The sequence below is a fragment of the Anaerococcus jeddahensis genome (assembly GCF_001182725.1).
Taxonomy (GTDB): Bacteria; Bacillota; Clostridia; order Tissierellales; family Peptoniphilaceae; genus Anaerococcus; species Anaerococcus jeddahensis.
Genome location: NZ_CWHU01000005.1, coordinates 1 through 57,671 on the forward strand (window position 1 = coordinate 1; position 57,671 = coordinate 57,671).

Consider the following 57,671-nt stretch of genomic DNA (forward strand, 5'->3'; position numbering starts at 1 on the left):
TACTGAAAGCATCTAAGTACGAAGCAACCCTCAAGATAAGATTTCTCAGAGTAGGTAAAGAAAATACCTTAGATAGGTCCAAGGTGTAAGTGCAGTAATGTATTAAGCTAATGGATACTAAACTTTATATCTTGACTGGAAATATTTATAGCTATTGATTAAGTCTTAAGAGAATTAAAACTAATTATTAGGTAAAAATCAAAGAACTAACCTAAATATTAAGTTGGGTGAGTCGGCTCCGTAAGCCAAATCAAAGATTTGGACTACGCGACATCTGACCTACCAACGAAAACAAGTTTTCGTTGGTAGGTCATGAATATGGTGACAATGGCAGAAGGGATACACCTGTTTCCATACCGAACACAGAAGTTAAGCCTTCTAACGCCGATGGTACTCGGAGGGAGACCTCCCGGGAGACTAGGAAGTTGCCAAACTTACTTTTTTGTGAAGATTTTTTCTTCACAAATTTTGTAAGAATTTTTGACAAAGTAAATTTAATATTTTATAATTATACATATTGTATGTGCTTAGGTAGCTCAATGGTGGAGCACCCGGCTGTTAACCGGTAGGTTGTGGGTTCGAGCCCCACCCTGAGCGCCATATGCCGGGGTGGCGGAACTGGCAGACGCACAGGACTTAAAATCCTGCGGTGGTCAAACACCGTATCGGTTCGATTCCGATTCTCGGCACCATTATCGCGGGATGGAGCAGCTTGGTGGCTCGTCGGGCTCATAACCCGGAGGTCGTAGGTTCAAATCCTACTCCCGCAACCATACTTTTTAAACAATAAAATCACATATGGCCCTATGGTCAAGCGGTTAAGACATCGCCCTTTCACGGCGGTATCCCGGGTTCAAATCCCGGTAGGGTCACCATAATGACCTATCACCATTTGCTAAGCAAATGGTATGAAGGTCAGATGTCGCGGTGTTTCAAAGTTGCTTGCAACTTTGTCAACAAGCCGACTTTTAAAATATTATAAAAAAAAAGATTTATCCTTCGTTTTAGAGGGAAACCACCGTGTCACGACGGCATTGTTCTTCGGATTCGCCTAACGGCTCATTTCGAAGATTTAAAATCTTTCAGATTTTAAACCCCACAGGGGACAGGGTTCAAATTCCGGTAGTGTCCAAAATGGAAGTATAGCTCAGTTGGGAGAGCATCTGCCTTACAAGCAGGGGGTCACAGGTTCGAGCCCTGTTACTTCCACCAATATTTTTCATGATTTTAACCTTTTATGGCTTAGTAGTTCAGCTGGTTAGAATGCCGCCCTGTCACGGCGGAGGTCGTGGGTTCGAGTCCCATCTAAGTCGCCATTTGGATTTCAGTAGAGATCCAATGTGCTGATGTAGCTCAATTGGTAGAGCAATTGATTTGTAATCAATAGGTTGTAGGTTCAATTCCTATCATCAGCTCCAATTTTATTGTGATATAAAATTGAATAAATGTATTATTTATGTTATAATTTATACTTGTGAAATACAAATTTGGGGAAGTTCCAGAGTTGGCCAAATGGGACGGACTGTAAATCCGTTAGCTTAGCTTTCAGTGGTTCGAATCCGCTCTTCCCCACCAATTTGCGGGTGTAGCTCAGTGGTAGAGCCCCAGCCTTCCAAGCTGGTTGCGAGGGTCCGATTCCCTTCACCCGCTCCATTAAGCGCCTGTAGCTCAGCTGGATAGAGCAACGGACTTCTAATCCGTGTGTCAGAGGTTCGACTCCTCTCAGGCGCGCCATATTGGGATATAGCCAAGTCGGTAAGGCACCAGACTTTGACTCTGGTATGCGTAGGTTCGAGTCCTGCTATCCCAGCCAATTTGATCCATTAGCTCAGTCGGTAGAGCACTTGACTTTTAATCAAGGTGTCCGGAGTTCGAATCTCCGATGGGTCACCATTATTTTTTTATAATTTATTTAGTGGTTATACTGGCAAGCTAAATAGGCAAGAAAGGCATTTTTAGCCACTGTATTTCTAGATTGATCCATTAGCTCAGTCGGTAGAGCACTTGACTTTTAATCAAGGTGTCCGGAGTTCGAATCTCCGATGGGTCACCAAAATATGGAGAGGTACCGAAGCGGTCATAACGGGGCGGTCTTGAAAACCGTTAGAGTCTTACGGCTCACAAGGGTTCGAATCCCTTCCTCTCCGCCAAATAAAAAAGAGTCAATATCTATTGACTTTTTGGAGAAGTACTCAAGTGGCTGAAGAGGCTCCCCTGCTAAGGGAGTAGATCCTTTCAAAAGGGATGCGAGGGTTCAAATCCCTCCTTCTCCGCCATATGCCCAGATAGCTCAGTCGGTAGAGCAGGGGACTGAAAATCCCCGTGTCGGTGGTTCGATTCCGCCTCTGGGCACCAATGAATCTCTTTCTTATTTGTTTGAGATTTGAGTAGGGGTTTAGTTCAGTTGGTAGAACGTCGGTCTCCAAAACCGGATGTCACGGGTTCAAGTCCTGTAACCCCTGCCATTTAAATTTTATATATGGACCTGTAGCTCAGCAGGTTAGAGCGCACGCCTGATAAGCGTGAGGTCGGTAGTTCGAGTCTACTCAGGTCCACCAAAAACAAACCTAATTATGAATTTATTTCATAAAATTTTTTTATTAAAAATTATAAGGTTTTGTTTGGGCCTCTAGCTCAGTCGGTTAGAGCGCCCGGCTCATAACCGGTAGGTCCAGGGTTCGAGTCCCTGGAGGCCCACCAGATTTAGCACCAACTTTTGTTGGTGTTTTTCTTTTGCTTAAATTAATTTTTCTTTAAATTTTTTCCTTTTTAATTTTAAAAGTTAATTCAATAATTTTTTTCCTAATTTAATAGATTTTTAATTTCTTAATTTTATTTAAAATAAAATTTCGTAATTTTAAATTAGATTTATAAAAAAATTAAAAAATTTAATTCATAAGTGTGCCAATACTGAACGTCCCCGAATGTGCTTTGTTTTTTTCTTGTGTTTAAAATACAATGTTATTAGATATTTCTGTCTTTAGGAGGGATTATGAATGTTATTATTGTAGGGGCTGGTAAGGTTGGTTCTTATCTTACTAGTAAGCTTTCTGATGAGGGCCACAATATTTTAGTTATAGAGAAAAATAAGGAAGTTTTGGAAAGACTTTTATCTCAAAATGATGTTATGGGCATTTTGGGTGATGGTCGTGATATTGAGGTTTTGGATGAGGTTAATGTTAATGAATGTGACGCTTTTATTGCCATGACTTTTAATGATGATGTCAACTTGATTTCATCTATGATGGCTAAGAAAATGGGCGCAAAATCTACTATTGTAAGGCTTCGTGATCCAAGATACATAAAAGATGATGAGTTTATGAGAAAGACTATGGGAGTTGATAGACTTGTTAATCCTGAATATTCTGCCGCTAAGGAAATTCAAAGAACTTTAAAGTATACTTATGCTGTTAATGTTGAGAATTTTTTGGAATCTAAGGTTATTTTGATTGAACTTGAAATTGATGAAAATTCTAAACTTGCTAATAAGTCTTTGATGGATTTGAATTCTGAAGGACTTTTGGGCAATACTATTATTGTTATTGGTGAAAAGGACGATCAGGTTGTCATACCTAATGGTAATCATATTCTCGAAGCTGTCGAGAAAATTTATGTTGCAGGTCCTAGGGAGGATATTGATAAGTTTTATAAAAGACAAGTTGATGCTAGAAAATCTATCAAAAATGTTTTGATTGTTGGTGGTGGCTCTATTGCTCTTTATCTTTCTGAACTTTTGATTAAAAGAAATTTCAAAGTAAGTGTTTTGGAAATTAATAAGAAAAGGGCTATTGATTTTTCTGAAAGACTTCCTGATTGTGATGTTATTAATGCTGATGGGACTGATCCTGAAATTCTTGATGAGGTTAGGATTGAAAATTATGATGCTGTTGTAGCTCTTACTGGAATTGATGAGGAAAATATTTTGATTTCTCTTCTTGCTAAAAAGAAGGGAATTGACAAGATTATTGCCAAGGTTAATAGAACTCAACTTCTTAAAATTACTGGTATTTTGGATGTTGACACTACTGTTACGCCTAAAAAATCTGCTTCTTTTTTTGTTTCTAGGCTTTTAAGGTCTAAGGAAAATTCTAGGGGAGAATCTATTTCAAACTTGTTCAGGTTATCTGATGATAGGGTTGAGGCGATTGATTTTACTGTGATTGAAAATTTTAAGGTTACTGGCAAAAAACTTAAGGATTTAAATGTTAAAACTAACACTTTGATTGTTGGCATTTCAAGGGATAGCTTGGGTAATAAAATTGAGGTTGCAAATGGTGATAGTACGATTGAACTTGGTGATAGGGTTATGGTTGTTACTAAGCACAAGGATTTTAAAGAAATCGACGATATATTGGAGTAGGCATGAATTTAAAAATTGTAAAATATTCTCTTGGAAAACTTTTAATTGTTCTTGCTGGACTTTTGTCCTTGCCTTTGGCAATTGCCTTTATTTATGGGGAAAGTTTTGCGGATAAGATTAATTTTGTAATTCCCATTGTTTTTTCTTTGGCTTTGGGATTTATTTTGAGTAAAAGAGGGGATGGGTGTCTCATCTTTATACAAAGGAAGCTATGTTTATTACAGCCTTTACCTGGGTTTTGTTTTCTTTGATTGGGGCTATTCCTTTGTTTTTGACTAAATCAAATTATAATGGCTATATTGATGCTTTTTTTGAAATGGTTTCAGGTTTTACAACTTCTGGGGCTTCTGTTGCACTTGATGTTGAGCTTTTGCCTCATTCTATAATTTTTTGGAGGTCCTTGTCTCACTTTGTTGGTGGAATGGGAATTTTGGTTTTTACCCTTGCTATTTTGCCAAGCACGAACAAGGAATCTTCTCTTTTGATGCAAAGCGAGGTTCCAGGACCTACTTTTGGAAAAATCACTCCAAAATTATCTGATACAGCAAGAAATTTGTATGGAATGTATATTGTTTTGACGATTATTACTGTTATTCTTCTTCTTTTTGGAGGAATGAATTTGTTTAAATCTGTAATTCATGCCTTTGGTGCTGCAGGTACTGGTGGGTTTTCCAATAAGGGAATTTCAATTGGTGCTTATGATTCTAGGTATATAGAAATTGTTCTTGCAGTGATGATGGCTGTTTTTGGTGTGAATTTTAATATTTATTTTTATGCAGTTACCAAAAATGTTAGAGAAGCTGTAAAAAGTGAAGAATTGAAATGGTATATAGCTGTAATTTTGATAGCGGCAGGACTTATTTTTTCTAATATTGTTACAATTTATAATGATGTATTTTATTCATTGGTAAATTCTATTTTTACAGTATCTTCAATAATTACAACCACAGGATATGTATCAGCAGATTTTGGAACTTGGCCATTATTTTCTAAATCTGTGATAATAATGCTTATGTTTATTGGTGGATGTGCAGGGTCAACTGCAGGAGGACTCAAAGTTTCAAGATTTGTAATTTTGGTTAAGGGTGGAATTAATCAAATAAAAGAGTCAATGAATCCAAAAAAATCACCATAAATAGGCTTGATGGAAAAAAAGTAGATAATGAAACTGAAAGATCGGTTTTAAAATATTTAGTAATTTACATTATGATATTTATTGCTTTGTTTTTGATTGTTTCAATTGATATGGATGATTTTGAAACGGCTTTTGCGGCAGTTTCAACAACTTTTAATAATGTAGGGCCAGGTCTTGGTGCCTTTGGTCCAATTACAACCTTTGCTGAAATGTCAAAACTTTCAAAATTTGTCCTAACTATTGCCATGCTTTTGGGAAGGCTAGAAATTTTCCCAATGCTTTTACTTTTATATCCTTCTACTTATAGAAAATTGAGAAATAAATAAATTATTTGGACTGTTGCAAAATGATGATTATTTTTATTTTTGTAACAGTCTTTTTTGTAAAGATATTGAAATTTGAGCAATTAAACTAAGGGTTGAACCATTTTAAACTAATAGTTTCTTGACTATAAATTTATCTAGGCTAAAATTTTTCTAAAGGAGGAAGCTATGAAACAAATTAATAAAAAAGATTTTGGTGAATTTGTTAGTAGAAAAAGAAAAGAAAAAAATATGACCCAAAAAGATATTGCTGAAAAATTGTATGTAAGCATCCAAGCTGTGAGTAAGTGGGAAAGGGGTCAGTCTTTGCCAGATATTTCTCTTTTGATGCCCTTGGCAAAAATCTTGGATGTTAAACTTGTAAATTTGCTTGAAGCAAGGGATGAAAAGACGGAAGATAGCGAAAAGTTTGAAAATTTATTGGAAAAAATTGTAGAAATTAATAAAGAAGATGAAATAAATAAGGGAAAAGAAAAATTTAAAAGGGCTGTGTTTTTGGCTCTTGCATTTATCTTTATTGGGATAGAATATTATTTTCTTTATAAGAAATTTAACTATGAAATTGATAATTTCCTTACGGTAGGAATCTTGGGAGTGATTTTTTCTATATATTTGTTTTTGCTTATAGATGAAAGACTGCCAAGTTATTACGATGAAAATAAGATTTCTTTTGTTAGCAAGGGATTTTTCAGGATTAATGTAGTTGGGATAAATTTTTCAAATAAAAATTGGAAGCCTATACTAAAGTTTTTGAGATTTTGGATTATAGGAAGTATGGTTATTTTTCCCATAATTTTTAATTTTAAAAATTCTACAAGGCTTATTTTGTCAACAATTTTATTTTTTGCAAGTTTGTATATTCCCTTGTATGGGATTGGGAAATATTATGAATAAAAAAAAGACCTTGGGCAAAATGATTATTTATCTTTTGCACAAGGTCATTTTTTATTTTATATTAAGCCTGAAATTAAGCCATATATTACTGGAATTGCAAGAGCTGGTAGAATATTTGCTATTTTTGAGTCTACTAATTTTAGTTGAGAAAGGCCAATTACTATTATGGTAAGCCCTCCCGTTCCCGAAATATTATTTATCACTTCTTCTCCCAAAAGTGGGCTTAAAAATCCTGCAAGCAAAACCAAAAGAGCTTGGAAAATTAAGATTGAAAAGGAAGAGAAAGAAACGCCAATTCCCATACTTTGGGCCATAAAAAATGCTACAACTCCATCAATTAGAGCCTTGCCCATCAAAACTTGGTCATCTCCTGTAACTCCTGCATCAATGCAGCCAATTATACCCATAGCTCCAAAGCAAAAAAGAATGCTGGCATTTAAAAAACTTTCTGAAAAATTTGAATTTGTGTCTTTTATATATTTTTTCTCTATATTTTCCGATAATTTGTCTAATTTCTTATCAAGTCCTAAAAATTCACCAATAATTAATCCAAGAACCACAGATATAATTATTACTAAAATATCCCCTTTCATTGAAGATCTAATACCAATAACTATAATGGCAGCTGTCAAAAAATTCATAATAGAATTTCTAAGGCTTTCAGAAAATTTATCACCAATTTTTGATCCGAGAAAACCTAAAACACCAACCAAAATAAAATTAACAAGAACTGCTAACATAGATCCTCCTATAAGAAATTTAAAATAAGGCCATAAATAATAGGAAACAAAATAGAAGGTACTGAATTTACTATTTTTATATCCGTCAAATCAAGCATTGAAAAGCCAATTGCCATTATGCTTAGGCCGCCAACTCCAGAAATATTTTCCAAAACTTCCTTGGTAATAATTGGAGAGATAAGACTTGAAACAATTACAATTAGTCCTTGGTAAATTATTATTGGAATTGATGCAAAAGCTACCCCAATTCCCAAACTTTGGGCCATAAAAAATACTGTTAGGCCATCAATCATTGATTTTAAGAGAAGAATTTCATTGTTTGAATTAATTCCTGCCTCAATTGATCCGATAATTCCCATACTTCCAACGCACAAAATCAAAGTAGCATTTATAAAAGCCTTTGGGAAGGTTGACCTCTTGTTTTTTATAAAAATATCACTCAAAAAATATGCAAACTTATTTAATTTCCCGTCCAAATCAAAATGATATCCAACAATAACTCCAAAAACAATAGAAACAATTACAACCAAACTTTGTCCCTTGCTAGCAGATTTTATTCCAGCAACCAATATTAATAGGGCAAGAAACTTCATAATGTCATTTTTAAGCCTATCAGAAAAACATTTTCCAACCTTTGATCCTAGAAAGCCTAAAATTAAAACTGAAATAGCATTCACAAAAACACCAACCATAAAAACCTTCTTTAACATTATTTTGTTAAATTATATCAAAGCACTTAAAGATTTGCAAAAATGCCATAAAAGGGATAAAGAATATTGACAATATAATCCCTTTATTCTATTATAAAAAATAGAAATATAAGAAATATTATCTAAAAAATATTATAAAAAGATAAGAAATAGGAAAAGTATTAAATTTATTTTATAAATTTCTATATAAAAAAATTTTAAAAAATATTTTAAAGAAAGGAAAAATTATGAGAGTAGGATTAACGATTGCAGGAAGTGACTCATCAGGAGGAGCAGGAATTCAAGCTGATATAAAAACTATGACTTTAAACGGAGTTTATGCCGAAAGTGCTATAACTGCTTTGACAGCCCAAAATACCACGGGAGTTTTATCAGTAATGGAGTCAAGTAAAGAATTTTTAAAAGACCAACTTGATATGATTTTTGATGATATTTATCCAGATGCGATAAAAATTGGTATGGTCTCAAATTCTGATTTAATTTTAGTAATTGCAAATGAATTAAAAGAAAGAAAGGCAAAAAATATAGTTGTAGATCCAGTTATGGTTGCTACAAGTGGAGCAAAACTTTTAAAAGACGATGCAATTGATAGTCTAAAAAATGAACTTTTGCCCATAGCAGACCTTCTTACTCCAAATATTCCAGAAGCAGAAATTTTATCAGAGATGAAAATTAAAACAATCGATGATATGAAAAAGGCGGCGGAAATAATTTCAAATAAATTTAAGTGTGCAACTCTTTTAAAAGGAGGCCATGCACTAAATGATGCAAATGATTATTTATTTGAAAACGGAAAAGGGATTTGGTTTAAGGGAAAAAGAATTGATAATCCAAATACTCACGGTACAGGTTGCACCCTATCATCAGCCATAGCAGCAAATCTTGCAAAAGGCTATGATATGGAAAATTCAATAAAAATGGCAAAAGATTTTCTATCAAAGGCCCTTTTGGATATGCTAGATTTGGGAAATGGATCAGGTCCAATGAACCATGCTTTTGATATAAAAGAAAAATATAAAAAGTTGGGAGATTAAAATGACATTTGCAACAATAATAGTAAATCACGGAACAAGTAGGGTAGAAAATCAGAAGGAAGCTATTGTATTTTTAAGAAAAAAAGTAGAGGAAAGATATAAGGACTCACTTGTAAAATCTTACATGGCAAGCGATAAGATTAGAAAAAAAGTAGAAAATAAAGACCTTTGTCAAGATTTGGAAGAAATTTTAAGTGAGTTTAGGAAAAAAAATATAAAAGATGTTAGATTTTTGATGGCCTATGTCCTAAGGGGGATAGAATATGAAAAAGTTATGAAAAAAGCTGGTCAATTAAACGAAGATGGATTTTTCACTTTTACCTTTACCAAGGCCCTTCTCGAAGAAAAAAATAATGATGAAATTTTAAATTTTCTAGAAGAGCTTGGAGAAAATGAACCAAGCCTTGTAATTTTTCATGGAAGTCCTAAAAAAAACCTAGAAGAATTTGAAAAATTTGAAGAAAAAATGAAAAACTCTGACAAAAACTTATATTTTTCAAGTTTTGAAGATAGGAAATTGGATGATTTAATTGATGAATTTAAAGAAAAAAATATAGGGAAAATAAAAGTGATTCCTTTTTTAATCATAGCAGGAAACCATGTTTCTAAAGATATTGAAGGAGAAAAAGAAAATTCTTATAAGAAAGTTTTTGAAAAAAACAAGATAGAAATTAATATAGTAAAAAAATCATTGATTTTGTATGATAAAATTGCTGAAATTTTCCTAGAAAAGCTTGAAAAATAGTTGACAAAAGCATATTTTCAGTGTATCATTAATTAGTATGAAAAAAGTTCCAAATACTTTTGACATAATCGCAAATCCTGAGGGCGATTAAAAAATGTCAGGACGAGTAAAGCCGCCACCTATCCGAGCGGTGTCAAAATAGATAGGCAAAAATATTTAAGGAGGAACTTGATGAAAAATCAAAAGACATATGTACCAACAAAGTCAACAATTGAACCAAAATGGTATGTAGTTGATGCAACAGACATGGTTTTAGGAAGACTAGCTAGCCAAGTTGCAGCAATTATTAGAGGAAAACACAAACCAACATTTACTCCAAACATGGACACAGGTGACTATGTAATAATAGTAAATGCTGAAAAAGTTGTTCTTACTGGAAACAAAGAATACCAAAAAGAATACAAAAGATATTCTGGATATGCTGGTGGATTAAAAATTACATCTTACAAAGACATGATGGAAAAACATCCTGAAAGAATTGTAGAACACGCTGTAATAGGTATGCTTCCACACAACAAATTAGGTAGACAAATGGCCAAAAAACTTAGGGTTTTTGTAGGTGAAAATCACGATCACCAAGCTCAAAATCCAGAAGTTTTGGACTTAAAGTAAGGAGGACTTAGATGGCAGATATTATATATCAAGCTACAGGTAGAAGAAAAACTTCAGTAGCAAGAGTTACAATGAGACCAGGTAGCGGAGAATTAAAAGTTAATGGAAGAGATCTTGATGATTATTTTTCATATGATACATTAAAAATTATTGCAAAAGCACCATTAAAGTTAACAGAAAATGAATCAACTTATGATATCAAAGTTAATGTACAAGGTGGAGGATTTAACGGACAAGCTGGAGCTATCAGACATGCTATAGCAAGAGCTTTATTAGAAGTAAATCCTGATTATAGACAAGCTCTTAAAAGAGCAGGTTTTCTTACAAGAGACCCAAGAAAAAAAGAAAGATACAAATACGGTCAAAAGAAAGCAAGAAAATCTTCACAATTCTCAAAAAGATAAGAATTATTTTACAAACAAGGAATTTTTATTCCTTGTTTTTTTGTGGGAAAAATTATTTTATTGGACAAGAAATTATATCAAAGCGTAAACAAAGTATGATTTTAGCTAATATTTTATTTTATAATAAAAATTAAGCTACGTACCATCTCGACTAGATGATTGTGCCTTGATTTGGCACAATCATCCCTAAAATCAGTGCGAAAGCACGAAAAAGTTTGCGAAGCAAACGAGTTTTAGTGTGAGTGAAACGAACGCATGGAGAGATCTCACGAGATTTCTCGACTCACTACGTACGATAAATCGGGATAAACTACCGAAATCAACGGTTGTTTATCTGCTCGAAACCTGCTAGGAAAAATCAAGTCTTTTTTTAAAAAAATCAAATAATTTTATTACTAAATTTGACCATAGGAAATAAGCCCTCTTGTTTGGGCTTTTTTTTTCTATTTTTTTATGCAGCTTTTAGTAATTCTTCCTTGTTTTTTTCCTCCATTACTTTCGCATAATATATTCTTAAAAATTTGTTTATTCCTGCTATGTTTGATACTTTTTTTGCCTTGCCTTCTCTTTCTTTTTTTATTATATATTTATATACCGAATTGCTTTCATCTTTTGCTTTTTTCATACATAACATTGCCATGTATAGTACTTTTCTTAGGATTGGATTTCCTCTTTTGGATATTTTTCTTTGTTTTGCACTAAAGTTTCCTGATTGATATGGTGGTGAATCTATTCCTACAAATGATATTAGACTTTTCTTGTTTTTGTATTTTCTTATATCTCCTATCTCTGCTGTTATTTGTATGGCTAATTTTTCTCCTATGCCTGAAAATTCTTTTGCTATTTTGTATTCTTCTAATTCTGTGGCGATTTCTTTCATTTGTGATAGAATATTATTAAGAGTTTTGTTTATTACTCTTAGAAATTCAATCGAGTCTAGGACATTCGCATCTATTTTTGAGTTACTAGATGAGATTGTTGGGATTGATTCTAAGGCATTTTGGTAAATGGTTATTGCTTTTTGTGCGTTTGGATGATATCCCTTTTTCTTTGCCCATTTTTCATAATCATTTACAAATTGCTCTTGACTTCTTTTTAATATCTTTTCACTATTAGTCCATCTTTCTACAAAGTCTATTAGTTTATCTTTTTGATAATTACCATTTGCATGGGGGATTAGTTTTTTTAGTCCTGGATGTCTTTTTTCTATTTCTTTGTCTAAATAGTTTAAGTGATTTATTCTTAGTTTTTGGTAATGTTGATAGGATCTGTTTAATTGTTTTAATCTTACATATTCTTCTTTATCTTCTTTGAATTGTATTAGATCATTCCAGTTCATTAAACCATATTCAGCTATGTGTATAGCATCTTTTTTATCTGTTTTTACATTTCTAAAACTTAAGGCTTGGCAAAATCTTTTCATTTTTAATGGATTTATTACGCTTACAAAAAATCCTTCATTTACTAAACTAATTAAGATAGGAATATGATAAATTTCTGTTGCTTCCATAACTATTTTTACATCTTCATCTAAAGATTTAATTTTAGCAATTAATTTATTTACATCATTTTTTACATGATAAATATTAAATGGTTTAAAGATGACTTCTTTCCCAAATCCTAAGGCTGCAACTGTACTTTTAGATTTTGATACATCAATTCCTATTGAAATCATAAATACCTCCAATAAATTTTTATCTACCTACACAATTATCCACTCAGTTTAGCTCGTTACACGGGTGTATTAACCCAACCTGCTTAATCGAATTCTTGATAATGGAAGGTAGCAGACTGTTTCGAGTACGGGTGTATTATCCCAAATGGGCTGCGTCTGTTACCTTCATTATATTAAAAAAAGTGTAGGTAGAAAGTTTTTTCTACTTACACTTTTATAGTACTAAATGGATATTATTTTTAGTTTGTCAACAGTCTGATATATTCATTTTCAAAAATTTTCACTACAAAGAATCTATAGTAAAATGTAAGGAGAAAGGATTGCCATATGGATTTTAAAAAATTATTTAAATTATTTTTACACACCCTGTATTTGTCAGCCTTTACTTTTGGTGGGGGCTATGTGATTTTATCTTTGATGGAATCTACTTTTGTAAAAAAATTGGGATGGATTAATAAGGAAGAGATGCTTGATATGACGGCGATTGCCCAATCTTCTCCGGGGGCTGTTGCTATTAATGCATCAATTTCTGTTGGCTATAAATTATTTGGCTTTGTAGGGGCGGTGGTTGCAACTTTGGGAACTGTAATTCCTCCTCTTGTAATTATTTCTGTAATTTCTTATTTTTACAATGCATTTATTTCTAATAAATATATTGCCTTAGTTTTAAAGGGGATGCAGGCTGGAGTTGGGGCTTTGATTATAAATGTTGTAATAGATATGACCCATGAAGTTATTCTTGGCAAGGGATTTTTGATTTATGGAATTTTTTTCATATCTTTTATCTTAAATGTATTTTTAGGTGTAAATATTATTTATATAATCCTTGGCCTAATTGCTTTTGGAATTGTTTATTCATTTGTAGGAGGAAATCATGCTTCTTAATTTATTTATAAGTTTTTTTAAGGTGGGATTATTTTCCTTTGGTGGAGGATATGCAGCTCTTCCTCTTATCCAAGAAGAAGTTGTAAATAAAAACGCCTGGCTTGGAATTTCCGAATTTAATAATCTTATTACAATTAGCCAAATGACCCCAGGTCCTATTGCTATAAATTCTGCATCCTTTGTTGGTACTAGGGTTTATGGTTTGACGGGGGCGATTGTAGCAAGCCTTGGCTGCGTTATGCCTTCTTTTATTATTGTTGGAACAATTTCTTATTTTTATAACAAATACAGAAAGCTTGATACAATGCAAAGTGTTTTGGGATTTTTAAGGCCAGCTGTTGTTTCTATGATTTTGGCAGCAGGAATTGATATTTTGAAAACTGCCTTTTTTGATGTAAAAAAAATGTCTTTTGAAAATCTTGATATCAGCATGGTACTTCTTTTTGTTTTTATTCTTGTAGCGATTAGGAAAACAAAAATTGATCCAATATTTTTGATGATAATTTCAGGTTTTATTTATATGTTTGTGCATTTAATTTTGTGAGGTTTTATGGAAAAAATTAATTATAATTTAAAAATGGAAGAGATAATAAAAAATATTCAAAAGGAGGGTAAAAGACCTAGGCTTTTACTTCAAGTTTGTTGTGCTCCTTGTTCCTCAAGTGTTTTAACTCGTTTGAGAGAATATTTTGATATAGATATTTACTATTACAATCCAAATATTTATCCAATAAGCGAGCTTAACAAAAGGGTTGAAACTGTAGAAAGTTTGGTTAATGATATGGAGCTTGATTCAAAAGTTATTTTTCCTGAAAATGATCCAAAAGATTTTTATTCTTATGTGAAAAATCGAAGTGAAGACCATGAGGGGGGAGAATCTTGTTATAAGTGTTATGAATTAAGGCTTAAAAAAGCAGCTTTATATGCAAAAGAAAACTCTTATGATTATTTCACAACAACTCTTTCAATTTCTCCCTACAAAAATTCAACTTGGTTAAATGAAATTGGAAAAAATTTGGAAGAAGAATTTGGGATAAAATATTTGTATTCTGATTTTAAAAAGAAAAATGGCTACAAAGATTCCATAGATTTGTCCAAAAAATATAATTTGTACAGGCAAGATTATTGCGGTTGTATTTTTTCTTATAGGGAGATGGAAGAGAAGAAAAAATTAAAATAAATGTTATTTTTCGAAATGTGTCCAAACCCTCATGCACGAATATCGGACTTCAAAAATTGTTGATTTCTAAATTTTAAAATTCTAAAATCGCAAACTCGCTGACGCGATGTCAGATAAATAGCTTAAAATTGTGCCGGTGGCACGATTTTAATATTTATCCCTCGGAATAAAACGAAGAATTAAAATTTAATTGAATTTAATTTATTTAATAAATAATCCTAGCTTTAAATTATAGAGTGCGATTTTTAACGAATTTTTAAATTTGAAATCAAATCAATTTTTTCCGTATGATATTCTTAGCGTGAGGGTTTGAATATTTTGTCAATAGTCTTTAAAATAAATGTTATTTTTATCTTTCTTTGGGTAATTTTATAGAGGGAGAGATAATCATGGCTGACGTATTACTAATAAAAAATTTAAATGAAAATCAATTAAATAGTAAAAGTCCTATACCTGTAACTTTTGACACAAATATAAGCGATAAAGATGCGCTTATAAATGTTTTTAATTTGTTAAAAGAAAAAAATTTAGTTGTAAACAACAGGTTGGGAATAAAAAAATCTTCAATCACCCTAGAGCTTATCTCTTCAAATATTACAGAAGTGATAAAAGAGTTAATAAAAAATGGTTTTATGATATATGGGGTATATATATTGTATGACAATTATTTAGGAGGAAAATATAATGAGTGAAAAATTACTAGAAATGCTTAATGAACAAATGAACTTTGAATTACAATCAGCTTATGAATATAAGGCTATGCAAATTTATGCTGATGATGAAGAATTTGAAGGATTTGCTCACTGGTTTGGACACCAAGTTAGAGAAGAAATTGAACATGCTGAAAAAATGACTAAATTCTTACAAGAAGTAGGATTTAAACCAGTATATAAAGCAATGGAAGCTCCAAACACAGACTTTGCTGATCTTCTAGATGTAACAAAACAAGCTTTAGATCACGAAAAAGAAGTTACAAGAAGAATTCATGAAATAGCAAAAGCTGCAAGAGAAGAAGGGGATGAAAGAGTAATTTCATTTATCCAAGGGTTTGTTGATGAACAAGTTGAAGAAGAAGATACTTTTGGCAAACTTGTTACAAGACTTGAAAGAATTAACGGAAATTACGGTGGCCTTTACATTCTTGATGGCCAACTTGCACACAGAGGATAAAAAATCAAGGCCAAGTTTTGCTTGGTCTTTTTTCTTACCCAAAAATAATATTATGAAAATAAAATTAAAAGATAAAAATCTAGAAATGACAGTAAATTCCTATGGAGCCTACATAGAAAAATTTACTAAAGATAAAAAACCAATATTTTTCCCAAAACTACTAATAAAAATAAAAGATGAACTTAAAACTAGGGGAGGCATGCACCCATGTCTTCCAAACTTTGGGAAAAGTGAAATAAAAAATCTCGCCCAACACGGCTTTGGCAGAGTTTCCTTTTGGGATATAGAAGAAAAATCCGAAAATTCCATTAAATTTAAACTAGAAGGCAAGGGCGAATACGAAAATACAAGTTATTATATAGAATACAAAATCGAAAATTCATCCTTAAAAATAGCCTTAAAAATAAAAAATTCATCCGACAAAGATTTGCCAATAGGACCAGGCTTTCACCCATACTTTTATGTGGACAAAAATTTCAAAATAAAAGATGTTAAGCTTGAAAAAATAAACTTAGAAGAAACATATTTTCTAAAAGAAAAGAAAGCCTATCTTGAAAGTAAATATTTTAATATTATGATTGAAAATGAAAATTTCAAAGAATTTGCCATCTGGACAGATTTTATGGGAGAATATTTGTGTCTTGAACCGTGTTTTAATGGACCAAGTTTTACAAAAAAAATAAATAATCCATATATCCTAGAAAAAGGACAAGATTTCGAAGAAAAAATCAAAATATCAATAAAAGAAAAATAAAAACGAGAAAATTAAAAATATAAGCCTTAAATATAAAATAAATTAAAACAAAACTTGAATTATCTTAAAATGTGGTATAATAAATTTAAGATAGGAGGAGATTATGAACGAAGAAGCAAAAAAAGTTCTGAGAGTTTTTTTACTAGCACTTGTAGCAACTATAGTTTTAAAACTTTTGGGTCTAGCAATAAAAATAATTTGGGCAGTAGTAATACCATTATTTGTTATATATTTCCTATACAAAGTTTTGATAAAAAAAGAAGATATATTTAGATAAGGTGAAAAAATGAAAGATAGAGATAAAAATAAAATAATAAAAATAATCCTAGCCATCCTTGGCGTAATTGTAGGATTTAAAATTTTAAAATTTGCATTATCGATAATATATACCCTACTTGTTTCAATATTTATAGGAGGAAGCCTAATTCTAATACCAATCCTATTTTTAATTATCCCCCTAGCAATATTGGCATCAATAGGATATTTTATCTACAAATTTTTCCCAAAAGAAAAATCTGTGTGGTAAAAAAACACCCAAAATCTTTTGATTCTGGGTCAGAGCGTAGACGAATTCAGTTTAATAATTCATTAATAGTTCAAAATAAAATTACGCTATAACCCATCTCGACTAGATAAATGTGCATTGATTTTGCACATTTATCCCTAAAACTAGTGTGATAACACAGAAAAGTTTGCAAAGCAAACGTGTTTTAGTGTGAGTGAAACGAACGCATGGAGAGATCTCATGAGATTTCTCCGCTCGTTGCACTCGGTCGAAATGGGCAAATTTTTAGTTTATCAACAGTCTGACCCAAAATCTTATGATTTTGGGCTTTATTTTTTTTTGAAATTTAATTTTGGTTAAAAACAAATTTTTCTATGGCCTCACCGACTGCGCCTTGGTCGTTTGTGGCTTTGGTTGTGTATTTTGATACGTCTTTTAGTAAAAGGTGAGCATTTTGGACGGCGGCTGAAAAGCCTGCCTCTTCTAGCATTTCTTTGTCGTTGTAATTATCGCCAATTGTTAGGACATTTTCCATACTAAATCCATAATGGTCGCACAATTTTTCTAGGGCCTTGGCCTTGTTTACATTTTTTCTATTTATTTCCATAAAGGTATCAGATGAGTAGGAAATTGCAACGTCCCAATTACAAATTCTTGCTACGTCTTCTTCAAGACTCATTAGATAGTTTAGGTCGGAATTTTTTATTATTACTTTCACTATTATTTCTTTATCAAGATTTTTTATATCTTTGGCTTTTTTTACAAACTTGTAGATATTTTTATCATAAGATCCTTTCACTTCATTTCCGTTTGGAAATACATAGCAGTGTTTATCTGTATAGATTTCAAAGTGTACATTTTTTTCATTGCAATAGTCTGAAACTTCAACTGCTTTTTTGTAATCGATTGGGGATGCTTCTACAACTTTTTTTGTGATATTGTCCATTATTATTCCACCGTTACAAAGTATTGAAAATCTGTTTTCTTTTACATTGTCTATTTGGTCAAGAATATCAAAAAGTTGGTAGGGGCCGCGGCCTGTTGCTATCGAAACTATTATTCCCATTTCCTGGGATTTTTTTATGGCTTTAAGATTTCTAGGATGAATTGTTTTATCTGTCGATAAAAGCGTTTCATCACAATCTGTTGCTATTAGTTTTATCATAAATTCTCCTTTTTTTATTTTATACCCAAGTTTTTTCTTATATATAAAAAAACGTGCATTAAAAATACACGCTTAAAAATTTATTTATTTTTTTAAAAATTCGATTATATCATTTGACTCATACATATACTCTCCATCGTGGAAAAGGCATGGTACTTGTCTTTTGCCGCCGTTTTGGATTAGTTTCATCAAGGCATCTCTATTTTCGTTTATATTACAATTTCTAATTCTATATTGTTTTCTTCTAAGAAATTTTCAACTTTTCTACAGTGAGGACAAGCTGTCCCAACAAATAATTTATAATCTGACATGTATACTCCTTAAAATAAATTTCATAAATTTTACAATTTATATTATTATACTAATAGAAAGGAAGTTTTAAAGGTGGAAAGATGAAAGATAAAATTTTAAAGCTTATAAGAGTTATTCTTGTAATTGTTATTGCAGTATGCTTGGGAATTCTTGGCAGAAGAGGTTATGATTATTACAAAAATTATAAAAATAACCAACATATAGCATCTGTCATGGAAGAAGTTAAGGCAAATGATAAAAGTGGTAAAAAAATAAAAATAGAAACTTTTGCTGATAAGGAAAAGAAATTTATGGAGATTTTGAAGAAATTTCAAAAAGAAAACCCAGATGTAATTGGTTTTATTGAAATCCCTGAAACAAATATAGCTTATCCGATTTTACAAGCAAAAGATAATAATTACTATTTGAGAAAATCTTTGGATTTAAAATACGATATAGCTGGATCAATTTTTATGGATTATATGAATGACAGCAATTTTAATGATGCAAATTCTGTAATATACGGTCATTATATTCAAGAAATGGAATCAATGTTTTCAGCCCTAAAAAAATTTAGGGACCAAGATTTTGCCACAAAAAACAGAAAAATTTATATAACAACAAATGAAGGGCTTAGAGAATATGAAATTTTCTCAGTTTTCACAACCCCATCAGAATATGATTATAGGACTTTGGATTTTTCCGATATGGGCCAAAAATTAGCATATTTTGAAAAGCTTAGAGATAAAAGTGAAGTAAGTCTTAAAAATCGCGAGTTTAAAGAAGATGATACAATCATAACCCTATCAACCTGCCAATATGATTATGAAGATGAAAGACTTGCAGTTCACGCCCTAAGAGTTAGATAAGGATAAAAATGAATAGGTATATAGAAAAAAATAAAAATAAATTAAATTTAAAGAAAGAAAAGGGTCAATTGATTTTTTACCATGAATCTTTTGACCCAAAAGATATTTTTACCTGCGGCCAATGTTTTAATTTTTTTGAAGAAGAAGATGGATCATTTACTGCAGTTTTTTTGGGAAAAATTATAAATCTCAAAAAAGAAGGGGACAAGATAATAATAGACAATGTAAGTGAAGAAGAATTTTATGATATTTTTTACGATTATTTTGACCTTGGAGTAGATTATGGAAAAATCAAAGAAAAAATTTCTCTAGATGAAACTTTAAAAGAGGCAACAGAATATGGGAGAGGAATTAGGATATTAAACCAAGAATTTTTTGAAACCCTAATTTCTTTTATAATTTCAGCCAACAACCAAATCCCAAGAATTAAAAAAGCCGTAAGAATAATATCAGAAATGTATGGAGATTATATTGGAGAATATAAAGGAAGAAAATATTATTCTTTTCCGAATCCTGAACAACTATCCAAGGCAAGGCCAGAAGACTTAAGAGAAAAAGCGAGAGTTGGTTTTCGTGATAAAAGAATAGTAGAAACTTCAAAAATAATAAATGATGGATTTTTTGATTTTGAAAAAGATATAAAAATGCCGACAGAAGATTTGAGAAAAAAACTCCAAGAGCTTCCAGGAGTAGGACCAAAAGTTGCCGATTGTATAATGCTTTTTGCTTTTCACAAAAGAGAAACTTTCCCAGTTGATGTTTGGATAAAAAGAGTTATGGAATTTTTGTTTATAAAAAAAGAAGTTCCAAAAAAACAAATTTCAGCTTATGCTGACAAATATTTTGGAGAGAACGCAGGCTACGTCCAACAATATTTATTCTATTATGGCAGAGAAAACGCCATTGGTAAATAAAACTTGCATTATTTTTAATTACTCGTATATTTATATTAGATGTTAGCAGTCGAAGTTAATGAGTGCTAAAAGGAGGAAATAAAATGAACTTAAAACCAATCGGTGAAAGAGTAGTTATAAAAAAATTAGAAGCAGAAAAGAAAACCCAATCTGGCATAGTTTTACCAGAATCTGCTCAAGAAAAACCACAATATGCAGAAGTTGTTGCAATAAGCAATGATATTTTAAATGACCAAGACAAAAAAGATTCCTTAAAAGAAGGAGACAAGGTTATTTATTCCCAATATGCAGGAACTGATGTGAAAATTGACGGTGAAAATTACGTAGTATTAGCATACAAAGACGTATTAGCAGTAGTAGAATAGGAGAAAATTATGGCAAAAGATATAAATTATGGTAAAAATGCAAGAGATGGTCTTGAAAGAGGAATTGATAAATTAGCAAATGTTGTAAAAGTTACTCTTGGACCAAAAGGAAGAAATGTAGTTTTAGATAAATCTTACGGAGCACCAACAATCACAAACGATGGTGTAACAATCGCCCAAGAAATCGAACTTGAAGATAGGTTTGAAAATATGGGAGCTCAACTTGTAAAAGAAGTTGCAACAAAAACAAATGATGTAGCAGGAGATGGAACAACAACAGCAACAGTTCTTGCCCAAGCAATTATAAAAGAAGGACTAAAAAACCTAGCTGCAGGAGCAAATCCAGTAGTTTTAAATAAGGGACTAAAAAAAGCAAGCAGTGAAGTTGTTTCTTACATCAAAGAATCTTCAAAAGAAGTAGAAGATAAAAAAGCAATTGAACAAGTAGGAACAATCTCATCAGCAGATCCAGAAATTGGTAAATTTATTGCAGATGCTATGGAAAAAGTAGGAAATGATGGAGTAATCACAGTAGAAGAATCCAAAACAACAGATACCTACCTTGACGTAGTAGAAGGAATGCAATTTGACAAGGGATATTTGTCCCCATACATGGCAACTGATAATGAAAAAATGATAGCAGATTTAGAGGATCCATATATACTTGTAACAGACAAAAAAATTTCAAGTATCCAAGAAATCCTACCACTACTAGAACAAATTGTTCAATCATCAAAACCACTATTAATAATTGCAGATGATGTAGACGGAGAAGCCCTAACAACACTTGTTCTAAATAAATTAAGAGGAACCTTCAATGTAGTTGCAGTAAAAGCACCAGGCTATGGCGACAGAAGAAAAGAAATGCTTCAAGATATAGCAATTCTTACAGGCTCAAAAGTAATTTCAGAAGACTTATCAATGGAATTAAAAGAAGCTACAATAGAAGATCTTGGATCAGCTAAAAAAGTAAAAGTTGACAAAGACCACACAGTAATTGTAGAAGGAAAAGGCGACAAAGATGCCTTAGCTGAAAGAGTAGAAAAAATCAAAGGTCAAATAGAAGCAAGCGATTCAGAATACGACAAAGAAAAATTCCAAGAAAGAGTAGCAAAACTTGCAGGCGGAGTTGCAGTAATAAACGTAGGAGCTGCAACAGAAACAGAAATGCAAGATAAAAAATACAGAATCGAAGATGCCCTATCAGCAACCAGAGCAGCTGTTGAAGAAGGAATAGTTGCAGGTGGCGGAACAGTTCTAATAGAAGCAATCAAAAAAGTAGAAGCTCTAGAAGAAAAATTAGAAAATGACGAAAAAACAGGAGCAAAAATAATAGCAAAAGCCCTAGAAGCACCACTTAGACAAATTGTAGAAAATGCAGGAATGGACGGATCAGTTGTACTTGAAAATGTAAAAAAATCAGACAAAAATAACGGTTACGATGCCTACGATGATGAATACGTAAATATGTTTGAAAAAGGAATCGTAGAACCAACAAAAGTAACAAGATCAGCCCTAGAAAATGCAGTAAGCATAGCAAGTATGATTCTAACAACAGAAGCAGCAGTGGCAGACATAAAAGAAGAAAAACCAGAAATGCCACCACAAATGCCAATGGGATATTAAAAAAACGAGCCAGGATTTAATCCTGGCTTTTTTGATTGGAAAATTTAAAATTAAATAAAGAAGAAAACTCAAATTTATGGGTAGAATAATAGAAATATTTACATTTAATAATAGGAAAAATTTATGAAAAACAAATCAAAATCTTTAATAGCTTATTCACTTATAATCTTGCTGTTGATTTTTACATCATCAAGTCTTTCTTTAATTGGGATTTTTATGGGGAAAGTTGTAACTTCAATTTCAAATTTGAATTTGGGAGAATTTAAATCAAACCTTATAAAATTGGCATTTTTAGTTTTGATAAATTTTATTTCGTCAAATTTAGCTTTTAGACTTAATTATAGGATTGGGATGGAAAAATTTATTGGTTTAAAAAATGAACTTTTTAAAAAGGATTTGAAAAATAATAAGGAAATAAATATTGCAAACTACACAACTAATACTGAAAATCTTTATGCCAATCGCTTTATGGTAAAAATAAATGCCATAAACCTAGCCTTGACTATGTTTTTTGCTGTAATTTCTATTATTTATATTAATTTTAAACTCCTACCTGTCGCAATAATTGGAGCAAGCTTACCTATTTTGATGCCTTTACTTCTAGGGGAAAATATTCAAGAGAAATCCCGAAAATTTAACGAATTTTATGACTTTTATCAAAAATATATAGGGAGAAAATTAGACCAAAAAAATGAATACTTGAGATACAAGGTTGAAGATAAGCTAATTGATGAAAAAAGTAGGATTGAATTTGACCATGAAAAAAACAGGAAAGATTTAAAAAATATCAACACCTTTTCTAATATATCCTCCCAAAGTCTTGGTTCTTTTTCATATATTTTGATTTTTATATTTGGTGGTCTTCTTGCTTTTAGGGGAGAAATTGAAGTCGGTTCCATAATTTCTGTAGTGCAACTTATGAATTATATAGTTGATCCGGTTATAGCCTTATCTTCATTTATTTCTATGTATAACGAATCAAAGCCTATCTATGAAAATATTAAAAATATCTTAAATCAAAAAGAAAGGAAGAAAAAATCTTTGGACTTATCTTATCCAATAGATCTTTCTGTCAAAAATATTTCTTTTTCATACGAAAATAAAAAAATAATTGATGATTTTAATTTTGATTTTTCTTATGGAAATAAATATTTAATAAGAGGAGAATCTGGCAAGGGAAAATCAACTTTGGCAAAAATTTTATGTGGAGAAATTTCTCCTAATAAGGGAGAAATATTTCTAAATGGTGAGAATATTAAAGATTTTGATTATAGGGATTATATTCTATATGTTGACCAAAAGCCAAATATAATAGACGGGAGTTTGGAAGATAATATAAATTTTTATAGAAAGAAAAGGGACAAAAAGATTGACTTATCTGTTTTTAATATAGATAAAAAATTGAGTGATAAGATAAGTAAAAACGAGGGATTATCTGGTGGAGAGATGATGAGAATAAGCATATTAAGATCTCTTGTTGAAACAAGACCCATTATGATTTACGATGAACCAACAGCAGCCCTTGATGGAAAAAATTCAAAAGAAGTCTTGGAAAAACTTCTATCACTAGACCAAACAGTCATTATAATAACTCATAAAATTGATGAGGAAATATTGAATAAATTTGATGAAATTATAGAAATTTAAAAATGAATAGAAAACCACAAATAAGATTTACTAAGATTTCAGTAAGTCTTATTTTTTTAATGAAGGAAAACAATACCAAAAATATTTAAAAAATATGGGCCAAATATGTAAAAAAATAGACTTATATTATCAATGAAAATCCTTTATTGGAGGGAAATTAATAAAAAAATAACATTATTTAAATAATTTGAAAAGTAAATTCGAAAAAGTTATGAAAATGTTGACATGAAAATTTAAAACTGATATTATTTAGGTGATCTTAAGATCAAAATAATTCATTTCAAGGAGGAAAAATAGAAATGAAGAAACTAGGTTTATTGCCAAGACTAATTATTGCAATCATTCTAGGTATTCTAATAGGACTTGCAGGTCAAAAAGTTGACGTTTTAAGGATTTTAGTTAGAATATTAATTACTTTCAATGGTCTATTTGGCAACTTCTTAGGTTTTGTTATTCCACTAATCATTATGGGATTTGTAATTCCAGGTATAGCAGATCTAGGAGATTCAGCAGGAAAGACTCTAGCAATTACAGCAGGTATTGCATATTTGTCAACCGTTATCTTTGGAACTATTACATATTTTGTAGGTAGCGTTGTTCTTCCTAACTTTATTAAAAAGGGAGCAATTTCATTCGACCCAGAGAAAAACTCAGGAAAAGCTTTAAAGAAAATATTTGAATCACCAATGGATCCAGTATTTTCAGTTACAACAGCACTTATTATTTCATTTATCCTAGGTGTTGGTATAGCAGCTGCAAAAGCAGATGTACTTAAAAAAGCAGTTCATGAATTTTCTGATATTATTACAAAATTAATTTCAAATATCGTAATTCCATTATTGCCATTCCACATTTGTGGTATTTTTGCAAACATGGCTTATGAAGGAACTGTAGCAGTAGTATTATCAGTATTTGCAAGAGTATTTATCATGGTATTGATACTTCATTACCTAACAATCACTACACAATTTACTGTAGCAAGTTCATTTTCAGGTGGAAGTCCATTCTCAAAAATCAAGACTATGATTCCAGCTTACATGACAGCTATAGGAACACAATCATCTGCAGCAACAATCCCAGTTACACTTAACCAAACTTATAAATTAGGTGTAAACAAAGGTATAGCAGACTTTGTAATTCCACTTTGTGCAACAATCCACTTATCAGGTTCAACAATAACCCTTACATCATGTTCATTATCAATTCTTATGCTTAATGGATCAGATGTAGGATTCCAACACATGTTCCCATTCATCCTTATGCTTGGTGTTACAATGGTAGCAGCACCAGGAGTTCCAGGAGGAGCAGTAATGGCAGCATTAGGTATTCTTCAATCTATGCTTGGATTTACAGAACCTATGACAGCATTAATCATAGCATTATATGTTGCTCAAGATTCATTTGGTACAGCATGTAACATCACAGGAGATGCTGCTATAGCTTGTATCGTAAATAAAATCTCAGGATTTAAACTAGATCCAGCAGCAAATGCAGAATATATTGACGAATTAGTTAAGCAATAAAAAAGCAATAAAAAATAGAACTCTTTTGAGTTCTATTTTTGGGCTTATGATCTTAAGAGAAAGAATATGAAAATTTATTAAAAAGGAGTAATTTTTATGACAATAAAGAGAAGAAAAGTTACCATGGACGGTAACACAGCAGCAGCTCATGTTTCTTACGCTTTTAGTGAAGTTTCAGCTATCTATCCTATAACTCCATCTTCACCAATGCCAGAATTTATTGATAAATGGGCAGCAAATGAAAGATTGAATCTATTTGGAAATCCTGTATCAGTTACAGAAATGCAACACGAAGCAGGAGCAGCAGGAGCAGTACATGGATCGCTTGCAGCAGGAGCACTTACATCTACATACACAGCAAGTCAAGGACTTCTACTAATGATTCCTGATATGTACAAAATAGCAGGAGAAAGACTTCCTGCAGTTTTCCATGTAGCAGCTCGTTCTTTGTCAACATCTGCAATCAACATGTATGGCGACCATCAAGACGTAATGGCAGCAAGAGCAACAGGATTTGCTATGCTTGCAGAAGGCTCTGTTCAAGAAATTATGGACCTATCACCAGTAGCTCACCTAGCAGCTATTAAAGGAAGAGTTCCATTTGTAAATTTCTTTGATGGATTTAGAACAAGTCACGAAATTCAAAAAATTGATGTTTGGGACTATGATCAATTTGAAGATATGGTTGATTGGAAAGCTATTGATGATTTTAAGAACGATTCCTTAAATCCACATAGACCAACTATGCGTGGTGTATTTGAAAAAAGTGGATATTTCCAAAGGGCTGAAGCTCAAAATAAAGCTTATAATGCAATTCCAGAAATCGTTATTGATTATATGAATAAGGTAAATGAAAAAATAGGAACAAATTATTCATTATTTAACTATGTTGGTGCAGAAGATGCAACTGATATAATTGTAGCCATGGGTTCAGGTACTGATACAATTCAACAAACAGTAGAAGAATTAAATAAAGAAGGTAGAAAAGTAGGACTTGTAAAAGTTCATCTTTATAGACCATTCTCAACTAAACATTTACTAGAAGCGATTCCAGAAACAGTTGAAAGAATTGCAGTACTAGATAGAACAAAAGAAAAAGGATCAGCTGGAGAGCCTCTATACCTAGATGTATTAGAAGCGTTCGCAGATTCTGATAGAAATCCAAAAATAATTGCAGGAAGATATGGACTTGGACAAAAAGATACAAGACCTGCTCACTTTAAATCTGTATTTGATAATTTAGCAAAAGATGAGCCTAAAAACCACTTTACAGTTGGAATCAATGATGATGTAACTCATACATCTCTTGAAGTTGATGAAAGTTTTGTAATTTCTGACGGAAAAACAACACGTTGTATATTCTGGGGAAATGGTGGAGATGGTACAGTTGGTGCAAATAAAAATGCAATTAAAATTATCGGTGATAACACTGATATGTTTGCTCAAGGATATTTTGACTATGATGCTAAAAAATCTAATGGTCTAACAATGTCTCACTTGAGATTTTCACCAAATCCAATCAATGCTGCATACTTTATAGATGAAGCTGACTTTGTATCATGCTCACCACAAGCATATGTAAGACAATATGACCTTGTTAAAAACTTAAAAGAAGGTGGAATTTTCTTATTAAATACAATTTGGTCAGAAGAAGAGCTCGAAGAACATATTCCAAATTACCTATTAAAAGAAATTGCAGATAAAAATATTAAATTTTACACAGTAAATGCTTCAAAAATAGCTCAAGAAGTAGGCCTTGGACACAGAACAAACATGGTTATCCAAACAGCTTTCTTCATCCTATCAGAAGTTTTACCAATAGAAGATGCTATAAAATATCTAAAAGCTTCTATTGAAAAATCTTATGGTATGAAGGGTCAAGATATTGTTGACATGAACAACAAGGCAGTTGACCGTGCAAGTGAAGAATTACAAAAAATAAATGTCAAGGAAGAATGGAAAAACCTAGAAGATGATAGAGAAAATGAAAATGAAAATGAACCAGACTTTATCAAAAATATGGTTAGACCAATTATAAACTTAAAAGAAGATGACCTACCAGTATCAACTTATTTACCTTATGATGATGGTCAATATATGGCAGGTACATCTAGATATGAAAAACGTGGTATAGCTTTATTTGTTCCAGAATGGAATATAGATAATTGTATCCAATGTAACCAATGCTCATATATTTGTCCACACGCTACAATTAGACCATTTTTAGTAAATGAAGAACAAAAAGCTAAAGCACCAGAAGGATTTGAAACTAAAAAAGCTATAGGCAAGGGACTTGAAGGATACGAATTTAGAATCCAAGTTTCACCATATGATTGTATGGGATGTGGAAACTGTGTTGACGTATGTCCAGCTCCAAAAAAAGCCTTAGCTATGAAAGCAATTGATGAACAAATTGAAAAACAAGCCGATAATTGGGTATTTGCTCACGAAGAAGTTGGATATAAAGACGATGAAATCGCCCCAACAAATGTTAAAAATTCACAATTTAGCCAACCATTACTTGAATTCTCAGGTGCATGTGCAGGCTGTGGAGAAACACCTTATGCAAAATTAATCACTCAACTTTACGGTGATCATCAAATTATTTCAAACGCAACAGGATGTTCATCAATCTGGGGATCATCAGTTCCATCAATGCCATATTGCACAAATAAAAATGGAGAAGGTCCAGCTTGGGCATCATCCTTGTTTGAAGATGCAGCAGAATATGGTTATGGTATGCTTCTTGCAACAAAATCAAACAAATTCTTACTAGAAACTCTAATGAAAAAATTCTTAGAATTAAAAGTTTCTACACCTCTAAACGATGCATTCAACGAATGGTTAGAAAATAATGATGATTTTGAAGAAAGCAAGAAAGCAGCTATAAAAATTGAATCATTAATAGCAAATGAAACTGACAATGAAGAAGCTAATAAGATTATTGAAAGAATTAAAAATCTAAAAGATTATTTAGTTAAAAAATCTGTTTGGATTTATGGTGGAGACGGTTGGGCTTATGATATAGGATTTTCTGGAGTAGACCATGTTCTTGCAAGTGGCGATGATATTAATATAATCGTATTTGATACAGAAGTTTACTCAAATACAGGTGGACAAAGCTCAAAGGCAACTCCTCTTGCAGCTGTAGCAAAATTTGCAGCAAGTGGTAAAAAAGTTAGAAAGAAAGACCTTGGTTTAATGATGACAACTTATGGTTATGTTTATGTTGCACAAGTTGCAATGGGAGCAAACCAAGCTCAAACTCTAAAAGCAATAAAAGAAGCAGAATCCTACCACGGCCCATCACTAATAATTGCTTACGCTCCATGTATAAACCACGGACTAAAAGCAGGAATGGGCAAGACTCAAAGAAGAGAAAAAGAAGCTGTAGCAAGTGGATATTGGCACTTATGGAGATTCAACCCACTTCTTAAAGAAGAAGGCAAGAATCCATTTGTTCTAGATTCAAAAGATCCTACAGAATCTTTCCAAGAATTCCTACAAGGTGAAGTAAGATACGCATCCCTTAAAAAAGCTTTCCCAGAAGATGCAGATAGATTATATGCAGAAGCTGAAGAAGCTGCAAAAGAAAGATTAGAATCTTACAAAAAAATGGAAAATAAATAAAAAAATTAAATCCTAAAAATAGCATATGAATCACTAAGTGTTTTATAAAACCAGGCTTATATAAGTCTGGTTTTTATTTTAAAAATAAATTTTGAAAAAATTTTAAAAATTTATGCAAAAATTTAATATTTTCTATACTTTTTTATTTCATATTTTTAATGTATAATTAAAAAACGAGGTAAAAATATAGTAAGCGCCAGATCCCTTTGGGATGACGAGGAATGGAGTTATCGAAAATTCGGCGGGTGCTCCAAAGCTTTCACAGGCTCAGTATTTAACAAAAATAAGAAGCAATTCTTATGACAAAGAAAATAAAGTGATACCTCTAAAATTTAATATTAGGAGGATACTATGTGCGGAATAGTATGTTATACGGGAAGGCTAAATGCTAGAGAAATTATTATGGATGGTCTTGAAAGGCTTGAGTATAGGGGTTACGATTCGGCGGGAATCTCCCTTATCGATCAGGGTTTAATTAAAACTGTCAAAAAAAGCGGTAAGGTTAAAGTTTTAAAAGATGAGCTTTCAAAAAATCCAATCGAGGGGAATATTGGGATTGGCCATATTAGATGGGCAACTCACGGGGGCCCTTCAGATATAAATTCTCACCCACATCTTTCAAATAATGGAAAAATTTCTGTAGTTCACAATGGAATTATTGAAAATTATAATGAGCTAAAAGAAAATCTCAAAAAGGAAGGATATAGCTTTAAGTCTGATACTGACACAGAAGTTATTGCAGTTTTGATTGAAAAATATTACCAAGGTGATATTTTAGAAGCTGTAAAAAAAGCAAAAAATGATTTGAGAGGATCTTTTGCCCTTGGAATTTTGTGCCAAGATGAAAGTGATAGACTTATAGTTTTAAGAGAGGAAAGTCCTCTTGTTTTGGGAATAACAGATGAGGGAATCCTTGCAGCAAGCGACCTTCCTTCAATAATAAAATATACAAAAGATGTAATTTATCTTGAAAATGGAGATTTGGTTGATATTAAGGGCGAATCTTTCACAATTTATGACAGAAATTTCCAAAAAATCCAAAGAGAAATTTCAAAAGTTGATTTTTCTTTTGAAGATTCAACCAAGGAAGGCTTTGATCATTTTATGATTAAAGAAATTTTTGACCAACCAAAGGCTATTGCGGATACAATCAGATTTAAAATGACTGGTGATAGGGTTGATTTTAAGGAAAATTCATTTTCTCTTGATGAGATTAAAAATTTCAAGAAAATCTATATAGTTGCTTGTGGAACTGCCTATCATGCTGGTCTTGTTGGGGCATACGCCTTGGAAAAATTTGCAAAAATTCCTGTAATTTGCGACATAGCAAGTGAATTTAGGTACAATGATCCCTTTATTGATGAAAATACTTTGATAATTTTGGTAAGCCAATCTGGAGAAACTGCTGATACACTTGCAGCCTTAAGACTTGGTAAGAAAAAAGGTGCAAAGACTTTGGTTTTGACAAATGTTGTAGCTTCATCTCTTGATAGGGAAGCTGATAAAACAATTTATTGTTACGCAGGACCAGAAATTGCAGTTGCATCAACCAAGGCCTACACAACTCAAATTATTTCTTTATATATGCTTGCCCTAGATTTTTCATTAAAACTTAAAACTATAAGCGAAGAAAAATACAAGGAAATAATTTCAGAAATGAAAAAAATTCCTGAAAAAATTAAGGAAATTTTAGATGAGAGCGAAAAAATAAAGACTTACGCAAAAGATATAAAAGATTTTGATTCAATGTTTTATATAGGTCGTGGCCTTGATTATAAGTCTGTAATTGAAGGGTCTTTAAAATTAAAAGAAGTTTCATACATTCATTCAGAAGCCTTGGCAGCTGGAGAATTAAAACACGGAACCATTGCCTTAATTGAAAAAGGAACACCGGTTGTTGTAGTTGCAAGTCAAGAAAATATAATGGAAAAAACCATATCAAATGTAAAAGAAATTATCTCAAGAGGGGCAAATATCTTCTCGATTTCAAAAAAAGATGACCATTTGAAAGAAATTTCCAACTTTAATTTCGAACTTCCACAGACAATTGATCCACTTTATCCAGTTTTATCTGTCATTCCTCAACAAATTTTGGCATATTATGTTTCTTGTGCAAAAGGACTTGATGTTGATAAGCCTAGAAATTTAGCGAAATCAGTAACGGTAGAATAACTTGCACAAATAATTAAATACAGTATATTATAAATGAATTTATTTTACCAAAACCATTAGAAGCCTTAGGGCTTCTCAGAACTGTTGACAAACTCAATTTACACCCATTTCGAGCGAACGTAGTGAGTCGAGAAATCTCATGAGATCTCTCCATGCGTTCGTTCCACTCGCTTAGTCGAGATGGGTTAGAGCTTAATTTAATTTTAATTTTGTTAAGATTTATTAAATTAAAGTTTGTCTGCAATCTTGAGAAGCCTTAGGGCTTCTTTTTTATTTTTATTTTTTAAAAAAATCCCCAATAAATTATTTTTAATATTTATAAGTAAAAGCCTGAAATTTACAGGATTTTATTTATAATATGCTAAATTAATTAATAAAAATTAAAAAAATACTTGACAGGATTTTTAATTGATTGTATTATTGATTTATCAAATAGATTAAAAACAAACCAGATAAAGAGAAGAGTAGTCGTATGGATTATTTTACAGAGAGCCCTGTTAAGCTGAGAGGGGTAAATAAAAAGTATGGTGAAGATGGTCTCAGATGGGATAGGTCGATATTTAGACTTATACGGGAACTCCCGTTATAGAGTTAGGATATGGTAGTATCTGAAGTGGCATTTTTTAGTGCAAAAAAGGTGGTAACGCGGAAAATTTTCGTCCTTATTGTAGTTTATCTACAGTAAGGACTTTTTTATTTGTTTAAATTTAGAAAAGAAAGGTTTTTGAAATGACAAATATAAGTACAGAAGAGATAAAAAATTTGGTAAAGGAAAATTTAGATTTTGCCAAAAAAATTAAAAATTATCTTCATGAACATCCAGAGCTTTCAAGCAAGGAATTTGAAACTCGTAAATTTCTAATAGATGAGTGTAAAAAACTTGGCTTAGAAACCCAAGAAGTTGAAAATTCTACAGGCTTTGTGGCAATTCTTGATACAAAAAAACAAGGTAAAATCTTGGGACTAAGAACTGATATAGATGCTCTTCCAATTTTGGAAAATGAAGAAAATTTAAGGGGCAAAAAAGAAGTTGTATCAAAAAATCAAGGCGTAATGCATGCTTGTGGCCACGATTTTCATATGGCTCTTGCTCTTACAAGTGCAAAAATTCTAAGTGATCTTAAAGAAAAATTAAATGGAAAATTTTATTTTATTTTTGAAGAAGGCGAGGAAACAGGAGCTGGAATCCATGCTATGATAGAATCTTTAAAAAATATAAAATTTGATGCAATTTATGGAAACCACGTTGATACAGAAATTCCAACAGGAAAAATTGCTATTTCCAAAGGAAAAGTTTACGCAGGTTGTGCTGGGGTTGATTTTGATGTAATCGGCAAAGGCGGCCATGGTTCAAGACCTGACTTGTTAATTTCTCCAATAAATGCCCTAGTTGCTATTATAAATAACCTAAACCAAACTTGGGCAAGTGGCCTTGATCCAAAGAAAATTGTAACTTTAGGAATCGGGTCAATAAATGCAGGTTTTGCTTCAAATGTTATTCCTGATAAGGCGAATTTAAAGGCGACTTTGAGATTTTTTGAAGATGAGGTTGGAGAAAAAGCCTTGGAAAAATTGAAAGATGTTGCTAAAAAAACTGCAAGTATTTATGACTGCAAGGTTAAATTTAATGATTACACAAGAGTGGTTGCCTATCCGGTTTCAAATGATGAAAATCTTTCAGAATTTGCGAGATCTTCTTTGGAAGAAATTTTACCAAATGCAAGAGTTGATGAAGAAGTTTCTTTTGGATCTGAATCATTTTATGGATATGGAAAAATTGCTCCAAGTGTTTTTGCAAAAATCGGTGTAAAAAACGAAGAAAAAGGATATGGAGCTGGAGCTCACACTGAAAAATTTGATGTTGACAACGACGGTCTTTATTATGGACTAGCTTGTGCTTTAAATTTTTTAATAAATTTTGATAGAAAAGGAAGATAAGATGATTGAACTAAAAAATATTAGCGTAGACTTTGATGGTTTCAAGGCAGTCGATAGAGTTAATCTTAAAATTGAAAAGGCGGATGCCTTTGGTATAGTTGGATTTTCCGGAGCTGGAAAATCAACTCTTGTAAGATGTATCAATCTTTTGCAAAAACCATCTGAGGGAGAGGTTTTAATAAAAGGAGAAAATCTTTTGGACTTGTCACAAAAAGATTTGAGAAAAAGACGTAAAAAAATCGGGATGATTTTCCAACACTTTAATCTTTTGAATAACCTTTCAGTAATTGATAATGTAATTTTTCCTATAAGAAAGGAAAATCTTTCAAAAGAAGAAAAAATTAAAAAGGCTCAAAAACTTTTGGACTTAGTTGGAATTGGTGATAAGGCTGACTCTTTCCCAAGAGAATTATCAGGTGGTCAAAAGCAAAGATGTGCCATAGCAAGGGCTCTTGCTTCAGATCCAGAAATTTTACTTTGTGATGAGGCAACAAGTGCTCTTGATCCAAAAACAACCAAGCAAATTTTAAAACTTTTGGGAGAGATTAAAGAGAAAATTGGAATAACAATTGTAATAATCACCCACCAAATGGAAGTTGTAAAAGATCTTTGCAATAAGGTTGCTGTAATGCAAGATGGAAAAGTTATTGAAGAAGGATCAACCCTTGAAATATTTTCAAATCCAAAACACAAACTTACAAAAGATTTTGTAGAAACTTCAACAAATGTAAATCAAACTCTTGAGGAAGTTAAAAACAATCTGGGAGTTTTGAAAAAAGATGAATTTTTGGTAAAACTTTCCTATGTTGGAGAGTCAACAACAGAACCTGTAATAAATGAAATTTATGAGAAATTTAAGGTCAAGACAAATGTTTTGGCAGGAAATATTGAATTTATTACAAATGTTCCAGTTGGAAATCTTATAGTAACCTTCAAGGATGAAGGAGAAAATATCGACAAGGCTATTGAATATTTGATAGCGGGTGGAACTAATGTACAAATTTTAGGAGATAGTAATGGAATACTTTAATTATGCACTTTCAATAAAAGATAGAATTTTTGAAGATATAGGCCTTACATTTTATATGCTATTTTTATCAGCCATATTTTCAGGAATTTTTGGACTAATAATAGGAGTAATACTGGTAGTTACAAACGATGGAGGAATTTTGGAAAACAAAAAAGTTTATAGCATTTTGGATAAGATAACAAATCTTTTCCGTGCGGTTCCTTTCATAATCTTACTTGCAGTAATAAGTCCTTTGACAAATTTAATTGTAGGAACAAGAATTGGACCAACAGCTGCAATAGTTCCCTTAGTTTTTTCTTGCGTGCCTTTTTTTGCAAAGCAAGTTGAACAAGCTCTTGCAGAAGTTGATCTGGGAGTAATAGAAGCTGCGGAAGCTATGGGAAATTCACCATTTGAAATTATAACAGCAGTTTATTTAAGAGAAGGCTTACCATCACTTGTAAGAGCCTCAGCCATAACCTTAATTTCACTTTTGGGACTTACTGCAATGGCTGGAACAATCGGAGCAGGAGGAATAGGAAATCTTGCTATAGCAGTCGGATACAACAGATACAAAAACGATGTAGTTATTATATCGGTAATAGTTATTTTGATCATTGTCTATGCCATCCAAGGCATTGCCAATTTAATCATAAAAAAAACATCACATTAAAAATATTAGGAGGAAAATGATGAAAAACTTAAAGAAAATTGCCCTAGGATTGTCACTTGTACTAACTTTAACAGGATGTGGAAATAAGAAGAATGATACAAATTCAAATTCTTCCCCATCAAATCAAGCAAAAACTGAAGACAGATTTGCTGATGCTAAAGTAATTAAAATTGGAGTTTGTGGAGAAAAGAATGAAGTTTTAGAAGATATTGCAAAAAGATTTGAAAAAGATACAGGAAAGAAAATAGAAATTGTACCATTTTCAGATTACAACCAACCAAACGAAGCTTTAAAATCTGGAGATATTGACTTAAATGCCTTCCAACACAAAAAATTCTTGGAAGATTATAACAAATCTCACAAAACAGATATAGTTGCAGTTGGAGATACACTACTTGCTCCAATGGGAATTTATTCTGACAAAATTAAAGATGTAAAAGAGATAAAAGACGGAGACAAAATTGCAATTCCAAACGACCCAACAAACGGAGCAAGAGCCCTTTTCCTACTTCAATCAGCAGGCTTACTTGAGCTTGAAGGAAAAGAAGGAGATGCAATAACTCTTGATAATATCAAGAAAAATCCAAAAAATCTAGAAATAATTGAACTTGATGCAAGCCAAACAGCAAGAAATCTTACAGAAGTTGCAGCATCAGTTATAAATTCTGGAGTAGCAGTAGATGCAGGATTTGTTCCAACAGAAGATGCAATCTATCTTGAAGATAAGGATGATCCAGCAAAAGCAATCTATGTAAACATAATTGCAGCAAGAAAAGAAGATAAAGATTCAAAAACTATAGAAAACTTTATTAAGAATTATTATCAAACAGATGAAACTAAAAAATTAGTAGAAAAAGAAACGAAAGGTTCAGAAATTCCAGCTTGGAAATAAATATAAAAAATTAAGGAGATAAAAAATGAAAAAATTAGGAAAAATAGCTTTAGGACTTGCCCTACTTGTAGGACTTAGCTCATGTGGAAACAAGGAAGCTAATAGAAACACATCAAATTCAAATTCAAATTCAAATGAAAATCCAAAAGGTAAACAAACTATTAAAATTGGAGTTGTTGGAGAATATAACGACGTATTAAACGAAGTTATAAAAAGATATAAAGACAAAACAGGAAATGATGTTAAGCTTGTAGTATTTTCAGACTACAACCAACCAAACGAAGCATTAGAATCTGGAGACATTGATTTAAATGCTTACCAACACAAAAAATATCTAGAAGAATACAACAAAGATCACAAAACAGACCTTGTTTCAATAGGAAATACAATGCTTGCACCTCTTGGAATTTATTCAAAAAAATACAAATCATTGGACGAAGTAAAGGAAAATGATGAAGTAGTAATTCCAAACGATGCATCAAACGGAGCAAGAGCCCTATTCTTATTACAAGATGCAGGACTTATTAAAGTAAAAGGTGACAAGGGATCATCTGTTACAGTTGATGATATAACAGAAAATTCAAAAAATCTAAAAATTACAGAAGTTGACGCAAGTCAAACAGCAAGAAATCTAGATTCAGCTGCCATTGCAGTTGTAAATGATACTTTCGCTCTTGATTCAAAAATTGCAACTGAATATCCAGCTTTAAAATTTGAAGAATCAAAAGTAGACGACTCCAACCCTTATGTGAATATAATTGTAGCTAAAAAAGATAGAAAAGACGACAAAGTTTTAAATGATTTTGTTAAAAATTACTATCAAACAGATCAAACCAAAAAAGACTATGAAAAATTCACAGGAGGAGCATGGGTTCCAGCTTGGTAAAAAATTAAATACGACCCCCTTAAATATATAGGCTATGAGTTTTGCTCATAGCTTTTTTATATTTAAAATTAATAAAATTTCACCAATTTAAATAAAAACTATTTTAATGTATAATAAATGTATGAGAATAGCAGAAATTAAAGATTTAGATGAAATAATGATAATTATAAATGACGGGAAAAAAGCTTTGAAAAAAGATGGAATTGACCAATGGCAAAATGGGCTTCCTGATAGGGAGGGGATTTTAGAAAATATTTTGACAGGTGAAAGTTTTGTATATGAGGAAAATGGAGAAATTTTATCTTTTGCTTATTTGAAAAAGGATTATGAAGAAGATTATAGGGGAATTGAAAAGGATTTTAAAAATCATGGTCCCTATCTTACAATTCACAGGCTAAGTGTAAGAGAAAGTGCAAAGAAAAAAGGAGTTGCCAAGAAGTTTTTTGATGAAATTATAGGATATGGAAAAAATTTAAAAATGGAGGCAATAAGAATTGACACCCATCCAGATAATTTTAAAATGCAAAATTTAATTAAAAAATTTTCTTTTGAAAAAATTGGAATTTGTACGGTTGATGATAAAATTAGAAGATCTGAAAGATTTGTTTATGAGTTGATTTTATGATAAATGAAAAACAAAGAATAATAATTGATGATGCTAGACTTCCGGCTGCGGTTCTTGCAGGTCCTGGGACTGGAAAAACTTATACAATTGTAAAAAAAATAATTTCTTTGATAAAAAATGATGGGATTAGTCCCAATAAAATTCTTGTTACAACCTTTACCAAAAAGGCTGCGAATGAACTGATTGAAAGGGTTGAGTCAAGTCTTAAAAAAGAAAAAATAGAGGCGGACACATCCAATATGCTAATTGGAAATTTTCATTCCCTTGCCCTTTCTTTTTTGAAAGAATACAAGTCTTTTGGGCAAAATATTTTTGATCCTTTGGTTATTGATTCCTATCTTGAGGGATATTTGATTGAAAAGAATATGGGGATTTTTGAAAATATTCCAAACTTTTCAAAATTTATTTCCTACAACGAAGTTGGGCAAATTCAAGGGATTTTTGAAAGTATTACAAATAATTTGGTTGATTTAAATGACCTTAGAAATTCTGAAAATCCTCGTGATAATTTTGCTCTTGAAATTTATTTAAAATGGGCAAATTTTCTTGACCAAAATAAGCTTATAAATTACCAATTGATTTTAAAAAAATTCTACGACCTATTAAATGATTCAGTCTATGGGAAAAAAATCAGAGATAGGATAGATTTTGTAATAATTGATGAGTACCAAGATACAAATACCATCCAAGAAGAAATTACTTTTGGCCTTTGTAAGGGGAAAAATCTCATTGTTTTTGGAGATGATGACCAGGCTCTTTATTCATTTAGGGGAGCAAGTCCCCAAAATTTGAGAGATTTTGACAAGGCTTGTAAGAAAAATTTAAAAAAAGAGGCGAATTTTTATAACTTGGATATAAATTATAGGTCAAACCAAGAAATTATCGATAAGTCCAAGGATTTTCTTGTAAATTCAAAGGCTTTCGAACTTGAAAAAATTAAAAAATTAAGGTCCTACCATGGAGAAAAAAATGAAAATTCTTTGGTAAGGGCTAGGGCAAATGAATATGAAAATATTGAAAATATAGTAAAATTTTTGAATAAAAAAATAAATTTAAACCAAATCGCCTTTCTCTTTCCATCATTAAATGGAGACTATCCAAAGTCCTTGCAAACTTATTTTGAAAATCATGGGATAAATGTCTTAAATAAATCTTCAAAATTGTTTTTCAAAAGAAGGGAAACAAGGCTTTGCCTTTTTGTGATTTTATCAATTTTTTCAAAAAAACCAAAAAAACTTACAGGGTCAAATCCCGACAAGTACAAGTGGACCCAAGAGACAAATTTTAAAAAATATATAGGTGGGATTTTTGACGATGAGGAATTTACAAAAAACCAAGAATTAAATGCCTATATAAAGGAAGAAAAATTAAAGTTAAATGAAAATAAGTCTTATACAGAAATTTTATATAAGGCTTTTGGTCTTGAAATTTTTAGGGAGCTTTTGGATAAAAGTCTAGAAGATCAAAATTCTATAAGAGAGCTTTCAAATATAGGAAAATTCACATCGATCCTTTCAGATTTTACAAATCTTTGCGGTTTTGATATTAATTTTTATAATAAGTCTGTTGACTTAATTTATGGCTATATTTTTTATCTTTTTAAAAATTCTGCCATAAGCGAATTTGAAAATTTTGATAGTCCAAAAAATTCAGTAATTTTTTCAACAATCCATCAAGCAAAAGGCCTTGAATATGATGTTGTCTTTGTTTCAAGTCTGTATGATAATCCAAGAAGAGATAGGTCTGCCTTTAGTCCAAAGCTTGAAGGCAAAAAAGAAAGTGATTTTCTAAAAAATTTCTACAGAAAATATTACACAGCCTTTACCAGGGCAAAAAATCTTTTGGTTGTTTTGGACAATTCAGAAAATTCCTACATGAAATCTTTCACATCAAGTTTAAATTCATCTTCGATTTTAAAAACAATTGATTTTAAATTTAAAGACCAAGATATAAAAAAAGAAATTTTGGCATACACAACGGATATTTCAATTTACAAGTCTTGTCCTTTAAAATATAAATTTATAAGATTATTGGAGTTTAGAAAAGAAAAAACCAAGTCCTTGGATTTTGGTTCAAAAGTCCACAGCCTTGCAGAATATCTTACAAATCTAAAAAAAGAAAATATTTCTTATGATACAATAAATGAATTTATAAAAGAAAACAAGGAATTTCAAAGACCTATAGCAAATTTTATAAATAGAAATTTCCCAATAAAAGAATCTGAAATGAACATAAAACTTGACAGAAATTTTTATATACTGCAAGGAAATATCGATATAATCCTTGAAAATGGGAGTATTATTGACATAAAAACTGGAAAAGTCCATGAAGATAATCTTCTTTCCTACAAAAATCAGCTACTTACTTACTACAATTTGTTAGTCTATAATAATAAAAAAGTGGACAAGATGTTTTTATATTTTATAGAAGAAGATAAGCTTTTAGAAGTTAAAAACTCAAATTTTGATATGAAATATATAGATGAAATAGGAAAGAATATAGTAGAAAAAAATATAGAAGTAAGGACAGAAGACAAAAAAGAATGCAAATTCTGTCCGATGGCATATTTTTGTGGAAGAACTTGATTAAGATCTACTATGTAATACAATGTTCTTGGGTGATAAAATGAAATCTCAAATGCTAAAAGGACTTATCGAAGGGGTAATTCTTAAAATAATTAAAGATAAAGAAACGTACGGCTACGAAATTGTTGAAACTTTAAGGCTAAACGGTTTTTATAATATGACAGAATCTACAGTCTATCCTATTTTGCAAAGACTTTCAAAAAAAGCTCTTATACTTTCGTCAAAAGAAAAATCAAAAGTTGGACCAAAAAGAAAATATTATTATATAACGCCAAAAGGCAAAGAATATTTAGAAGATTTTACCAAAGATTTTTTGGAATTAGATGAAAATGTAAGAAAAATATTAGGAGTTAAAAATGATAATGAGAGTAGATAAAATGATTGGAAATGCCAATCTTGATACTAGAAAAAATATAAAGAAAAATGCAAAAAAAGGCGGACTTGTAATAAACGGAGAAATTGTAAAAGATTCATCAGTAAAAGTTGATCCAAATTTAGATGAAGTTATATATATGGGAGAGCTTGTCGATTATTTTGAAAATATCTATATAATGATGAACAAAAGAGAAGGCCTAATTTGCCAATCAAACGAACTTGATGGAACTGTAATGAGTGACTTGGATGAATTTTATCTAAATTTAGACCTTGCAATAGCAGGAAGGCTTGACAAAGATACTACAGGACTTTTGTTAATGTCAACAGATGGGAAATTTATCCACAGAGTAATTAGTCCAAATTCAAATATTTGGAAAAAATATGAAGTAGAAACATCAAAAAAAATTGATCCAAGCCTTGTAGAAGTTTTTAAAGAAGGCGTATATATAAAAGAAGATGATTATTATACAAGAAGCGCAAGGCTTGAAATAATAGAAGAAAAAAAGGCCTATGTATATGTAACAGAAGGAAAATTTCACTTGGTAAAAAGATTATTTTCAAATAACGACAATGAAGTAATAAAATTAAAAAGACTCGCCATAGGAGATTTAAAGTTAGACCAAAGTTTAAATCCTGGTCAATATAGGGAACTAAGCGAAGAAGAAATAGAATTATTTACAAAAGAATGAAAACTTATATTGCAAAATTAAAATAAAATTTTCAACATTTTTTATTTTTAAATATAAAAATGATTTCAATAAATTATTAGAAAAATAAAAAGAAATAATCGTCATAAAGCTTGATTTAATAAGTAATGAGCAAAAATAAAAAATAGAAAAATATCGAATGAAATTGTTTGCATTAAAAAACGTTATGTGCTACAATAAGAATGTAATAAATATATTTGGAGAAGCGAGCACCTATTTTAATATGGGCTCGCTTTGTGTATTTGGAGGAAAATGATGGATATAATGGATTTACTTTTTGACAATCCTTGTATTATGGCAATAAAAGATAATAATGATTTAAAAGAATGTATAAAAGATGATTACAAAAACAATCAAATAGTTTTTGTTCTTTTCGGAAATATCGAAACTATACCTAATATAGTTGAAAAATTAAAAGATCACGACAAAATCGTTTTTGTTCATGAAGATTTAATTGAAGGACTTTCATCTTCATCCTTATCATCATCATTTATCAAAAAATACACAAATGCCGATGGAATTATTACAACAAGAAGCCAAAATGCTGCTTATGCAAGAAGAATAGGACTTTTATCTATACTAAGATTTTTTGTACTTGATTCCCTATCTTACGCTAATGTAAAGGAAACTTTAAAAAAAGCAAATTGTGATCTTGTTGAAATACTTCCCGGTATTATGCCAAAAATACTAGATGATATTGACAAAAGAACATCAATTCCGATTATTGCTGGAGGTCTTATTAGGGACAAAAAAGATGTTTTTGATGCTTTAAATTCAAAGGCTGTCGCTGTATCATCATCAAATTATAATGTTTGGAAAATGTAAAGGAGTTTGTATGACAAAGTATATTATGGCATTGGATGCTGGAACAACAAGTAACAGAGCAATTATATTTAACAAAAAAGGCGAAATAATGTCTGTTGCTCAAAAAGAATTTACTCAATTTTTCCCACACCCTGGCTGGGTTGAACATGATGCTACAGAAATTTGGTCAACTCAACTTGGAGTTTGTACTGAAGCAATAGCAAAATTAGGAATTGAATCAAAAGATATTGAAGCTATAGGAATTACAAACCAAAGAGAGACAACAATAGTCTGGGAAAAAGAAACTGGAAAACCAGTTTACAATGCAATCGTTTGGCAATGTAGAAGAACTGCTGATATGGCAGATAAATTAGTAAAAGACGGCTATAGAGAAACAATTCAAAATAAAACAGGTCTTGTAGTTGACCCATATTTTTCAGCTACAAAAATAAGATGGATCTTAGACCATATTGAAAATGGACAAGAAAGAGCAGAAAACGGAGAACTTTTATTTGGTACAGTTGATACTTGGTTAGTTTATAATTTAACTCGTGGAAAAGTTCACGTGACAGATTATACAAATGCATCAAGAACTATGCTTTATAATATCCATACACTAGAATGGGATGATGAACTTCTTGAAATTTTAAATATTCCAAAATGTATGCTTCCAGAAGTTAAACCTTCAAGTTGTGTTTATGGAAATACTTTTGCTGGATATTTTGATGGAGAAATTCCAATAGCAGGAATGGCAGGTGACCAACAAGCAGCTTTATTTGGACAAACATGCTTTAATAAAGGTGATGCAAAAAATACTTATGGAACAGGTGCATTCTTACTTATGAATACAGGTGAAGATGCAGTTAAATCTGATAATGGCCTTGTAACAACAATAGCTTGGGGCCTTGAAGAAGGAAAAGTAAATTATGCTCTTGAAGGTTCAATCTTTGTAGCAGGTTCTGCTATCCAATGGTTAAGAGACCAATTAAGAATTGTAGATGCTGCCGATGATACAGAATATATGGCTACAAAAGTTAAAGACACAAATGGATGTTATGTTGTTCCAGCCTTTACAGGACTTGGTGCTCCATATTGGGATGCTTATGCAAGAGGAGCAATTGTAGGAATTACAAGAGGAACTAGCAAATATCATATTGTAAGAGCAACTCTTGAGTCCCTTGCATATCTAACAAATGATGTATTAACAGCTATGGCAAAAGATTCTGGTGCACCACTTAAAGAATTAAAAGTTGACGGTGGAGCAAGTGCAAATAATTTCTTAATGCAATTCCAATCAGATATGATTCAAACAAAAGTTGAAAGACCACAAACTCTTGAAACAACAGCTCTTGGTGCTTGCTATTTGGCAGGACTTGCTGTAGGATTCTACAAAAATCTTGATGAAATAAAAGAAAACAGACTTGTAGATAGAGAATTTAATCCAGAAATTTCTCTTGAAGAAAGAGATAAAAAAGATAGAAACTGGCAAAGAGCTATGCAAAGAGCCTTTGGTTGGGCAAACCATTACGAAGAATAATTTTACAAAGAGAAAAAGTTATAATATAATAAAATTAACAGTTAAATAAGGCTATGAGAAAGCGAGTTAAAGTAGGACCTACTTTAACTTGCTTTTTTTTAATTTTAAATTGAAAGGAAAAAATATGTTTGATGCAATAATTATTGGTGCAGGAGTAACTGGTACTTCTATAGCTTACCAACTATCAAAGAAAAAAGGAAATTTCCTTGTTTTAGAAAAAAATGAAGATGTTTGTACAGAAACATCAAAAGCAAATTCTGCCATCTGCCACGGAGGCTATGATGCAAAACCAGGCACAATGAAGGCAAAAATGAATGTAAGAGGAAATCATATGATGGAAGAAGAATCCAAAAAATTATCTTTCCCTTACAAAAAAATTGGAACTTTTGTTCTTTGCCACAGCGAAGAAGATATGCCAAAATTACAAGCTCTTTATGATCAAGGAATTGAAAATGGAGTTTCTGGCATGGAAATTTTAAACAGAGAAGAAGTTTTGAAAATGGAGCCAAATATAACAGAGGATGTTGTTGCAGCTTTGTATTCAAAAGAAGCAGGAATTGTTGATCCATTTTTGATGAATATTGCTTTTGCAGAAGTTTCAAATATAAATGGTGTTGATTACAAATTTTACGAAAAAGTAATAAAAACTGAAAAGAAAGATGGATACTGGGAAGTTTCCACTGAAAATAATACATACCAAACAAAGGCTGTTATAAATGCAGCTGGAATTTATTCAGATGAAATTCACAATCAAGTTTCTGATGAAAAATTCGAAATAAAGGCCAGACGTGGAGAATATTTACTTTTAGATAAGGATACAAAAGGCTTTGTAAACCACGTTATGTTTAACCTTCCTACTGAAAAAGGTAAGGGAATTTTAGTATCTCCAACAGTTGATAACAACACTCTTGTAGGACCAACTTCTGACTTTATTGATGATAAACACGATAGACGCTCAACAAGAGAACACCTTGAAGAAGTTATTGAAAAATCAAATCACACTGTAAAAAACGTACCTGTTAGAATGGTTATAACATCATTTTCTGGAAACAGGGCTCATGAAGTGGGCGGAGATTTTATTTTAAAAGAAAGTCTTGATGGATTTTTTGACTGTGTAGGAATTGAGTCCCCAGGTCTAACTTCAGCTCCAGCTATTGGAGAATATATGGCAAATCTTGTAAGCGAAAAATTAAAACTTGAAGAAAATAAAGATTTCACTTATGATAGAAAACCAACTCCAAAAACTAGCGAATTAAGTCTTGAAGAACACGACGAATTAATCAAAAAAGACAAGAGATACGGAAAAATCATTTGTAGGTGTGAATCTATAACTGAAGGTGAAATTGTAGATGCAATAAATCGTCCTCTTGGTGCTACAACTGTTGATGGAATCAAAAGAAGAGTAAGAGCTACAGCAGGAAGATGCCAAGGAGGATTCTGCTTACCAAGAGTTATGGAAATACTTGCAAGAGAATTGGGTGAAGACTATGACGATGTAGTAAAAAATGGAAAAGATTCTTACTACATAAAAGGACATGTAAAGTAAGGAGCATTTAAATGAAAAATTATGATTTAGTAATAATAGGTGGAGGTCCTGCAGGACTTGGAGCTGCTGCTCGTGCCTATGATGAAGGAATTGAAAATATACTTATAGTTGAAAGAGATGAAATGCTTGGAGGAATTTTAAATCAATGTATCCACAATGGTTTTGGTTTACACAGATTTAATGAGGAACTTACAGGTCCAGAATATGCTCAAAGATTTATTGATGAAGTTGAAAAAAGAGATATAGATGTTTTATTAAATACAATTGTAATAGATTTTGCAAATGATAAAACTATAACCTTGATGAATGAAGAAAATGGAATGTTTACTTTAAAACCAAAGGCAGTTATTCTTGCCATGGGTTGTAGGGAAAGACCAAGAGGAGCATTAAATATTCCAGGAAGTAGGCCTGCAGGAGTATTTTCAGCAGGAACTGCACAAAGAATGATAAATCTTGAAGGCTATATGCCAGGAAAAAAAGTTGTTATTTTGGGATCTGGAGATATTGGTTTAATCATGGCAAGAAGAATGACCCTAGAAGGAGCAGACGTTCAATGTGTTGCTGAAATTATGCCATTTTCTGGAGGATTAAAAAGAAATATAGTTCAATGTCTTGACGATTTTAATATTCCACTTTATTTTAATACAACAATTTCATCAATCGAAGGAGATGAAAGAGTTACAGGTTGCACCCTTTCAAAAGTTGATGAAAATATGAAAGTAATTCCTGGAACAGAAAAACATTTTGACTGCGATACAATTTTACTTTCAGTAGGACTTTTACCAGAAAACGAACTTACTAAAGAAGCAAAAATTGAAATTGATCCAAAAACAAAGGGTGCAGTAGTTTCAGATAGGCTAATGACAAATGTTGATGGTGTATTTGCAGCAGGAAATGTTCTACACGTTCACGATTTGGTAGATTATGTAACAGAAGAAAGTGAACTTGCAGCTAAAAACGCAGCAGATTATATTAAAGATAAATTCCAAAAATCTCAAAAAGAGCCAATTTATTTAAAGGCAGGAGATGGAATTTCTTACACACTTCCCCAATATATAAATCCAGATACCATGCAAGATGAAGCAATAGTTAGGTTTAGGGTAAACAATGTTTATCAAAATAGAATTTTAAAAATGTTTGTAGATGGTAAGGAAGTAACAAAGAAAAGAAAATTAGTTTACGCTCCAGGCGAGATGGAAAACTTAATTTTAAAGAAAAAAGATATAAATGAAGATACAAAAGAAATAGAAATAAAATTGGAGGAAATATGAAAAAGGATTTAACTTGTATAAATTGTCCTCTAGGCTGTCTTGTGACAGTAACAATGGATGAAGAAGGAAATATTACTGATATTACAGGAAATACCTGTAAAAGAGGAGAGGTTTACGCTAGAAACGAAGTAAAAAATCCAGTTAGGGTTGTTACATCAACTGTAAAACTTGATGGTGGAAAAGAATATTCAGTTTCAGTAAAAACTGCCGATGCAATTCCAAAAAATAAAATGAATGAGGCAATGGATGAAATAAATAAGGCAAAAATAAAAGCCCCAGTTCATGTTGGAGATGTAGTTATAGAAAATATAGCAGATACAGGAATTTCTTTAATAGCTACAGCAAATAGAAAGTAAAATCAAATTAAATAGCATTAACTAATAAAAGTGATGAAAATAGAATTTTCTATTCTCATCACTTTTCTTTTACTTAAATTTTTTATTTAATTTTTCTATGTCAGCCTTTATTGAAAAATATATTACTGTCCAAATAATCAAGTAAATAATGATAAAAAATACTAAAGAAATAACAGCAGATTGTATATTTGGTAGCCATTTTAGATAAAATCCTACTATTATAAAATATATGGCTAAAATTGAAAAATGTAAAAGGCTCGCCTTTAACAAATTATCTTTTTTTATTATATTACCTCCGATAAAAGACACTATTCCAAAACCACCATATAAGATTATCTCAATAATTCTTGCTTTTAAAAGTGAGTCTTGTCCGTTTAAAAATGCTGGAACTCCCAAAGTGATTTCTCCTATAGCAAGGGAGATAGATATTTCTATGATACTTCCAATGCCAACTCCTACTAAAAATGATGCTAATAAATTTTTTAAATATTTCATAATTTACTCCTAAAATCCTAAGGCTTTTTTAAATTCCTTTAAATATCTTCTTGAAACATAGGAAATACTTCCGTTTTTAAATTCTACTGCTATGGTTCCTTTAAAAGAAAGATCTAATTTTTTTACATAATCAATATTTATAATTTCATATCTTGAAATTTTTATAAATTTATTATCAAATCTTTCATAAAGTTCATATAATCTCATTCTTGACTTATACTCACCGTTTTTACTTTCAATAAATACGCCCTTGTTTTTACTTATACACCTTATAATTTCTTCATATTCCAAAAGATAAATTTCATCATCTTTAAAAACAACAAGCTTATTAATATTTGTAGCCTCAAGGCTTCTTTTTATATTTTCAATATCTTTGTTGTATGAAGGTGCATAAATTTTTACAAGGCTTTCATCCAAATTTTCATCAATTATAATTTCAACTTTCATAGACCCTCCTTATATTTATATAATACAAACAAATTATTTTTGAAACCACAAAATTTTGATAAGTGGTAGTTTAAATCGCCTGAGCGGTTATTTTGAATTTTGAGGAAATTGTATTTAAAACAAATATTTATTAAAATTTTATTTTAAAAGCAGATTTTTACAAGAAAAATTTTAAAATAAATTAATTTTTTTGGAAAATTATTTTGTTTTATTTTTCACATAGAGTTTGTTATAGTTGATAAATAAGCATTTAAAACGATATCACTCTAAAGCTTTATTGTGCTTGCAATTTAGCTTAATAAAGTATATAATTAAATACAACAAGGAGGAAATATGATTAAGTACATAATTAAGAGAATTTTACAAGCGATAGCAGTTTTGCTTTTGGTCACTTGTATAACTTTTTTTCTCATGAAACTCGTGCCTGGTTCACCTTTTGCCAGTGAAAAATCTCAATCACCAGAGGTACTAGAGGCTTTAAATAAAAAATACGGTTTGGACCAACCTTATTCTGTCCAACTAAAAAAATTTATTGTTAATGCTGTTCAAGGAGAATTTGGAGTATCTTTGAAAATGCAAAAAGATAGACCAGTTATGGATATTATTAAGGAAATGCTTCCAACAAGTGTAAAACTTGGACTGATTGCTTTAGTGTGGGCGACTTTGGTGGGGGTTCCCTTGGGGGCTCTTGCAGCTTACAACAGGGGCAAAAAGTTGGATTCATTTTTGAGGGTTTTGACAACTATAGGAATTTCAGCTCCTGGCTTTGTAGTAGCGACTCTCCTACTTTTATTTTTTGGTGTAAAATTAAAAATTTTCCCAACAATGGGACTTAACACTGTAGGTTCTTATTTTATGCCATGTTTTTCTTTGGGGTTTTATCCAATGTGCTACATAGCTAGGTTGTCAAGATCGTCAATGCTTGATGCTATTGGTCAAGATTATATTAGAACTGCAAGGGCGAAGGGTGTACCTGAAAGTAAAATTTTATTTAAACACGCTTTGAAAAATGCCTTTATCCCAGTTTTAACTTATCTTGGACCACTTACTGCAGGAATTATTACAGGATCTATGGTTGTTGAATCAGTTTTTTCTGTTCAAGGACTTGGAAGATATTTTATAAACTCAGTTTTAAATAGGGATTATCCAATAATAATGGCAACAACACTTTTCTTTGCCTTTATGGTAATTGTTATGAATTTAGTTGTTGATATTTTATATAGATTTATAGATCCAAGAATCGATTTGACTAAGGGAGATTAGTATGGAAGATTTATTTAGTTTAAATTCAAAATTAAAATTAGAAGAATATGAATTTTCAGCTGAAGATTTTGAACTAGCTTCAGAAAGTTCAAAAGAAAATTTCATGACCAAAACTCCTCCAACTTCTTATTTTCAAGATGCCCTAAGAAGGCTAAAAGAAAATAAGGTTGCTATGGTTTCTATCGGATTTTTGATAATTGTTTGTATATTTGCCTTTATCGGACCAATTTTAGTCAAAGGGGATTACACAACCCAATATAGGGGCGATGAAAATTTATTTCCTTGTCTTAGGTATCCTTTTGGAACTGATAAATTAGGACGTGATCTCATGGTTCGTACCATGTATGGAACCAGAGTTTCTTTAATAGTTGGAATTTTTGCATCATTAATTGTTCTAGTAATTGGAACAGTTTATGGAGCAGTTTCTGGATATTTTGGGGGAAGAGTTGATGCAATAATGATGAGGATTTTAGATTTGATTTATTCAATTCCTGATGTACTTGTTGTAATTTTATTATCAATCGGTATATCCCAACCCTTAAAATCTTTTGTAAATTCTTCAAATTCAGAACTTGCCAAAAAAATTTCAGTTTTGGGACCTGCTCTTATTTCAATATTTATTGCTTTTGGCCTACTTTATTGGGTAGGAATGGCAAGAATTATAAGAGGACAAGTTTTAATGCTAAAAAAACAAGAATTTGTTACGGCGGTTGAAGCTTTGGGCGGTTCTAAAAAAAGAATAATTAGAAGGCACTTGTTTCCAAATTGTATTGGTCAAGTAATAGTTATGACTGCCATGCAAATTCCATCAGCAATATTTCTAGAATCATTCCTATCATTTTTGGGAATTGGAGTTTCAGCGCCAATGACTTCACTTGGAGCTTTGGCAGCAGATGCTCTTGGAGGAATTTATTCCTACGCTTATAGGTTAATTATTCCTTCCTTATTATTAAGTTTGATGATTTTATCTTTGAATTTATTTGCAGATGGATTAAGAGATGCCTTAGATCCAAGGTTAAAAAAATAGGTGGCTTATGGAAAATATAAATGAAAATAAAAAAGAAGTTTTAAAAATTGAAGATTTAAGCATATCATTTTACACACCTGTTGGAGAAGTGAAGGCAGTTGATTCAATAAATTATACCTTACATGAAAATGAAATTATGGGAATAGTTGGAGAATCAGGCTCTGGAAAATCTGTAGAAAGTTATGGAATAATGGGACTTTTACAAGAACCAGGCAAGGTAAAATCAGGAAAAATTCTCTATAAGGGAGAAAATGTTCTTGATTATGATAAAAATAAGATGAGTGATTTTAGAGGGGCAAAATGTTCTATGATTTTTCAAAATCCTATGACTTGCCTAAATCCAGTTTATACAGTAGGAAATCAGCTTATGGAAGCTTTATTAGTTCATAAAAAATGTTCAAAAGATGAAGCTTACCAAAGAGCGGTTGATATGCTTGATAAAGTTGGAATTTCAAATCCAAAAAGACGTATGAAACAATATCCTCACGAATTATCAGGAGGAATGAGACAAAGGGTCATGATTGGAATGGGTCTTATTTGCGAACCAGATATTTTGATAGCAGATGAGCCGACAACAGCCCTCGATGTAACAATTCAAGCTCAAATTCTTGAATTAATAAAAGAATTTCAAAACAAATCAAAAATGAGTGTAATTTTTATCACTCATAACCTTGCAGTAGTTGCACAAATTTGCGATACAGTTTCTGTAATGTATGCAGGAAGAATAGTAGAACAGGGAAGTGTAGAAGACATTTTCTACAACCCACAACATCCTTACACAAAAGGACTTTTAAAATCTATGCCAAGGATTGATTCCAAAGAGCAAGTAAGGCTTGAAAGTATAAAAGGAACTCCAGTGGATATGCTAAATCCACCAGAAGGATGTGGATTTTCAACTAGGTGTGAATCTTGTATGAATATATGTCTTAAAAAAGAACCACCAATGGTTGAAATGGGTGAAGGACACAGGTCAAAATGTTTCCTACACATAAAGGAGCTAGTAAATGGAAGATAATAAATTATTAATATGTGAAAATTTAGTAAAACATTTTACAGTTCAATCTTCCTTTAGTAAAGTAAGCGAAGTTCATGCAGTTGACGATGTATCCTTTTTCATTAGAAAAGGAGAAACTCTTGGGATTGTAGGAGAATCCGGTTGTGGAAAAACTACACTTGGAAGAACAATTTTAAGATTGCACGAGCCAACAAGTGGAAAAATAATTTATGATGGAGAAACTATTTTTGATAGCGAGAAAAATATTCGCCCAGAAATGTATAAACTAAGACGAAAAATGCAAATAATTTTTCAAGATCCATCAGCATCCCTTGATCCGAGAATGACAGTTCAAGAAATTGTTGGAGAGGCACTAGATATTCATGGTCTATACAAAAAAAATAGGCAAGAAAGAATAAATGAACTTTTAAGAACAGTAGGTCTAAACGAAGAACACTCAAACAGATATCCTCACGAATTTTCAGGAGGACAACAACAAAGAATAGGAATTGCAAGAGCTCTTGCAGTTGAGCCAGAATTTATAGTTTGTGACGAGCCGATTTCAGCCTTGGATGTTTCCATTCAAGCTCAAATTGTAAACATGCTAGAAGATATGCAAAATGAAATGGGTCTTACATATTTATTTATAGCTCACGACCTATCAGTTGTAAAACATATTTCAGATAGGATTGGAGTAATGTATTTGGGGAAAATGGTAGAACTTGTTGATGCCGAAAGACTTTATGAAAATCCCCTTCACCCTTACACTAAATCCCTACTCACAGCCATACCAGTTCCAGATCCCAAACTTACTAGATCTTTAAAAAGAATAAAGTTAGAAGGAGAAGTTCCATCGGCGATTAATCCGCCAAAAGGTTGTAGGTTTCATGAAAGATGTCCATATGCGACAGAAATTTGTAAGAAGGAAGAGCCGGAGTTTAGAGAGGTAGAAGAAGGACACTATGTAAGTTGTCATAATTTAGGAGGTATAAAAAATGAAAATGAAAGCTAAGTTATTAGTTGGCTTGTTGAGTTTGTCCATGTTATTTACAGGATGTGGAGGAAACAATGCCAAAAATAACGACAGCAGCAATTCAAATGCTGCAACTAACCAAGAAGAAGGAAAGAAAGATGGAGTTTTGGATATAAATATTGCTTCAGAACCAGAAACAATAGATCCACAAATGAACACATCAGCTGACGGTGGACTAATGATTTCTCACTTGTTTGAATCATTAATAAGATGGGACGATGATGGAAAAGGAAATGCTGTTTTAAAACCAGGTCTTGCAGAAAAATGGGATGTTTCTGAAGATGGATTAAAATGGACATTCAAATTAAGAGATGCAAAATGGTCAGATGGAAAACCAATAACTGCTGATGATTTTGTATATGCTTGGAACAGACTTGTTGATCCAAAAACTGGAGCAGATTATGAATATATGCTTGATATGGTAAAAGGATATGACGAGAAAAAACTTGATATTTCTGCACCAGATGAAAAAACATTTGTAGTAAACTTAAGTGTAAAATGTCCATATTTTGAAGAAATTTGTGCTTTCCCAGCAGTAATGCCTGTTAGAAAAGACATAGTTGAAAAAAATAAAACTTGGACAAATTCTCCTGATACTTTAGTATCATCAGGACCTTACAAACTTGAAAAATGGGATCACAACCAAACACTAACTATGGTTAAAAACCCAGAATATTACGATGCTAAATCAGTTAAGGCAGAAAAATTAGCCTTCCACTTACAAGATGACCAAAACGCAATCTATGCAGCTTATAGATCAGGAGATTTGGATTTTGTAAATTCAGCACCACAAGAAGAAATTAAAAAACTTCTAGATACAAAAGAATTAAAAACTCTACCATATGTAGGAACATATTTTGTATGTTTCAATACAGAAAAGAAAGCATTTGATGATCCAAAAGTTAGAAAAGCATTCTCACTTGCAATTGATAGAAACTTTATAGTTGATCAAGTTACAGGAAGAGGAGAAAAAGTTGCTAGCGGTTTTGTACCAGCAGGAGTTTATGATGCAAAAGGCGCTGAAGGCGATGACTTTAGAACAGTTGGTGGAGATTATTATTCAATCAAATCTGACGAATATGAAAAAAATATAAAAGAAGCTAAAAAACTTATGGAAGAAGCCGGATTTAAAGACGGCAAGGGCTTCCCACAAATTGATTACCTATACAATACAGATGACAACCACAAGGCTATAGCAGAAGCTTTACAAAATATGTGGCAAGAAAATCTTGGTGTAAAAGTTAATCTTCAAAACCAAGACTGGAATGTATTCTTAAAAGAAAGAAAAGAAGGAAACTACAACATAGCAAGACACGGATGGATTGCAGATTACAACGATCCAATGAGCTTTATTGATATGTGGTTAACAGGTGGCGGAAATAACGACGCTCAATACAAAAATCCAGAATATGATAAGTATGTAAAAGCTGCAAAAGATACATCAGATCAAAACGAAAGAATGAAAAACATGCACAAGGCTGAAGATATTCTAATAAAAGATGATTCAGTAGTTGCTCCAATTTACTTCTACGTAAATCCATACATGATGAAACCAAATATCAAAGGAATGTACTACACACCACTTGGATATTTCTTCTTCAAATCAGCAACAGGATTCTAAAAAAATTTATAGTAAGTAGGGAAAATTTACAAAAAGAATGCCAAAATTATTTGGCATTCTTTTTTTGTGAATAATATTATTTAATAATGAAAAATGTTATAATAATAAAAAGAAAACATTTTACAAAGAGGTGAAATATGAAAAAAATTGTTCCAGTAATTTTTCTTGCTTTGAGCCTAACATCATGTAGCCAAATGAAAGATAATTCTAATAATTCAAATATTAAAAGTAATTATAGCTATGAAGATAAGAAAGATTCATCAAATGTAAAAAAAGAAGATATGACAAAAGAAAAATATGATGACCTATCCTTTATAGATTGCTACAAGGATATAATAGATTCAAAACTTCCTTATAGGATTGATGAATTTGGCGAAGATACAAATCAGATTTTTTTAAATGAAATTACTTCAGACGGGGCCCTTTATTTTAATATAGTTGATCACAAAGATTTTGATTATCCACTTTTGATTTTGTCAAAAAAATTAAACGGAAGCGGAATTTATGCCATTGTTCAATATGTAGGTAGTGGGAATTATAGGACTTTTAATGATTTAAGAATGGGACAGTCTATGGTTGTTTCAGATTATTTATATAAGGATAAGGATGGAAATTTATATATTTTCGATAATTCTATGAAACACATTATAGGAATAAACAAGGTTGGCGATAGACTTTTGGCAAATTATATTTACAAGCCAGGTTCAAAGGGCTATGCGTCTTTGATGGTTGATAATTTTGATCCAAATACTGGAGAAAATACTCCAAAAATCAACGAAAGATTTCCTGATGGAGCTGATGTCTTGGCAGCTATGATGATGGATCCTGAAAAAGAAGAAGAATTTAGTGATGAAGATTTTGATAAGTTAAAAGATGAATTGAAACCTATTGAAATGTTTGACTTAAGTGAAGAAGAATTTTACAAAAAAGCTAAAGAATTTGGCTATGATGACAAAAATAAAAAAGATACAACTAAAGATGATAATGAAAAAAATCAGGCTAATAATGAAAATCTAGAAGAAACAGACCAATATAAAAAATTAAACTCTTTCATAAGTGATAATATAGATTTATATATAAATGAGAATGGAGATGACTATGTTTATATAGGAGATTATGATAATAATGGAAAACTTGCAGCTTTTGTAGTTGGAAATAGTGAAAATGAGGCAGAGAAAATCTTATATTTTGTTGATGAAAATATGCAAATTAATAGGGTTCGAGAACTTGATTATATGTATCTTAATGTTAGGGATAAGAAACTAATTAAGGCTGGCGATGATCAGTATTTATCCATTATAACAAATAATGGTGGACCTAAAACCGATAGCTTTATATTTTCTGTAAAAAATAATCAGGTATATGAGCCAGATATTTCTGGAAAAGTTATGGAATTTTACCAAAGTGATGATGATATGTTTGTAGATGAAACTAATAGACTTGGTGAAGTTCCAAAAGGAAGCGTAAGAAAGGGCGGAAGAGATCATTATAAGTACAATCAAGAAGAAAGACAATTTGAAAAGTTAGATTAAAAAATTACTGAAATTATTAAATGAAAAATGCTAGGAAAATTAAATCCTAGCATTTTTTTATTTTTCTTCTAATTCTTTAACAAATTCATTGATATCTTTTTTATTTATTCTAGAAATTCCAGAATGTTCTGAGTCGAATTTGTTTGATTTTATTTTTTCCCCAGATTCATCTTCCATTACTTCTATAACCCTATCTCTACAGAAATTTCCTTGGCAAAAGCCCATTCCACATCTTGTACGTCTTTTTATTGAGTCGAATGTCAAACAAGGGATGCCTCTGTTCATTGCATATCTTATTGTTTTTTCACTTACTTGTTCGCACCTACAAACAAGTCTTTCTGGATTTCCAAGTGGAAGGTCAACCTTATCTTTTACCTTGTTAAAATCTTCGAGCTCTTTGTATTTAATAATAGGATTTCTGTTAGGATTGTAGGAAGGATCTTCTTCTAGTTTTAAATTTAAATCTTTTAAAATTCCTTCAACAATTTTGGCAACCTCTGGAGATGAAGTTATTCCAGGTGATTGGATTCCTACAACGTTTATAAATCCAGAAGTTTTAGTATTTTCTATTATAAAATCTCCCGTTGATGAAGCAGGTCTAAGCCCTGCGAAGGATCGGATAAATTTTTTCAAATCTATTACATCATCTTTTACAGATTTTAATCCAAGCTTGTAAATTTCTGCAAGCCTTTCAATGTGAGTTCCAAGATCAATTTCTTCTTCGTCGATTGCATCAGGGCCTAGAAGAAGGTTGTTGTGGTAGGTTCTTGTTACAAGAATTCCTTTTGATTTTGGAGATGGTGTTTGGAATAAAACTTGTTTTATTTTCTCACCAGTTCCTTTTTGCATGAGTAGATATTCACCACTTCTTGGATGAATTGTAAAATCAGTTTCTGTAATCATGTTTGAAATTTTTGCTCCGTTTAGGCCGGAAGCATTTATTACAAATTTTCCTTCATAAATATTTTCATCAGAAGTTTTTACTTTAAAAGTATCTCCTTCTTTTTTGATATCAACAACTTCACTTTGAAGCTTTAATTCGGCACCATTTTCTATGGCGTTTTCTACAAGAGCAATAACGTATTCGTATGGTGAGCAAACGCCAGCCCCTTTACAATAAAGGGCTGCGATTGCATCATCAGATACATTTGGTTCGATTTTTCTTAATTCTTCTTGATCAATTATTTTTATATCGTCAAGTTCATTTTCAAGACCCATCTTGTAGAGTTTTTCAAGTTCTTTTTTATCATCTTCATCAAAAGCTAAAACCAAAGATCCATTTTCCAAAAATCCAAAGTTTAGCTCTTGGTTTAACTTATTAAATTCCACTCTTCCCTTGTAGCAAATTCTTCCTCTTAGCTCTTCGTGGCTTTCAGCATATCCACCGTGAACTATAGCGGAATTGGCCTTGCTTGCTCCCATAGAAACATCAATTTCTTTTTCTAAAATCAAAATATTTAATTTATATCTAGAAAGTCTTCTTGCAATTGATGCTCCGGTTACACCAGCGCCGATTACTATAATGTCATACATATTATTCTTCTCTTTTCTTAAAATTTTATAAATAATTAAAATATAAAGTTATATACTGGAACTGCTAAGATACCACCAATTATTGGTCCAACAACAGGAATCCAAGAATATCCCCAGTTAGGATCAACTTTGTTTTTGAAAGGTAATATTGCATAGGCAATTCTAGGTCCTAAATCTCTTGCAGGGTTAATTGCATAACCTGTTAGTCCACCTAAACTCATACCAATTGATACGATAAGACCAAATACATATAATTTGTCAACGCCGCCCATTCCAGCGCCAGCTACATTACCAAATCCTAAAATAGCAAATACTAAAACGAAAGTTCCAATTATTTCTGATAAAAGGTTTCTAAAAGTATTTGGGATTGTTGGAGCTGTACAAAATGTTGCTCTAACTGTTAATGGATCATCGCTTGTAGCATCATAATGATCTTTGAATAAAATATAAACTAAAATAGCTCCGCAGAAAGCTCCAAGCATTTGTCCAATTATGTATGAAGGAACTGTATTCCATTCTATTCCACCATTAATTGCAAGAGCAATTGATAGGGCTGGATTAAAATGAGCACCTGTTAATGCACCAAAAATACAAGCTGGAATCATAACTGCAAGACCCCAAGCAAAAGTAATTTGAACAGAACCTGCACCTTTTTGTCCACTCTTATTCAAAAGAACGTTTGCAACAACTCCGTCTCCTAATAAAATAAGTAACATTGTTCCAAAAAATTCACCTAGTATTATGTCTCTCATAATAACCTCCTGTTTTATTACTAAATATAAAAAAAGCAACAAAAATAATATAAAAATTTTGCTGCAATGTCTCTTTCATATTTAGTTGTGAAAATGTTTACACAAATATTATAGCATAATAATTTTTTGATTACAAATAAATATTTTAAATTTTTTAAAATTTACAAAGAAAAATTTTTAACCTATAATAAAAATATAAAAATTTAAGGAGAAAAAATGAAAAAAGAAACAATTATTTCTTATATAAAAGAATTGTGCACAAGACCATCACCAACAGGATTTACAAAAAAATGTGAAAAATATTTGATGGAAGAATTTAAAAATTTAGGCTATAAGCCTTACCAAAATAACAAGGGAAATGTAATCGTTCCAATTTTTGTTGACGAAAAAAATGAGAACGATGGGCTTTTGCTATCAGCCCATATCGATACCTTGGGTTTAA

At 31.5% G+C, this 57,671-nt stretch carries 51 protein-coding genes, 19 tRNA genes, 2 rRNA genes, 2 pseudogenes and 1 other annotated feature (1 of these 75 running past the window's edge); of the genes and pseudogenes, 65 read left to right on the forward strand and 9 right to left on the reverse strand.

Annotated features, from left to right (window positions below; translation table 11 throughout):
• From BN2087_RS02960 to BN2087_RS03075, 24 genes and pseudogenes are all read left to right on the forward strand, one after another.
• Positions 1–139, forward strand: a 23S ribosomal RNA gene (locus BN2087_RS02960); the annotation flags it as partial.
• A 178-nt stretch (positions 140–317) separates the two neighbouring features.
• Positions 318–434: ribosomal RNA gene (rrf, locus tag BN2087_RS02965) — 5S ribosomal RNA — on the forward strand.
• A gap of 91 nt (positions 435–525) precedes the next feature.
• A tRNA-Asn gene (locus tag BN2087_RS02970) sits at positions 526–600 on the forward strand.
• 3 nt (positions 601–603) lie between these two features.
• Positions 604–692 (forward strand) — tRNA-Leu (locus tag BN2087_RS02975).
• Between the two features lie 4 nt (positions 693–696).
• Positions 697–773 (forward strand) — tRNA-Met (locus tag BN2087_RS02980).
• A 27-nt stretch (positions 774–800) separates the two neighbouring features.
• Positions 801–875, forward strand: a tRNA-Glu gene (locus tag BN2087_RS02985).
• Between the two features lie 261 nt (positions 876–1,136).
• Positions 1,137–1,212, forward strand: a tRNA-Val gene (locus BN2087_RS02990).
• Between the two features lie 27 nt (positions 1,213–1,239).
• A tRNA-Asp gene (locus BN2087_RS02995) sits at positions 1,240–1,316 on the forward strand.
• Between the two features lie 26 nt (positions 1,317–1,342).
• A tRNA-Thr gene (locus BN2087_RS03000) sits at positions 1,343–1,418 on the forward strand.
• A 71-nt stretch (positions 1,419–1,489) separates the two neighbouring features.
• A tRNA-Tyr gene (locus BN2087_RS03005) sits at positions 1,490–1,575 on the forward strand.
• Positions 1,576–1,579: 4 nt separating this feature from the next.
• A tRNA-Gly gene (locus BN2087_RS03010) sits at positions 1,580–1,653 on the forward strand.
• Between the two features lie 4 nt (positions 1,654–1,657).
• Positions 1,658–1,734, forward strand: a tRNA-Arg gene (locus tag BN2087_RS03015).
• Between the two features lie 3 nt (positions 1,735–1,737).
• A tRNA-Gln gene (locus BN2087_RS03020) sits at positions 1,738–1,813 on the forward strand.
• A 4-nt stretch (positions 1,814–1,817) separates the two neighbouring features.
• Positions 1,818–1,893 (forward strand) — tRNA-Lys (locus tag BN2087_RS03025).
• An 84-nt stretch (positions 1,894–1,977) separates the two neighbouring features.
• A tRNA-Lys gene (locus tag BN2087_RS03030) sits at positions 1,978–2,053 on the forward strand.
• Positions 2,054–2,059: 6 nt separating this feature from the next.
• Positions 2,060–2,150, forward strand: a tRNA-Ser gene (locus tag BN2087_RS03035).
• A gap of 32 nt (positions 2,151–2,182) precedes the next feature.
• Positions 2,183–2,276 (forward strand) — tRNA-Ser (locus tag BN2087_RS03040).
• A 3-nt stretch (positions 2,277–2,279) separates the two neighbouring features.
• Positions 2,280–2,355, forward strand: a tRNA-Phe gene (locus BN2087_RS03045).
• 34 nt (positions 2,356–2,389) lie between these two features.
• A tRNA-Trp gene (locus BN2087_RS03050) sits at positions 2,390–2,465 on the forward strand.
• A 16-nt stretch (positions 2,466–2,481) separates the two neighbouring features.
• A tRNA-Ile gene (locus BN2087_RS03055) sits at positions 2,482–2,558 on the forward strand.
• A 65-nt stretch (positions 2,559–2,623) separates the two neighbouring features.
• Positions 2,624–2,700: transfer RNA gene (locus BN2087_RS03060), tRNA-Ile, on the forward strand.
• Positions 2,701–2,992: 292 nt separating this feature from the next.
• Positions 2,993–4,360 carry a Trk system potassium transporter TrkA gene (gene trkA / locus BN2087_RS03065; protein WP_049690417.1) on the forward strand — a complete coding sequence of 456 codons (1,368 nt, stop codon included), beginning with the start codon at positions 2,993–2,995 and terminating at the stop codon, positions 4,358–4,360.
• 2 nt (positions 4,361–4,362) lie between these two features.
• Positions 4,363–5,821: pseudogene (locus tag BN2087_RS03070) on the forward strand (TrkH family potassium uptake protein).
• Positions 5,822–5,986: 165 nt separating this feature from the next.
• Positions 5,987–6,712 (forward strand): helix-turn-helix domain-containing protein, encoded by a 726-nt coding sequence (locus BN2087_RS03075; protein ID WP_049690418.1) that lies wholly within the window; start codon positions 5,987–5,989, stop codon positions 6,710–6,712.
• Between the two features lie 56 nt (positions 6,713–6,768).
• On the opposite strand, the gene BN2087_RS03080 is transcribed toward BN2087_RS03075, so the two are convergent.
• Both BN2087_RS03080 and BN2087_RS03085 read right to left on the reverse strand, forming a co-directional pair.
• The gene (locus BN2087_RS03080; protein ID WP_049690419.1) at positions 6,769–7,452 is read right to left on the reverse strand and encodes a DUF554 domain-containing protein; all 684 of its coding nucleotides are present in this window, start codon (positions 7,450–7,452) and stop codon (positions 6,769–6,771) included.
• Positions 7,453–7,460: 8 nt separating this feature from the next.
• Entirely contained in the window at positions 7,461–8,144 is a 684-nt protein-coding gene (locus tag BN2087_RS03085; RefSeq protein WP_049690420.1) for a DUF554 domain-containing protein, read from the reverse strand.
• Between the two features lie 245 nt (positions 8,145–8,389).
• Here BN2087_RS03085 and thiD point away from each other — a divergent pair, with 245 nt between their 5' ends.
• The 4 genes from thiD to rpsI all read left to right on the forward strand — a co-directional run bounded on the left by thiD (position 8,390) and on the right by rpsI (position 10,957).
• On the forward strand, positions 8,390–9,196 hold the full coding sequence (thiD, locus tag BN2087_RS03090) for a bifunctional hydroxymethylpyrimidine kinase/phosphomethylpyrimidine kinase (protein ID WP_049690421.1): 807 nt from the start codon (positions 8,390–8,392) through the stop codon (positions 9,194–9,196).
• 1 nt (position 9,197) lies between these two features.
• Positions 9,198–9,941, forward strand: a complete 744-nt coding sequence (locus BN2087_RS03095) for a sirohydrochlorin cobaltochelatase (protein ID WP_049690422.1) — start codon at positions 9,198–9,200, stop codon at positions 9,939–9,941.
• Between the two features lie 171 nt (positions 9,942–10,112).
• On the forward strand, positions 10,113–10,553 hold the full coding sequence (gene rplM, locus BN2087_RS03100) for a 50S ribosomal protein L13 (RefSeq protein WP_049690423.1): 441 nt from the start codon (positions 10,113–10,115) through the stop codon (positions 10,551–10,553).
• A gap of 11 nt (positions 10,554–10,564) precedes the next feature.
• Positions 10,565–10,957 carry a 30S ribosomal protein S9 gene (gene rpsI / locus BN2087_RS03105; RefSeq protein WP_040398695.1) on the forward strand — a complete coding sequence of 131 codons (393 nt, stop codon included), beginning with the start codon at positions 10,565–10,567 and terminating at the stop codon, positions 10,955–10,957.
• Positions 10,958–11,408: 451 nt separating this feature from the next.
• Here rpsI and BN2087_RS03110 read toward each other — a convergent pair whose 3' ends face one another.
• Entirely contained in the window at positions 11,409–12,632 is a 1,224-nt protein-coding gene (locus BN2087_RS03110; RefSeq protein WP_049690226.1) for an IS110 family RNA-guided transposase, read from the reverse strand.
• Between the two features lie 327 nt (positions 12,633–12,959).
• Here BN2087_RS03110 and BN2087_RS03115 point away from each other — a divergent pair, with 327 nt between their 5' ends.
• From BN2087_RS03115 to BN2087_RS03145, 8 genes are all read left to right on the forward strand, one after another.
• Positions 12,960–13,517, forward strand: a complete 558-nt coding sequence (locus tag BN2087_RS03115; RefSeq protein ID WP_049690424.1) for a chromate transporter — start codon at positions 12,960–12,962, stop codon at positions 13,515–13,517.
• Positions 13,507–14,061: a chromate transporter gene (locus BN2087_RS03120; RefSeq protein ID WP_049690425.1), complete on the forward strand. Its 555-nt coding sequence runs from the start codon at positions 13,507–13,509 to the stop codon at positions 14,059–14,061. The genes BN2087_RS03115 and BN2087_RS03120 overlap by 11 nt, the downstream gene beginning before the upstream one ends.
• A 6-nt stretch (positions 14,062–14,067) precedes the next feature.
• Positions 14,068–14,697, forward strand: a complete 630-nt coding sequence (locus tag BN2087_RS03125; protein ID WP_049690426.1) for an epoxyqueuosine reductase QueH — start codon at positions 14,068–14,070, stop codon at positions 14,695–14,697.
• A gap of 389 nt (positions 14,698–15,086) precedes the next feature.
• Positions 15,087–15,389: a hypothetical protein gene (locus tag BN2087_RS03130; protein WP_049690427.1), complete on the forward strand. Its 303-nt coding sequence runs from the start codon at positions 15,087–15,089 to the stop codon at positions 15,387–15,389.
• Positions 15,382–15,867: a ferritin gene (locus BN2087_RS03135; protein WP_049690428.1), complete on the forward strand. Its 486-nt coding sequence runs from the start codon at positions 15,382–15,384 to the stop codon at positions 15,865–15,867. Before BN2087_RS03130 ends, BN2087_RS03135 begins: the two co-directional genes overlap by 8 nt.
• A 52-nt stretch (positions 15,868–15,919) precedes the next feature.
• A complete protein-coding gene (locus BN2087_RS03140) occupies positions 15,920–16,621 on the forward strand; it encodes an aldose epimerase family protein (protein ID WP_049691420.1) in 702 nt (233 codons plus the stop codon).
• A 103-nt stretch (positions 16,622–16,724) separates the two neighbouring features.
• On the forward strand, positions 16,725–16,898 hold the full coding sequence (locus tag BN2087_RS09255) for a hypothetical protein (RefSeq protein WP_167335897.1): 174 nt from the start codon (positions 16,725–16,727) through the stop codon (positions 16,896–16,898).
• 9 nt (positions 16,899–16,907) lie between these two features.
• Positions 16,908–17,147, forward strand: coding sequence for a hypothetical protein (locus BN2087_RS03145; RefSeq protein ID WP_049690429.1), 240 nt, complete (start codon positions 16,908–16,910; stop codon positions 17,145–17,147).
• A 325-nt stretch (positions 17,148–17,472) separates the two neighbouring features.
• Here the strand turns inward: BN2087_RS03145 and BN2087_RS03150 are convergent, their stop codons facing one another.
• Both BN2087_RS03150 and BN2087_RS03155 read right to left on the reverse strand, forming a co-directional pair.
• The gene (locus BN2087_RS03150; protein WP_049690430.1) at positions 17,473–18,291 is read right to left on the reverse strand and encodes a Cof-type HAD-IIB family hydrolase; all 819 of its coding nucleotides are present in this window, start codon (positions 18,289–18,291) and stop codon (positions 17,473–17,475) included.
• A gap of 84 nt (positions 18,292–18,375) precedes the next feature.
• A pseudogene (locus BN2087_RS03155) lies at positions 18,376–18,602 on the reverse strand (glutaredoxin family protein).
• An 81-nt stretch (positions 18,603–18,683) separates the two neighbouring features.
• On the opposite strand from BN2087_RS03155, the gene srtB reads away from it, so the two are divergent.
• The 22 genes from srtB (at position 18,684) to BN2087_RS03265 (ending at position 46,532) form a co-directional block, all read left to right on the forward strand.
• Positions 18,684–19,451 (forward strand): class B sortase, encoded by a 768-nt coding sequence (srtB, locus tag BN2087_RS03160; RefSeq protein ID WP_049690431.1) that lies wholly within the window; start codon positions 18,684–18,686, stop codon positions 19,449–19,451.
• Positions 19,452–19,459: 8 nt separating this feature from the next.
• Positions 19,460–20,365: a DNA-3-methyladenine glycosylase family protein gene (locus BN2087_RS03165; protein WP_049690432.1), complete on the forward strand. Its 906-nt coding sequence runs from the start codon at positions 19,460–19,462 to the stop codon at positions 20,363–20,365.
• 83 nt (positions 20,366–20,448) lie between these two features.
• Entirely contained in the window at positions 20,449–20,730 is a 282-nt protein-coding gene (locus BN2087_RS03170) for a co-chaperone GroES (RefSeq protein ID WP_004816894.1), read from the forward strand.
• A 9-nt stretch (positions 20,731–20,739) separates the two neighbouring features.
• The gene (groL, locus tag BN2087_RS03175) at positions 20,740–22,356 is read left to right on the forward strand and encodes a chaperonin GroEL (RefSeq protein WP_049690433.1); all 1,617 of its coding nucleotides are present in this window, start codon (positions 20,740–20,742) and stop codon (positions 22,354–22,356) included.
• Between the two features lie 123 nt (positions 22,357–22,479).
• On the forward strand, positions 22,480–24,003 hold the full coding sequence (locus BN2087_RS09185; protein ID WP_148485516.1) for an ATP-binding cassette domain-containing protein: 1,524 nt from the start codon (positions 22,480–22,482) through the stop codon (positions 24,001–24,003).
• A gap of 299 nt (positions 24,004–24,302) precedes the next feature.
• Positions 24,303–25,526 carry a dicarboxylate/amino acid:cation symporter gene (locus tag BN2087_RS03185; protein WP_049690434.1) on the forward strand — a complete coding sequence of 408 codons (1,224 nt, stop codon included), beginning with the start codon at positions 24,303–24,305 and terminating at the stop codon, positions 25,524–25,526.
• Positions 25,527–25,622: 96 nt separating this feature from the next.
• Entirely contained in the window at positions 25,623–29,156 is a 3,534-nt protein-coding gene (gene nifJ, locus BN2087_RS03190; protein ID WP_049690435.1) for a pyruvate:ferredoxin (flavodoxin) oxidoreductase, read from the forward strand.
• 351 nt (positions 29,157–29,507) lie between these two features.
• Positions 29,508–31,328: a glutamine--fructose-6-phosphate transaminase (isomerizing) gene (gene glmS / locus BN2087_RS03195; protein WP_049690436.1), complete on the forward strand. Its 1,821-nt coding sequence runs from the start codon at positions 29,508–29,510 to the stop codon at positions 31,326–31,328.
• A 443-nt stretch (positions 31,329–31,771) separates the two neighbouring features.
• Positions 31,772–31,995 (forward strand) — a binding site (T-box leader).
• Positions 31,996–32,057: 62 nt separating this feature from the next.
• Positions 32,058–33,266, forward strand: a complete 1,209-nt coding sequence (locus BN2087_RS03200; protein ID WP_082144171.1) for a M20 metallopeptidase family protein — start codon at positions 32,058–32,060, stop codon at positions 33,264–33,266.
• 1 nt (position 33,267) lies between these two features.
• Positions 33,268–34,296 (forward strand): methionine ABC transporter ATP-binding protein, encoded by a 1,029-nt coding sequence (locus BN2087_RS03205; RefSeq protein WP_049690437.1) that lies wholly within the window; start codon positions 33,268–33,270, stop codon positions 34,294–34,296.
• Positions 34,283–34,948 (forward strand): methionine ABC transporter permease, encoded by a 666-nt coding sequence (locus tag BN2087_RS03210; protein WP_049690438.1) that lies wholly within the window; start codon positions 34,283–34,285, stop codon positions 34,946–34,948. The genes BN2087_RS03205 and BN2087_RS03210 overlap by 14 nt, the downstream gene beginning before the upstream one ends.
• Before the next feature lie 19 nt (positions 34,949–34,967).
• Positions 34,968–35,840, forward strand: a complete 873-nt coding sequence (locus tag BN2087_RS03215; protein WP_049690439.1) for a MetQ/NlpA family ABC transporter substrate-binding protein — start codon at positions 34,968–34,970, stop codon at positions 35,838–35,840.
• Positions 35,841–35,865: 25 nt separating this feature from the next.
• Positions 35,866–36,726 (forward strand): MetQ/NlpA family ABC transporter substrate-binding protein, encoded by an 861-nt coding sequence (locus tag BN2087_RS03220; protein WP_049690440.1) that lies wholly within the window; start codon positions 35,866–35,868, stop codon positions 36,724–36,726.
• A 121-nt stretch (positions 36,727–36,847) separates the two neighbouring features.
• A complete protein-coding gene (locus tag BN2087_RS03225) occupies positions 36,848–37,351 on the forward strand; it encodes a GNAT family N-acetyltransferase (protein WP_245190783.1) in 504 nt (167 codons plus the stop codon).
• A complete protein-coding gene (locus tag BN2087_RS03230) occupies positions 37,348–39,936 on the forward strand; it encodes an ATP-dependent DNA helicase (protein WP_049690442.1) in 2,589 nt (862 codons plus the stop codon). Before BN2087_RS03225 ends, BN2087_RS03230 begins: the two co-directional genes overlap by 4 nt.
• A 40-nt stretch (positions 39,937–39,976) precedes the next feature.
• Positions 39,977–40,312 carry a PadR family transcriptional regulator gene (locus BN2087_RS03235; protein ID WP_049690443.1) on the forward strand — a complete coding sequence of 112 codons (336 nt, stop codon included), beginning with the start codon at positions 39,977–39,979 and terminating at the stop codon, positions 40,310–40,312.
• Positions 40,293–41,000 carry a pseudouridine synthase gene (locus tag BN2087_RS03240; protein ID WP_049690444.1) on the forward strand — a complete coding sequence of 236 codons (708 nt, stop codon included), beginning with the start codon at positions 40,293–40,295 and terminating at the stop codon, positions 40,998–41,000. Before BN2087_RS03235 ends, BN2087_RS03240 begins: the two co-directional genes overlap by 20 nt.
• A 270-nt stretch (positions 41,001–41,270) precedes the next feature.
• Positions 41,271–41,843: a glycerol-3-phosphate responsive antiterminator gene (locus BN2087_RS03245; protein WP_049690445.1), complete on the forward strand. Its 573-nt coding sequence runs from the start codon at positions 41,271–41,273 to the stop codon at positions 41,841–41,843.
• A 10-nt stretch (positions 41,844–41,853) separates the two neighbouring features.
• Positions 41,854–43,359, forward strand: a complete 1,506-nt coding sequence (gene glpK, locus BN2087_RS03250; protein WP_049690446.1) for a glycerol kinase GlpK — start codon at positions 41,854–41,856, stop codon at positions 43,357–43,359.
• A gap of 124 nt (positions 43,360–43,483) precedes the next feature.
• Positions 43,484–44,905: an NAD(P)/FAD-dependent oxidoreductase gene (locus tag BN2087_RS03255; protein ID WP_049690447.1), complete on the forward strand. Its 1,422-nt coding sequence runs from the start codon at positions 43,484–43,486 to the stop codon at positions 44,903–44,905.
• Between the two features lie 11 nt (positions 44,906–44,916).
• Positions 44,917–46,176 (forward strand): NAD(P)/FAD-dependent oxidoreductase, encoded by a 1,260-nt coding sequence (locus tag BN2087_RS03260; protein WP_049690448.1) that lies wholly within the window; start codon positions 44,917–44,919, stop codon positions 46,174–46,176.
• Positions 46,173–46,532 (forward strand): DUF1667 domain-containing protein, encoded by a 360-nt coding sequence (locus BN2087_RS03265; RefSeq protein ID WP_049690449.1) that lies wholly within the window; start codon positions 46,173–46,175, stop codon positions 46,530–46,532. The genes BN2087_RS03260 and BN2087_RS03265 overlap by 4 nt, the downstream gene beginning before the upstream one ends.
• 69 nt (positions 46,533–46,601) lie before the next feature.
• Here the strand turns inward: BN2087_RS03265 and BN2087_RS03270 are convergent, their stop codons facing one another.
• Together BN2087_RS03270 and BN2087_RS03275 are read right to left on the reverse strand one after the other, a co-directional pair.
• Positions 46,602–47,027: a DUF3021 family protein gene (locus BN2087_RS03270; RefSeq protein WP_049690450.1), complete on the reverse strand. Its 426-nt coding sequence runs from the start codon at positions 47,025–47,027 to the stop codon at positions 46,602–46,604.
• 9 nt (positions 47,028–47,036) lie between these two features.
• Positions 47,037–47,474, reverse strand: a complete 438-nt coding sequence (locus BN2087_RS03275; protein ID WP_049690451.1) for a LytTR family DNA-binding domain-containing protein — start codon at positions 47,472–47,474, stop codon at positions 47,037–47,039.
• Positions 47,475–47,807: 333 nt separating this feature from the next.
• On the opposite strand from BN2087_RS03275, the gene BN2087_RS03280 reads away from it, so the two are divergent.
• The 6 genes from BN2087_RS03280 (at position 47,808) to BN2087_RS03305 (ending at position 54,944) form a co-directional block, all read left to right on the forward strand.
• The gene (locus BN2087_RS03280; RefSeq protein ID WP_049690452.1) at positions 47,808–48,737 is read left to right on the forward strand and encodes an ABC transporter permease; all 930 of its coding nucleotides are present in this window, start codon (positions 47,808–47,810) and stop codon (positions 48,735–48,737) included.
• 1 nt (position 48,738) lies between these two features.
• The gene (locus tag BN2087_RS03285; RefSeq protein ID WP_049690453.1) at positions 48,739–49,764 is read left to right on the forward strand and encodes an ABC transporter permease; all 1,026 of its coding nucleotides are present in this window, start codon (positions 48,739–48,741) and stop codon (positions 49,762–49,764) included.
• Between the two features lie 7 nt (positions 49,765–49,771).
• Entirely contained in the window at positions 49,772–50,779 is a 1,008-nt protein-coding gene (locus tag BN2087_RS03290; protein WP_049690454.1) for an ABC transporter ATP-binding protein, read from the forward strand.
• Positions 50,769–51,770, forward strand: a complete 1,002-nt coding sequence (locus tag BN2087_RS03295; RefSeq protein ID WP_049690455.1) for an ABC transporter ATP-binding protein — start codon at positions 50,769–50,771, stop codon at positions 51,768–51,770. Before BN2087_RS03290 ends, BN2087_RS03295 begins: the two co-directional genes overlap by 11 nt.
• Positions 51,754–53,412: a peptide ABC transporter substrate-binding protein gene (locus BN2087_RS03300; protein ID WP_049690456.1), complete on the forward strand. Its 1,659-nt coding sequence runs from the start codon at positions 51,754–51,756 to the stop codon at positions 53,410–53,412. Before BN2087_RS03295 ends, BN2087_RS03300 begins: the two co-directional genes overlap by 17 nt.
• Before the next feature lie 137 nt (positions 53,413–53,549).
• Positions 53,550–54,944, forward strand: coding sequence for a hypothetical protein (locus BN2087_RS03305; RefSeq protein ID WP_049690457.1), 1,395 nt, complete (start codon positions 53,550–53,552; stop codon positions 54,942–54,944).
• 57 nt (positions 54,945–55,001) lie between these two features.
• On the opposite strand, the gene BN2087_RS03310 is transcribed toward BN2087_RS03305, so the two are convergent.
• Both BN2087_RS03310 and BN2087_RS03315 read right to left on the reverse strand, forming a co-directional pair.
• Complete coding sequence (locus tag BN2087_RS03310) at positions 55,002–56,477, reverse strand: NAD(P)/FAD-dependent oxidoreductase (RefSeq protein ID WP_049690458.1); 1,476 nt, start codon at positions 56,475–56,477, stop codon at positions 55,002–55,004.
• Positions 56,478–56,512: 35 nt separating this feature from the next.
• Positions 56,513–57,229 carry an MIP/aquaporin family protein gene (locus BN2087_RS03315; RefSeq protein ID WP_049690459.1) on the reverse strand — a complete coding sequence of 239 codons (717 nt, stop codon included), beginning with the start codon at positions 57,227–57,229 and terminating at the stop codon, positions 56,513–56,515.
• Between the two features lie 216 nt (positions 57,230–57,445).
• Here BN2087_RS03315 and BN2087_RS03320 point away from each other — a divergent pair, with 216 nt between their 5' ends.
• Positions 57,446–57,671: the start of a M42 family metallopeptidase gene (locus BN2087_RS03320; RefSeq protein WP_049690460.1), read on the forward strand. Its footprint extends 806 nt past the window's final position; 226 of the gene's 1,032 nt are visible here — the first part of the coding sequence; it begins with the start codon at positions 57,446–57,448; its stop codon lies beyond the right edge, outside the window.

Excerpts from the sequence above, each read along its gene's own strand:
- trkA (WP_049690417.1), top strand. The coding sequence starts at position 2,993 with ATGAATGTTATTATTGTAGGGGCTGGTAAGGTTGGTTCTTATCTTACT.
- BN2087_RS03075 (WP_049690418.1), top strand. The coding sequence starts at position 5,987 with ATGAAACAAATTAATAAAAAAGATTTTGGTGAATTTGTTAGTAGAAAA.
- BN2087_RS03080 (WP_049690419.1), bottom strand. The coding sequence starts at position 7,452 with ATGTTAGCAGTTCTTGTTAATTTTATTTTGGTTGGTGTTTTAGGTTTT.
- BN2087_RS03085 (WP_049690420.1), bottom strand. The coding sequence starts at position 8,144 with ATGGTTGGTGTTTTTGTGAATGCTATTTCAGTTTTAATTTTAGGCTTT.
- thiD (WP_049690421.1), top strand. The coding sequence starts at position 8,390 with ATGAGAGTAGGATTAACGATTGCAGGAAGTGACTCATCAGGAGGAGCA.
- BN2087_RS03095 (WP_049690422.1), top strand. The coding sequence starts at position 9,198 with ATGACATTTGCAACAATAATAGTAAATCACGGAACAAGTAGGGTAGAA.
- rplM (WP_049690423.1), top strand. The coding sequence starts at position 10,113 with ATGAAAAATCAAAAGACATATGTACCAACAAAGTCAACAATTGAACCA.
- rpsI (WP_040398695.1), top strand. The coding sequence starts at position 10,565 with ATGGCAGATATTATATATCAAGCTACAGGTAGAAGAAAAACTTCAGTA.
- BN2087_RS03110 (WP_049690226.1), bottom strand. The coding sequence starts at position 12,632 with ATGATTTCAATAGGAATTGATGTATCAAAATCTAAAAGTACAGTTGCA.
- BN2087_RS03115 (WP_049690424.1), top strand. The coding sequence starts at position 12,960 with ATGGATTTTAAAAAATTATTTAAATTATTTTTACACACCCTGTATTTG.
- BN2087_RS03120 (WP_049690425.1), top strand. The coding sequence starts at position 13,507 with ATGCTTCTTAATTTATTTATAAGTTTTTTTAAGGTGGGATTATTTTCC.
- BN2087_RS03125 (WP_049690426.1), top strand. The coding sequence starts at position 14,068 with ATGGAAAAAATTAATTATAATTTAAAAATGGAAGAGATAATAAAAAAT.
- BN2087_RS03130 (WP_049690427.1), top strand. The coding sequence starts at position 15,087 with ATGGCTGACGTATTACTAATAAAAAATTTAAATGAAAATCAATTAAAT.
- BN2087_RS03135 (WP_049690428.1), top strand. The coding sequence starts at position 15,382 with ATGAGTGAAAAATTACTAGAAATGCTTAATGAACAAATGAACTTTGAA.
- BN2087_RS03140 (WP_049691420.1), top strand. The coding sequence starts at position 15,920 with ATGAAAATAAAATTAAAAGATAAAAATCTAGAAATGACAGTAAATTCC.
- BN2087_RS09255 (WP_167335897.1), top strand. The coding sequence starts at position 16,725 with ATGAACGAAGAAGCAAAAAAAGTTCTGAGAGTTTTTTTACTAGCACTT.
- BN2087_RS03145 (WP_049690429.1), top strand. The coding sequence starts at position 16,908 with ATGAAAGATAGAGATAAAAATAAAATAATAAAAATAATCCTAGCCATC.
- BN2087_RS03150 (WP_049690430.1), bottom strand. The coding sequence starts at position 18,291 with ATGATAAAACTAATAGCAACAGATTGTGATGAAACGCTTTTATCGACA.
- srtB (WP_049690431.1), top strand. The coding sequence starts at position 18,684 with ATGAAAGATAAAATTTTAAAGCTTATAAGAGTTATTCTTGTAATTGTT.
- BN2087_RS03165 (WP_049690432.1), top strand. The coding sequence starts at position 19,460 with ATGAATAGGTATATAGAAAAAAATAAAAATAAATTAAATTTAAAGAAA.
- BN2087_RS03170 (WP_004816894.1), top strand. The coding sequence starts at position 20,449 with ATGAACTTAAAACCAATCGGTGAAAGAGTAGTTATAAAAAAATTAGAA.
- groL (WP_049690433.1), top strand. The coding sequence starts at position 20,740 with ATGGCAAAAGATATAAATTATGGTAAAAATGCAAGAGATGGTCTTGAA.
- BN2087_RS09185 (WP_148485516.1), top strand. The coding sequence starts at position 22,480 with ATGAAAAACAAATCAAAATCTTTAATAGCTTATTCACTTATAATCTTG.
- BN2087_RS03185 (WP_049690434.1), top strand. The coding sequence starts at position 24,303 with ATGAAGAAACTAGGTTTATTGCCAAGACTAATTATTGCAATCATTCTA.
- nifJ (WP_049690435.1), top strand. The coding sequence starts at position 25,623 with ATGACAATAAAGAGAAGAAAAGTTACCATGGACGGTAACACAGCAGCA.
- glmS (WP_049690436.1), top strand. The coding sequence starts at position 29,508 with ATGTGCGGAATAGTATGTTATACGGGAAGGCTAAATGCTAGAGAAATT.
- BN2087_RS03200 (WP_082144171.1), top strand. The coding sequence starts at position 32,058 with ATGACAAATATAAGTACAGAAGAGATAAAAAATTTGGTAAAGGAAAAT.
- BN2087_RS03205 (WP_049690437.1), top strand. The coding sequence starts at position 33,268 with ATGATTGAACTAAAAAATATTAGCGTAGACTTTGATGGTTTCAAGGCA.
- BN2087_RS03210 (WP_049690438.1), top strand. The coding sequence starts at position 34,283 with ATGGAATACTTTAATTATGCACTTTCAATAAAAGATAGAATTTTTGAA.
- BN2087_RS03215 (WP_049690439.1), top strand. The coding sequence starts at position 34,968 with ATGAAAAACTTAAAGAAAATTGCCCTAGGATTGTCACTTGTACTAACT.
- BN2087_RS03220 (WP_049690440.1), top strand. The coding sequence starts at position 35,866 with ATGAAAAAATTAGGAAAAATAGCTTTAGGACTTGCCCTACTTGTAGGA.
- BN2087_RS03225 (WP_245190783.1), top strand. The coding sequence starts at position 36,848 with ATGAGAATAGCAGAAATTAAAGATTTAGATGAAATAATGATAATTATA.
- BN2087_RS03230 (WP_049690442.1), top strand. The coding sequence starts at position 37,348 with ATGATAAATGAAAAACAAAGAATAATAATTGATGATGCTAGACTTCCG.
- BN2087_RS03235 (WP_049690443.1), top strand. The coding sequence starts at position 39,977 with ATGAAATCTCAAATGCTAAAAGGACTTATCGAAGGGGTAATTCTTAAA.
- BN2087_RS03240 (WP_049690444.1), top strand. The coding sequence starts at position 40,293 with ATGATAATGAGAGTAGATAAAATGATTGGAAATGCCAATCTTGATACT.
- BN2087_RS03245 (WP_049690445.1), top strand. The coding sequence starts at position 41,271 with ATGATGGATATAATGGATTTACTTTTTGACAATCCTTGTATTATGGCA.
- glpK (WP_049690446.1), top strand. The coding sequence starts at position 41,854 with ATGACAAAGTATATTATGGCATTGGATGCTGGAACAACAAGTAACAGA.
- BN2087_RS03255 (WP_049690447.1), top strand. The coding sequence starts at position 43,484 with ATGTTTGATGCAATAATTATTGGTGCAGGAGTAACTGGTACTTCTATA.
- BN2087_RS03260 (WP_049690448.1), top strand. The coding sequence starts at position 44,917 with ATGAAAAATTATGATTTAGTAATAATAGGTGGAGGTCCTGCAGGACTT.
- BN2087_RS03265 (WP_049690449.1), top strand. The coding sequence starts at position 46,173 with ATGAAAAAGGATTTAACTTGTATAAATTGTCCTCTAGGCTGTCTTGTG.
- BN2087_RS03270 (WP_049690450.1), bottom strand. The coding sequence starts at position 47,027 with ATGAAATATTTAAAAAATTTATTAGCATCATTTTTAGTAGGAGTTGGC.
- BN2087_RS03275 (WP_049690451.1), bottom strand. The coding sequence starts at position 47,474 with ATGAAAGTTGAAATTATAATTGATGAAAATTTGGATGAAAGCCTTGTA.
- BN2087_RS03280 (WP_049690452.1), top strand. The coding sequence starts at position 47,808 with ATGATTAAGTACATAATTAAGAGAATTTTACAAGCGATAGCAGTTTTG.
- BN2087_RS03285 (WP_049690453.1), top strand. The coding sequence starts at position 48,739 with ATGGAAGATTTATTTAGTTTAAATTCAAAATTAAAATTAGAAGAATAT.
- BN2087_RS03290 (WP_049690454.1), top strand. The coding sequence starts at position 49,772 with ATGGAAAATATAAATGAAAATAAAAAAGAAGTTTTAAAAATTGAAGAT.
- BN2087_RS03295 (WP_049690455.1), top strand. The coding sequence starts at position 50,769 with ATGGAAGATAATAAATTATTAATATGTGAAAATTTAGTAAAACATTTT.
- BN2087_RS03300 (WP_049690456.1), top strand. The coding sequence starts at position 51,754 with ATGAAAATGAAAGCTAAGTTATTAGTTGGCTTGTTGAGTTTGTCCATG.
- BN2087_RS03305 (WP_049690457.1), top strand. The coding sequence starts at position 53,550 with ATGAAAAAAATTGTTCCAGTAATTTTTCTTGCTTTGAGCCTAACATCA.
- BN2087_RS03310 (WP_049690458.1), bottom strand. The coding sequence starts at position 56,477 with ATGTATGACATTATAGTAATCGGCGCTGGTGTAACCGGAGCATCAATT.
- BN2087_RS03315 (WP_049690459.1), bottom strand. The coding sequence starts at position 57,229 with ATGAGAGACATAATACTAGGTGAATTTTTTGGAACAATGTTACTTATT.